A 54642-nucleotide genomic window follows, 5' to 3' on the forward strand; every position below is an offset into this window, starting at 1 on the left:
CCCGGGTCCCGCATGGGCGCCCGCCGCCGAGCCCGCGCCGGGCGCCCATGCGGGACCCGGGCAGGGCCCTGAGCCGGCGCCGGCACCCGAGCGGAAGTCAGCACGCGAGCCAGAGCCGGAACCCGAGCCCGAACCCGTGACGGCCGCCGAACCCGACGAGGGAGCGGTGCTCCCCGGGCCCGCCGGACGCGCCGACACGGCGCCGCGCGGCGGCGCTGCGCCGGCCGGTGGCGGTGGGCAGGACGGTGGTCGGCAGGGCGGGCGGGTCGTTGCGAGCGGTGGCGCGCCGAGCCTCGTGGAGGCCCCGGGCGTCCACGGCGTCGGGCCTGGCGAGGCGCTCGCCGCCGGAGGCGTCGCGCCGCGCCCGGCAAGCCTCGACGCGACGGCGCCGGCCCCGCGCCCGTTGGTCGCCGAGCGACGAGCGTGGGGGATCTCCCCGCAGGAGCGCGACGTCGCCCTCGCACCGCAGATCGCCCCGCCGGAGGCCTCCCTGCCCGGGCTGCCCTCCTCTCGCGCCCGGGCGCGTACCTCCGCGCCGGCAGACGGGACCGCAGCGGACGGCGTGCCGGCAGGTCCCCACACGGCCGACTGGATGCTCGCCAGCGGCCTTGCCCTGCTCGTGCTGAGCGGGGCGGGCTGCGCGGGGCAGATCGCCGCGCGACGGCGCCGTCCGGCGGCCGCGTCGGCGTCCCCCCGTCAGCCCGAACGCCGGGACGGCCGCGGGTAGCGCTCGATCGCCGTCGGTCGGTAGAGCGTGAGCTCGGCGCCGGAGCGCTGGGCGGCCCGGCGGACGGCGCGACGGGCTTCCTCCCGGACCCGTTCCGCCTCGGCGCGGGCGCGCAGCAGGCGGCGTTCGGCGAGCTCGAGGCGGTCCTGGAGCTCGAGGATGCGCAGCACCCCGGCGAGGTTCACCCCCTCGCCCCGGGTCAGCTCCTGGATGAGGCGGACCCGGTCGACGTCGCGCTGGGAGTACCGGCGCGTTCCACCGGCGGTCCGCTCCGGCTCGATGAGGCCCTTGCGCTCGTAGGTCCGAAGCGTCTGCGGGTGCACGCCCGCGAGCTCGGCGGCCACCGAGATGATGTAGACGGCGTGCCCGTCGTCCGACATCACGCCACGCTCCGTCCGTAGAGGAGCCCCCTATCGTCGGCGCTCATCACCCGACCCCCGTGCTCATCGCGGCCTCGAGGTGGTCGCGCACACCGGCGTCCTCGGTCTCCGCGAACTCCTCGAGGAGCTTGCGCTGGGTCCGGGTGAGCTTGCGCGGCACGACGACGTCGACGGTCACGAGCAGGTCACCCCGCCCGCCACCGGACTTCGGGACGCCTCGCCCCTTCACCCGGAACGTCCGGCCGGACTCCGTGCCGGCCGGGATCCGCAGGGTGACCGGCCCCTCGAGGGTGGGCACGCGCAGCTTCGTGCCGAGCGCGGCTTCGGCGAAGGTGATCGGCACGCGCAGGGTGAGGTTGTCGCCCTGACGCCCGAACAGCGGATCGGACTCGACGTGGACACGCACGTAGAGGTCGCCCGGGGGTCCCCCGTGCAGGCCCGCCTCGCCCCTGCCCTTCAGCCGGATGCGCGCGCCGTCGCGGACTCCGGCGGGGATCCGCGCCCGGATGTCGCGCACCCGCTGCTCCACGCCGCTGCCACGACACGTCGGACAAGGGTCGGGGATCTGCACGCCACGCCCGTGGCACGAGGGGCAAGGCTCGGAGAACCCGAACAGCCCCTGGTCCTGGGTGACGGAGCCCGTGCCGTTGCACGTCGGGCACTGCACGGGGCTCGTGCCGGGTCTCGCCCCCGACCCGAAGCAGGTCGAGCAGCTCGCCTGGCCGGTGACCCGCAGGGTGGTCGTCACGCCGGCCATGGCGTCGCCGAACGACAGCCGGAGGTCCGTCTCCACGTCGCGCCCGCGCTGGGGACCGGTGCCCCGCCGGGTCGTGCGCGTGCCGGCGAACGGGCTGCCCCCCGGCGCCCCACCCTGGCCGAACAGCCCGCCGAGGAGGTCGCCGAGGTCGAAGACCTGGGAGCTGTCACCCCCGGGGAAACCACCGCCGGGGAAACCACCGCCGGGGAAGTCGCCGCGTCCGCCCTGGAAGAAGGCGCCGGACCCGACCATCTCGCGGACCTCGTCGTACTCCTTGCGCTTGTCGGGGTTGGACAGGACCGAGTGCGCCTCGCTGACCTCCTTGAACCGGCTCTCCGCCCGGGGGTCGTCAGGCCGCGCGTCGGGGTGCAGCTCCCGGGCGAGCTTGCGGTAGGCCTTGCTGATCTCGGCCTGCGTGGCGTCCTTGGACACGCCGAGCGTCGCGTAGTAGTCCTTCTCGAAGTAGTCGCGCTGGGCCATCCCGGATCCTCCTACCTACCGCGCGACCTTCACCGACGCCGGACGCAGCACCCGGCCCTTGAAGCGGTACCCGCGGCGCAGCACCTCGGCGACGACCGGCTCGTCCACCTCGCGACCGAGCTCCCCGGCGGCGTCGACCTGCATGAGCGCCTCGTGCTGCTCGGGGTCGAACGGCAGGCCGACCCCGGGGATCTCCTCCAGTCCGGCGTTCGTGAGCGCGGCGAGCAGCTCGGTGTGGACCATCTGTACGCCCTTGGCCAGCGCCTCGTCGGGGCTGGACTCGGCGGCGTCGAGCGCGAGGGCGAAGTTGTCGAGCACGCCGAGCAGTGAGCCGGCGAGCTGCTCCGCCCCGCGATCGAGCGTCTCGAGGCGCTCGCGGGCGGAGCGCTTGCGGTAGTTCTCGAACTCCGCTCGCTCGCGGCGCAGGTAGTCGACGAACTCGTCGCGTTCCCGCTCCGTGTCGGCGAGCGCGGCGAGCAGCTCCTCCCGGGACGGGCTGTCCGCGGGCCGGGGTCCCTCCACCTCGCTCGCCGCCCGCGCCGCCGCGTCGTCGGCGGACAGGGGCGGCGAGGCCGCCGCGTCGGCGGCCTCGCCCTGTCGGACCTCCTGGGGGTCGGTCATCGCGCCTCGATTCGTGCGTCCGTCCGCGGGCCGATGGCGCTAGGCCGCGCCCTCGTCGCCCTCGTCGACGACCTCGGCGTCGACGATCCCCTCGTCCTCGGCACCCGGCGTGGCGGACCCGCCCGCGGTCGACTGACCGCCCGGCTGACCCGTCTGCCCTGCGGCACCGGCGGCGTACAGCGCCTGGCCGACCTCCTGGCTCACCCGCATGAGCGCCTCGGTGGCGCTGCGGATGGCCGCGACGTCATCACCCTCCACCGCCTGGCGCACCTTGCCCTGCGCCTCCTCGAGGCGGGCCTTGTGCTCCGCGGAGATCTGCTCACCGCTGTCGCGCACGAGCTTCTCGGTCTGGTAGAGCAGGTTGTCCGCCTCGTTGCGGGCGTCCGCCTCCTCCTTGCGGCGACGGTCCTCCTCCGCGTAGGCCTCCGCGTCCTTGACCATCCGCTCGATGTCCTCCTTCGGCATCGCGGTCTGGCCGGTGATGGTCATCGACTGCTCCTTGCCCGTGGCGCGGTCCTTGGCGGACACGTGCACGATGCCGTTCGCGTCGATGTCGAAGGTGACCTCGATCTGCGGCACGCCGCGCGGCGCGGGCGGGATGTCGACGAGCTGGAACTTGCCGAGCGTCTTGTTGTAGGCGGCCATCTCCCGCTCGCCCTGCAGCACGTGGATCTCCACCTGCGGCTGGTTGTCGTCGGCGGTGGTGAACACCTCCGACTTGCGCGTCGGGATGGTCGTGTTGCGCTCGATGAGCTTCGTCATGACGCCGCCCTTCGTCTCGATGCCGAGGGACAGCGGCGTGACGTCGAGCAGGAGCACGTCCTTGACGTCGCCCTTGAGGACGCCCGCCTGCAGCGCGGCACCCACCGCGACGACCTCGTCGGGGTTGACGCCCTTGTGCGGCTCCTTGCCGCCGGTGAGGTCCTTCACGAGGTCCACCACGGCGGGCATGCGGGTCGAGCCGCCGACGAGGATCACGTGGTCGATGTCGTCGGTGGTGATGCCCGCGTCCTTGATGGCCGCGTGGAACGGGCCCTTCGTCCGCTCGAGCAGGTCCGCGGACATCTGGTTGAACTGCGCGCGGCTGAGGGTCTCCTCGAGGTGCAGCGGGCCCTCGCTCGTGGCGGTGATGAACGGCAGGTTGACGGAGGTCTCCGTCGTGGAGGACAGCTCCTTCTTCGCCTTCTCCGCGGCCTCCTTGAGGCGCTGGAGCGCCATCTTGTCCTTCGACAGGTCGACGCCGTGCTTGTTCTTGAACTGGGTGACGAGCCACTCGATGACCTTCTGGTCCCAGTCGTCGCCACCGAGGTGCGTGTCGCCCGAGGTGGACTTCACGTCGAACACGCCCTCGGCGATCTCGAGCACCGACACGTCGTAGGTGCCCCCGCCGAGGTCGTAGACGAGCACGGTCTGCTCGGCCTCCTTGTCGAGGCCGTAGGCCAGCGCCGCCGCCGTGGGCTCGTTGACGATGCGCAGGACCTCGAGGCCCGCGATCTGCCCCGCCTCCTTCGTCGCCTGGCGCTGCGCGTCGTCGAAGTAGGCCGGCACGGTGATGACCGCCTGCGTGACCTCCTCGCCGAGGTAGGCCTCGGCGTCGCGCTTGAGCTTCATGAGGATGCGCGCGCTGATCTCCTGGGCGGTGTAGTGCTTGCCGTCCACGTCGAACTTCCAGTCGGTGCCCATGTGGCGCTTCACCGACTGGACGGTGCGGTCAGGGTTCGTGACCGCCTGGCGCTTGGCGACCTCGCCGACGAGGACCTCGCCGGACTTGGAGAAGCCGACCACCGACGGGGTCGTCCGCGCGCCTTCGGCGTTCGTGATGACGGTGGGTTCGCCACCTTCCAGCACGGCGACCGCCGAGTTCGTCGTGCCGAGGTCGATGCCGACTGCTCTGGCCATCGTGTTGCCACCTCCACGCCCGCGGGGGCGTCCTCGAGTGTGCGACGTCGTCGCTCGTGCCTGCTGCTTGGCCACAGGGTACATGCTGCACATGGCAGCAGCAACATGCCTGAGCGTTATGCGCGCAGGTTATTCGGCCCCAGAAGGTGTGTGCGCACTCAGCGACGAGCAAGTCACTCGCCACGTGCGGTTCGTTCGCCGGCCGCGGCTATCGGCCCGGTCCGCACCGTTGAACGCGACCATGAGCACCAGCGGCAGCACGGCCACGCCCAGCCCCACCAGCCACAGCGTCCAGGAGTTCATCAGGTCACCGGGCGGCCTGGACGAGCTCGACGTGGCCGCCCGACACGAGGTAGCCGCGACCCACGGTGATCGCGGCCGGCGCCTGTCGCGGCAGGCGGGCGCCGAGCAGGTCGCCGTCGAGGTCGACGTCGGGCACGAGCAGCACCCCGACCTTGGCGGCGCGCAGGGTCTTGGTCCAGTGGGAGAACAGGGTGCGCAGCGCGTCCGCGCGCGCGGCGGCGACCACGTGCAGGCCGGGGCGCTGTGAGGACATCAGCGCGCTCAGCGCCGGGCTGTCGTCCACGAGCTCGGCGTCGTCGATCAGGACGAGGTGCGGACGGTCGTCGTCGCCGACGCCGGTGAGCAGCTCCACGGCCTGCGCGGGGGTGCCGTGGGCGTCCAGGTGGGGGCTCTGGTCGAGGTGGGACCGCGGCCCGGACACGCCGATGACGGTGATCCCGGGTCGGGCCTGCTTGGCCACCCGGGCGATGGTCCGCAGCACGGTCGTGCGTCCCGAACGCGCTGGCCCGGCGACCAGGCCGTGCTCACCGGGATAGAGCTCGAGGCAGGCGGGCGCCAGCGTCTGCTCGCCGATGCCGAGCGGCAGCCGCCACGGTGCGGTGTCGAGTCGGGCGGCGGCGGCGATCGTGGCGACGTCGACGCGGGTCGGCAGCGCGCCGACCGGTGCGGGGGGCCGCTCGGGCTCGGGCGCGGCGGCGGCGACCCGGGCGACCGCGCCGGCGAGGTCGCCGCCCGGCGGGCGAGCGACCTGGACGAGCTGGCCGGTGTCGGCGAGGATGCCCCGCCCTGGCGGCAGGTCGGGCACGGTGGCCGACTTCACGCCGAAGATGCTGTAGTCGGCGGCGTCGGCCAGGCGCAGCAGCAGCTTTTGGCGCACGAGCGACGCGATCGCTGCGGGCACCGCCCCGCTGCGGTCGGCGCCCACGAGCAGGTTGAGGCGCAGATCCGGCCCGTCGCTGACCAGGCGCGCCACGTCGTCGAGGAGGGCCAGGCCCGCGGCGTCGTTGTCGAAGTCCGCGCGCAACGCGGCGTAGCCGTCCAGCGCCACGACGATGCGGGGCTGAGCGGCGCGGGCGGCGGCGTCGAGCCCGCGACGGCGGGCGACTTCGGCGACGAGCTGGCGGACGAGGCGCAGCTGGCGCTCGCGCTCGGTGGCGGTGACCACCGCGCCGGTGTGCGGCAGCCCGGCGAGCGGCGCGAGCTCGCCCGCCCCGAAGTCCAGCGCGTAGAGGTGCAGCTCGTCGGGTCGGTGGATGCGCGCCAGCGCGAGCGCGATGCTCGCGAGCGCCGTCGTCGTCCCGGCCCCGGGGATGCCGTAGACGATCAGGTTGCCGTCGGCGGGTCGCCACCCGACGGGGTACTGCGACTGGCGCTCGGGGTCGTCGGCCAGCGCGAATCCCACGACCCCGGCCTGGCCGGTGTCGACGACGTCGTAGAGGTCGACGTGGCCGGGCAGCGGCTCGGGCCACGGTTTGCGGGGCTCGCGCAGGCTGGACGACGCGAACGCGTCACGGATCGCGTCGACGAGGCGCTCCAGGTCGGTCGGCGCATCGTCGCCGGGCCCGCCGGCGCCCGCCCGCCGCGCCGGCGCGGGCCCGTAGCGGAAGGGGGCCACCTCGAGCGGGCGCACCGCGTCCGCGCGGGTCACCGCCGTCGACAGCGCGGTCTGGATCGGGACGATCTCACCTGGGCCGAGACGCACGTAGGCCCGGCCCGCCTGGCCGCGCGCGATGTGCGCCGCGTCACCGACGCCGATCACGTCGCTGGAGTCGGCGGCGTCCTGGACCCGGAGGGCGACGCGCAGGTTGGTGTTGGCCTTGATGTTCTCGTTGACCGCGCCGGACGGCCGCTGTGTGGCGAGGATCATGTGCACGCCGAGGCTGCGTCCCCGCTGCGCGATCCCGACCAGCGCGTCGATGAAGTCCGGCAGCTCGGCGGCCATCGTGGCGAACTCGTCGATGACCACGACCAGGCGCGGCATCGGTTCGGTGTTGGACGGGTCGGCGAGGTAGGCGAGAAGGTCCTGCGCGCCGGCGGCGCGCAGGACCTTCTCGCGGTGGTGCAGCTCGGCCTCCAGGCAGCGCAGCGCGCGCTCGCCGAGGTGGGCGTCGAGGTCGGTGACCATGCCGACGGTGTGGGGCAGCCGGGCGCACTGGTCGAAGGCGGCTCCGCCCTTGTAGTCGACGAGCACGAACGTGAGGTGGTCGGGGTCGACGTTGGTGGCCAGACCGGCCACGAGCGACCGCAGCAGCTCGCTCTTGCCCGACCCGGTCGTGCCGGCGACGAGGCCGTGGGGGCCGTCACGGACGAGGTCGACGACGAACACGCCGTCCTCGTCGACGCCCACGGGCGCGGCGATCGGGGGCGCACGCCCACCGTCCTTCCAGCGCGCCGCGACCGCCTCCGCGGAGAGCTCGCCGAGGCCGAGCAGCGGCAGCAGCCGCACCGCCGGGGGCAGGCCGGCGCCGGCGATCTCCAGCTCGGGGTCCTCGAAGCGCGCGAGCGCGCGGGCGGTCTCCCGCGCGACGGCGTCGGCCAGGCCCGCGGCCAGGAACCCGGCGAGGTGGTCACCGGTCAGCGGCAGGTGTCGCGACGCGAGCCCGTCGGCGTCGTCGAGGCGCACCACCGCGGTGCACACCGCGGGCAGGCGGTCCTCGGCGCTCGCGAGCACGATCCCGGCGACGGGCCCCGCCTTGCCGCGCAGCACCGACCGGGCGGGCGCCCGCCGCCCGTGGGTCAGCGACTCGTCGTCGAGGACGACCAGCAGCACGCTGGCGTCCTCGGAGAGCCCCTCGCCCCTTCCCCGCGAGGGGCGGTCGCGGTCCTCGCCGGCGTGGCTGGCGAGGAGCGCGTCGAGCAGGGCCTCGCTGGTCTCGCGGTCACCGGACAGCAACCGGCTCGTGCCGCCGGCGGGATCGCGCGTGTGCGGCAGCCACTTCGCCCAGTCCCAATCGTCGGCGCGCTCCTCGGACGCGAGGACGGCGACCGGGAGGTTCGCGGGTCCGTGATGCACGGCGGCCTGCACGACCAGTGCGCGCGCGAGCGCGAGCGCGGCGGTGCGCTCCCCGACGATGCCGACGACGCCGCCGTCTGCGAGCGACACGTCCACCGGACAGCGCGGCAGGACCGCATGAGCGGCCAGCGCGGCCTCGACCTGTTCGGGGACGGCGTCGCGCGCGGCTCGCCCTCCCACCACGGGTGTCGGGGGTCGCCAGGGCACGTCGCCCGTGCCGAGGCGCAACGCGAGGAAGTCCGCGTGGCTCGGACGCCGCTCCCACAGGTGGGTACTCGGTTGGCTGGCCCGGCGGGCGACCTCGGCGAGGTCGGGGTAGGCGCCGCGGCGGCGTGACACCTCATGGGCGTGGGCGTCGCTGAGCGCAGCGGTGAACGCCGCGAGCTCGCGGGCGAAGCGCTTCGCGTCCTCGCGAGCCTTGCGCTTGTCCGTGCGCTTTCCCTGCAGCCAGTTGCCCACGACCATCATCGGGGTCAGGATCGCGAACATCGCGAACAGCCAGCTGCCGAGCACCATGACCATCACCACGCCGAAGATGATCGGCGTGACCAGCATGGCGACGTTGAACGGCGCCTTGGGCCCGGCCCTGTCGGGCGGCGCCGGCGGGTGGATCTCCAGGGGCGGGCCGAGCAGGGCGGAACGGGGCGGGCGGTTGAACGGGATGGTGCCTGCCGGGGTGGCGTGCCGGCGCGGGTCGACCGCCAGCGGCCGGTCGTCGTCGCGGGGCGCGCGCACGGTCGCCTGCACGGCGCCGAGCTGCAGCAGCGCGCCCGGGTCGAGTGCGCGCTCGCCGGTGACGACCTCGCCGTCGACCCACGTGCCGTTGTGCGAGCCGAGGTCACGCACCGCGACCCGCATGCCATCGACCTCGACCGCGAGGTGGCGCCCCGACACGGTGTCGCTGGTCAGCACGGCGTCGCAGTCGGGGTGGCGCCCGACCGTGGCCTCGCCGGTTGTCAGGGGCCAGCGGTGACCGGCGTCGACTCCGCCGACGACCTCGAACATGGCGACCGGGTCGCTGGCGGATGCGGGCTCGACGCAGGGGAGGGTGACGACGGCGCCCTCGTGGAGGCCGGCTTCCTCCAGCGACAGGGTCAGGCCGGCAAGGCGACCACCCACCACGAGACCCTCGAGACGGTCGGCCGCGTCGGGAGCGAGCGCGCGTACGAGGTCCGCGACGGTCGCGTCGGGGTCGTTGACGGTCAGGTCGAGCTCGTGACGCCTGCCGTTGCCCTCATAGACGATCTGCACGCCCTACCCCCTCCGTTGCGCCACCGGGAGTATCGGACCCATGGTCAGGGCCTCGGTCGCCGGCTGCCCGCAGGTCGTCGTCGGTGGGCAGGAGCATCTCGATCGCCTGCCAGACCAGGCGGGGCGGGCACGGCGTCAGCGTGACCACGTCGCCGTCGTCGCTGGCGTCGGCGGGCTCGTGGAGCCAGAACCCCGCACGCCCGGCGTCGAGGAAGTGGTAGCGCCGATGCTCGAGGGTGTCACGCGCGGTCGGCCAGCTGCTCCACAGCGTCCAGCGGGCCCGGTAGTGCGCGGCGGCGTCACACACGACCGCACGCCAGTGCGGGTCGGTCACGCCGAGCGCATCAAGGATCTCCACCGCGGTCGAGCGGTTGGTCTCCCCCGTGTCGCGCACCAGGTGGTCAAGCGCCATCTTCGGCAGGTGCATCCGTCCGGACACCCGCGTTGGCGGGCGGTAGGAGACGTCGAGGAGCGCCGCGATCTGTGCGGGCACGGCCGTGGGATGCAGCAGTGTGACCTGTGGCGGGCCGATCGGGTCGTCAGGTAGGGGAGCCGCCAGCACCGCGTGCTCACCTGATACCCATCCCCTGGCGTCCACCTGCGCCTCGCCGAGGCGCACCTGCACACCGAGCTGCACGAAGTGATCCGCCATGACGACGGCGAGGTCCGCCAGCATCGGGTGGAGTCCCAGACCGGGCTGGTAGGCGCCCGCCTCCCCCAAGGCATCCCGCAGCGGCTGGTGGCGCGGACCCCCGTGATCGTTGCGGGCGAGATCCGGAAGGGCCGCAAGCTCCGCGGGGTGCAGGCGCAGGAGACCGTCGTCGGCGTCGAAGACGACGTGCGCGTTCACGCTGCGCTCCGGTCTGCTCGCAGCAGCACACGGCCGGCGACCTGCTCCCAGACCGACACCATGGCGCGGCGCTCGAGCGCGTCGCTGGCCGCGGACAGGCAGAACCCCCGGCCCGCCTCCACGGCAAGCCAGGTATCCATCGTGATGGCGTGCACCCCGACCCTGGCTGTCGACAGCAGCCGCATCCCAGCGGTCTTGTCCAGGACCGTCTCGCTGAGGTCGATCACCCGGAAGTCGGTCAGGATCAGCTCGAAGCCGGCCAGCTGCCCGGCGACGAATCCCTCCAGGTCTCCCTCAGGGAACTTTCGGGCGGGTTCCACCAGGGCGGAGAGGCTGTTCATGAAACGGCCGTCGGCATGCGCCGGTGTGGGCGGCACCTGCGAGACGATGACGCCGAGCTGCTCAGGAAGCGTCCGCAGCGACCACCCGCGGGGGTAATCGATCGCGAACGGCGCTCCCGGCACACCCCAGCGCGCCCAGGCCGGCATCGGCGCCGGCGTCGGGCCCTGGGCGTCTGTGTCATCCACGCATCAGCCGAGGCGTTGGTGGTGGGGGCTGAAGTGCTCCTCGAGGAAGCGGTGGATCCAGGGCACCAGGAACAACCGGGTGATGCGTGTGCCGCCGGGGTGGCGCCCGAAGATCCTCTCCAGGTTGCGGGGAGTGACGAGCACGTACCCCAGCAACGCGAAGAAGAGGCAGCCGAAGCCGGCCAGGGACACCGCAGCGTTCACGAGACTGGAGAGACGGGGGTAGAGCCCGACCACGATCAGCAGCAGGCCGAACCCGATGCAGACGTACGGGGTGGGTAGGAGGACGGACGCGGTCGCCGGCGGTCTCCCGGCGCTGGGCACGTTGGCGGTGAGCCACCGCCGCCAACGCCCGGCCCACATCATCGCCCCGCAGACGACCAGCACGGCGCCGCCGACCGCGATCAGCTCAGGGGGGAAGCCGACCTGCTCGGCCCACTCCGCCCGCGTGGGGGTGAGCACGACCGGTGTCAGATCCACGGTCAGCTGACGCGGTGGTGCTGGGGGCTGAAGTGTTCCTCGAGGAAGCGGTGGATCCAGGGCACCAGGAACAAGCGGGTGACCCGCGTGCCGTGGGGATGACGCCCGAAGAGCTTCTCCAGGTTGCGCGCCGTGACGAACACCCACTCGAGTATGGAGAAGAAGACGCAGGCGATGCAGGCGACGAAAAGTACCCCGAACACCACACCGGGGAGATGGACGTAAAGGCCGGTTGCGACCAGGAGAAAGCCGATCCCGGTGCAGACGTAGGGAGCGGACATGAGGTAGTAGGCGGTGATCGGCAGGTCCCCGCTGCTGGGCAGGTTGAAGGTGAACCATCGCCGCCACCGCCCGGCCCACATCATCACGCCGCAGACGAGCAGCACGGCGCCACCGACCGCGATCAGCTCAGGGGGGAAGCCGACCTCTTCGGCGAGTTCCGCCCGCGTGGTGGCGAGCACAGCCGCTGCGAAGTCCGCCGGTCCTATCCGCACGTTGCGCTCCTTGGCGTCGGATGCTCCAGCGCATGAGTGCCTGGATGCTAGCTCAGGGGCGCCATCCCGTGACGGATGCCCAGGTGTCGGTGGTCCAGTCGGTGACGTCGTCCCACGTGTCGCCGCTCCAGTCGGTGAGGTCGTCCCACGTGCCCCCGCTCCAGTCAGTGACGGATTCCCAGGTGCCGCTGGTCCAGGTGGTGAGGTCGTCCCAGGTGTCGGTGGTCCAGGTGGTGAGGTCGTTCCAGGTGTCGGTGATCCAGTCGGTGACGCCGTTCCAGGTGTTGCTGGTCCAGGTGGTGAGCTCGTCCCAGGTGTCGCTGGTCCAGGTGGTGAGGTCGTTCCAGGTGTCGCTGGCCCAGTCGGTGACGCTGCCCCACTGGTCACCGAACCAGCGGCCGAGGTCGTCGACCTGGTCGGCGACCCAGCGGATCTGGTCCTTCGCCCAGTCGTCGATCACCTTGGTGAGCACCCAGTCAAGGCCGGCGTCGACCAGGGCCGCGAGCGCGATACCGCCGGCGAGGATGGCGGGCGCGGCCAGCAGGCCGACACCGGTCAGGCTGATACCGCCGGCGATCGCCACCGTTGCGGCAGTGATACCCAGGGCAAAGACGCCTCGGATGCCACCTTGCAGCCCGGTTCGCAGGACCCGTTCGGTCGGGGACACGTCGGCGCGGTGGGCGTCGCGGTTCCATTGGTCCCAGCCGGCGAGCACGAAGGCGAGGGGCTTGAACGCGTTGCCGAGCGGCCTTGCGACACGCCCGAGTCGCGCCAGCCATCCGCCCAGCCGCCGCTGCCACCGTGCGGGTTCCAGAACCCAGTGCGTGGTGCGGCGGAATACCTCGACGGTGGCGGTCCGCAGGTAGGCGACGGTGACGCGCCCCAGCCGCGCGACGGTCGCCTGCAGCGCGCGGTACCGGTCGACGAGCTGGGTGGTCACGACCACGGTCATCTTGAACGCCCGGCGCAGCGCCTCGCCCAGCGACTTCTCGAGGTTGTCGACGAACTCGACGACACGCTCCGGCCAGGCCGTCCAACGATCCAGCCAGTCGCGCAGGCGCTCACCGAACGAGGGTTCGCTCTCCCCGTCGAGCTGCTGCTGGATACGCTGGTCCTCGACGCTGACCAGGCTGCCCGCGCGGGAGCCGCCGGCCTGCTCGAACGCGCGACCGACCGCACGGGTCCGTTCGGACACCGCCCTGGCAGCGTGCACCAGGGAACCGAGCTCCTGCTCCAACGCCGGCACGGCCGGCATGTACTCGCTGCCGCTGTTGCGGAAACGGTCCAGCGCGTCAGCGAGCGGGCCCTGGTCCGCCGCCATGCCGTCGTTCAGCTCGGTGGTGCCGTCGGCGTAGCGGGCCAGGTGCTCGGGGACTGCTGAGCTCGTGCGTCCCATCGAAGGCTCCTCCTACGACCCGCCGGTCGGTTGGGCCGCGGCCTGCGCGGCTGCGGCCTCCTCGGCGCGACGCTGGTCGGCGGCGGCCTTCTCGCGGTGCCAGCGCGCGCGTTCGGCCTCGCGGCGGTCCTGCTCGGCGCGGGCGGCGCGGGCGGCGTCGCCGGTCGCGCCCGCCAGGTTGCGCAGGGCCACGACCAGCCGCTCGGTGCGCGTGTCCACCGCGGCGTCCTCGCGGTCGAACTCCTCGCCGTAGCGGCCCTCCCAACGCTCGGCGGCCAGGCGGGCGAGCTGACCGCGGCGGGAGCGTGCGGAGACGAGCCGGTTGGCGACTGCCTGGCACTGGGCTGCCGCCGCCTGCGCCGCGGCGTGGTCGAAGTCCACGTCAGCCCAGTTGGGCTGCCACCCCGGCATCCGCCGGTCACCCCCGCCCTGGCCGTGTGCGGCTAGACGCCTCCGGCGGCCATGATGTTGTCGTTGATGCGCTGGACCTGCACGCGCAGCTGCTCGAGGTCCTCTTTCATCTGCACCAGCCGCGAGTGGGTCTCGGGCCACGAGGCCTGGAACTGCTTGGCCAGCGGTCCGTCCCAGTTGTTTGGGTCCGACAGCACGTCGCCCTGGGCGCGTAGCTGGTTGAGCTGGTCCTGGATGCCGGAGTTGATGGTGGTCTGCATCTGCTGGATGGCTTGCAGGGCTTGCGGTGTGGACTTGACGGTCACGGCCATGGCGTACCCCCATCTTGGGTCAGTATCGGGTGCCTATTGTCTTGCGTGGACAGACACGAAACGACATCATTGACCATCTCAATCACGAGCACAACCCCCCCTGTTGCGCGCTAGGCGGCCGGCCGGCTAGTCCCGCCGCGGGGGTCGGGCGGCCTGCCACACCACCGCCAGGCTGGCTGCCCCGGCCACCACCAGCCACCACGGCACCGCCTGCACCTCGCCGTGGCGCACCCGCGCCGGGTCGGGGCGCACCGGCCAGTCCCTCACCGCGCGGCCTCGTCGCCGACCTGGCCCAGCAGCGCCAACGCCACGCTGGCCAGCATCTCCCGCGACACCGGGGTGGCACGCCGGCCCGGTCGCCCGTCGTCGGACCGCGCCGCGCCCAGCAGCCACAGGCCCGACTCGGTCGTGGCGGCCAGCAACCGTGCCGGCGATCGCCACGACCCCCGCCGCGGTCAGCAGCACCGGCGCGACAGCCACCACGCCGGCAGAGGCGACCGCGGTAGCACCCGCCACGATACGGTCGATGGTCTCTCGTGCCCCGTCGTAGGGGCTGCCCGCGAACAGGGCGATGTACGCGTTGGCCCCGACGCCGATCGGACCGGCGAACCGCCTCACCCGCCCCAGCCGCCCGGTCGCGGTGTGGATGCGCCTGGTCGCGCCGGCGATGCGCCCTTGGGCGGCGGCGACCCGCTGGCGGAACACCTCCTTGGTGGCCCGCACGTGCTCGCGGGCCTCGCGCCACTGGGGGGAGTTGCGCCCGAACTGGGCCCGGGCCTCGAACCGGCTGAGCCGTGCGCCCGCCCGCGCGAAGAAGCCCTGCACGCTGGCGACGCGCTGCCGGAGGAGCGCAAGCGGTCCAGCGCGTCGCCCAGCGTCCCGGCGTCGCGGCGCATCCCGTCGGAGAGCTCGCCTGCGCCTTGCGCGTAGGCGGCCAGGTGATCGGGCACCGCCGAACTCACACGGCTCACGGCGCCTCCGGGAGCCGGCGCGGCGGGCGATTAGTGGGCGGTTCGGCCATACCCCTACCTCCAGCTGATGGACCGTAGCCTGCCGTGCCAGCCTCGGGGTGAACGTGCACGAGAAACAGCACTATGGGTCTCAGGGGGCTGTCCTCCACAATGATGCAGCGGGACCGGCCCACTCGTAGTTGCTCGTGGGCGGCGGCCGGCGCCGCCAGCCCGGCGGCCACGGGCGACGATGAGCGCAGCGCTCACCCCGGTTCATCGCACGTCGACCCCCTTCGGCCCACGTCGGTGCCATCCCGACCGGACGTGTACGACTCATGTTTTCGAGTGCGTCCCCTGGAAGGGTTGCGGACCCGCCAGGTCCGATCGGTCCGCCGGCCGCGGCTGTCGGCGGCGTCCGCGCCGTGGAACGCAACCATGAGCACGAACGGCAGCGCTGCCACACCCAGGCCGACGACCCACATCACCCACGGCTCCATGGGAGCGATGCTAGTGCCCGGGCGCGGGACGTCACACGCAGGGGTTTTCGGGCTCGGCGCCCTCGGCGTAGGTCGATCGCCGAACGAACCACCACGGGGTGGGGTTGCGCGCGGGGTCGGCCTCGCCGTGGTGGGGCACGAGCCCGACGTGGATGGGCTCCCACTCGGGCTCGCCCGTGAGGATGGCCCCGCTGCGGTACGTGGCCTCGACGAAGACGCAGTCGGGACCGGCGCTGATCACCTGCGTGATCTCCCCCACGGTGATGTCCTCCATCTCCTCGACGGGGCGGAAGAGATGCCAGTTTTGTTCGAGCTGGTCGAAGAAGCCGATCTGGAAGTCGCGACCCTCCGGGTTGAACAGCGCGGCCAACCAGGCGTGCCATTCGTCGTCGCGCCTGCGGGTCGTGAGCTGGTGGCGGGTGCGGTCGCTCTCGGCGGCGAACAGGGCGTTGAGGACGCCGAGCAGGTAGGCGGCGTCGATGGCGGCGGGGTCGTCGGGGATCGCCAGCGGGTCAGGCTCGGGTGTGGCCTCCGGGGACGGATCGGCGGTGGGCGTGGCGGTGGGCGTCGGCGTGGCGAGCGACTCGACCTCCGGCTCTGGCGCCCCCCGGCAGGACGCCAGGGCGACTACGAGTGCCACGACCGCCGAGAATGTTCCAAAGCGCCTCATGCCGTCTCCGCACCTAGCGATAGCGGACCGCCTGGACCTCGACCACCCGATAGTCGACGATCGTCGTCTCGTCCTCGAAGGTCTCTCAGAAGAGCCGCGAGTCCATCCCCCGCTTTCTCACGGTACGTCACCTCACTCGGGTCCGGCCATGACGGCGTCGGTGACCGCCCGGGCGGTCACCGTGCGCTCTGACAGCCCGCCGGGCAGGGCGGGGGCGAACAACCGCGGCACACGGGCCTCGACGGCGACTACCACGCGGTCCCGCCCGGGTCCGACGTCGACGGAGAAGTCGGTGATCGTGAAGAACTCGCTGCCGCGGGCGTCGAGCGAGCGCAAGGCGACCTCCTCGGCACGCTGGGTATCGAGTGCGAAGCGGCTCTTCTCGTAGAGAGCCTGCTCGTCGACGGCCTCGCCGGCCGCGTCGTTGGCGGCCGCCGCGGCGATGTCGCCGAGCTGGCGCTGGGCCAGGAACGCGATGGCGGTGTCCACCGCGATCGCTGCGAGCACCATCATGATCAGGATCGCCGCGGGCATGAGCATGAGCGCGCTGCCCGCCTGCCCGTCGCGCCGGTCAGCCACCCCAGGCCGTCTCACAGGCCACCCCCCTGTCGACGTCGAGGCCCGAGCGGTAGGGGTCCACGATCTCCGAATGCGTCGCGTTCACGGTGATGGTGGGCGCTGCGAATCCCCCGATGAACGGCAGGGTGATGGTGGGCACGTCGTACGAGGCGGTGAACGTCGCCCGCACGCAGCGCCCGAAGGGGTCGCCGGCCGGCGGGGGCAGGGTGAAGCGCTCCACGCTGCGCCCGTACCCGCGGATCACCTCATGCGCGGCGGCCACGGCCGCGTCCTCGGCTGTGGCGGCGTCCGGCGCCGTGGCGTACGCGCGGGCGGCCTCGCGCGCCGCCGCGGCGGTCGTGAACTTGGCGTCCACGACCGCCCAGGTGTTGGCGATCAGCAGCCCGCCGATCATGCACGTGAGCAAGCCGAATGCCAGTGCCTCCAGTCCCCCCACAACTCCTGACTCCCCCGCGAGCCGCACTGGCATCGCTAGCCGCTCTCTACCAGGGTCTCCCGGCGGACGCGCACCGTGCGCTCCACCGTTTCCACCCCCACCGCACGCATCAGCCCGGGCCACAGCAGGCGGGGCGCCTGGGCGACGACCGTCACCGCCACGAAGTCACCGTCGTCAGCCGCGGTCACGCGCACGTCGCCGCCGTAGGAGCCGAGCAGACCCAGGACGTGCGCCTGCGCGTCCGTCCCCTCGCCCCCGGACCCGGCGACGATCCGCGCCGCGTCGTTGGTGGCGGCCGTCACGACCGAGTTGAAGTACAGACCGATCAGCAGGTGGGTGGCAAAGAACAGCAAGGCCAGAAAGACCGTGAGGCCGGCGAGTGCGGGCACGAGCCCGGTGCCGTCCTCACCGCTGACCGGCACCCGGGCCATCAGCCACCGATCTGCTCGATGTTGGTCTCGATCCTGCCCTCGGCGTTGCCCCAGATCCGCTCGAAGGCCAACCACATGAGCAGGCCCAGGCCCGCCATGATGAGCACGGCGATCGCCGTGGAGATGACGCCCTCGCCCGCCTCGTCGCGCGCGATCCGTTGAGCGAGGGTGGTGGGCAGCAGCTTGACGGTGAGGTAGGCGGACAGCAGCGCGTCGGACATCGGCGTTCCTCCCGTTGCTGTGAGTCGCCCGCTGGGCAACCGTGGGTTTCCGTGACGATTCATGGACGCAGCGTCACAACGCTAGCGGGTGGGCTTGGGTCAAGCCAGTGTCTCTTTAGCCAGCAAACCGGGACATCGCGACGGCGAACGGCACCGCGAGGAAGATCACCCCGGGGATCAAGGTTGCGATCGTCACCGGCACCCATACCTTCTGCGCGCGCTGCTCGACCGTCTCGATGAGCTCGCGTTGGACGTCGCGACGGATGGCGCGGGCTTCCTCGGTGATGAGCCGACCCAGGTCGGTGGCCTGGCGGTTGAGCGCGAGCACCGGCACGAGACGCGTCAGCGCCGGCACGTCGGCCAGCGCCGCCCACTCCTCGAGGGCCTCGACGTCGCTGAGTCCCTGGCGGATCCGCGTGTTGACCCTGGCGAGGTCGTGCTGGATCGCGCCGTGCCCCCGCCCGGCGATACGCCCCAGCGCTGCGCTGAGGGAGAACCCCGCCGACACCAGCATCGCGAGCTGCTCGCTGACGACCGGCAGCTCGAGGAAGATGCGCCGCTTCCAGCGCTCGGACGCGGCCACCACGTGCTGCTCGAGGAGGAGGAAGGCCAGGAGTGGCAAACCGGCGATCATCGCGAGCCCCACGAGCAGCGGAGGGCGCAGCGCGACCGCGCCCGCGGCGGCAACCCCGAAGGCCACCAGCGCCCATGCGGACTGACGCACCCGAAAGGCCGTGACGCCCATCGGGGAATGGATGCGCTCGAGGCGCCGCTCGAGGTCCTCGCTCACACCGAAAAGTGCCGATACCCGCCCCCCGATCGCGCTCGCCAGCGGGCCGACCACCTCGTTGAAGGACTCGACCGAGAGCAGGCCGCTGCGCTCCCGCCTGGCCATCCCGCCGGGGGCGTACAGCGCCACCCGGTCGGCCAGGGACCGGCGGGAGAACCAGCGAAGCTGTGACAGCAGCAGGGTCACGCCGACCCACAGGAGCAATCCGGACACGACCATCGGCCAGCTCATGCGGTGAACACCCGCTCCTCGTCGGGCAGGCGCAGCATCCGGCTCGCCCACCCCCAACAGCCGAGCAGGATCAGCAGCCCGACCACGACCGCCAGCTGCGCCCCGGAGGAGGCGTAGGCGGCGCGCCCCTCGCCGATCGACAACCCCACCCCGGCCATCCCGGCGGGCACGATCAGCACGAACAGGCGGGCGAAGCGCACGCCCGCCTGTCGAGCCTGTGCGTCCTTGCGGCCCTGAAGGTCGGCGATGCGGTCCTCGATCAGCGCGGCGAGCCGCTTGTCGACGTCGCTGCCGCCAACCTGGTGGGCGATGAGCAGGGTCTCGCAGACGGAGTCGGCCGTCGGGTCGGCCAGGCGCTGCTTCAGCACCCCCACCGTCCCCTCGAAGTCGGTCGAGATGAGCCACTCACGGTGCGCCGCCTCGAACGCGGGCCGGATCTCCTCCGGCGCGCGCGTGCCGACCGAGAACAGCGCCTGCGGGATCGACTGGCCCGCCGAGGTCGCGAGCAGGCGGACCTCCTCGATCATCCGCGGCCAGGCCTCGCGGGCCCGCTCCAGGCGTCCACGGCGGCGGGCGGCCGCCGACGTCAGCGGGACGGAGGCGGCGAAGAGGCCGACGAGCAGCGGCGGCAGCACGCCGCCGAAGACGGCGTAGGCCAGGCCGGCGCCGACCAGGGCGAGCACGGCGCAGATCCCCACCAGCTCGGCCGGTCGGGCCTGATCGAGCCCGGCCTGCACCAGGAAGTCCCCGATCCGGTCCCGGCGCATCCGCGCCCCGAGGGCGGAGGGAGCGAACGCGATGCCCTCCCAGCCGAACGCGACGCTCGTGTACACGAGGTAGACGCCGTAGCCAGCGCTGACGGCGAGCAGCAGACCGATCACTTCTGCGACACCCGTCGCTTGGCCGCGGTCGTCTTGGCTGGGGTGCGGGTCGGCCGGTCGCCGAGCAGGCGGCGCACGTCGACGCCCGCGTCCGCCAGCGCCTCGGCGACCCTGACGGGCACGTGGCCGCTCCAGTGCAGCGGCGCGTCCCACCCCTCGCGCGTGAAGACCGACGTGGTCGTGAACTGCGTGCTGTCGGCCCCACCCTGCTGGTCCTCCACCGCGAGGACCTCGGTCACCTGGACCCTGCCGCGCAGCCGGGCGCAGTGCACGACCACGTCGACGGCCTCGGTCACCAGGCTGTTCAGCGCGGCGATTGGCAGCTCGCTGCGCGTGTCGGACAGCTGGCAGATGAACCGCAGCCGGGTCAGGGCCTGGCGCGCCGAGCCGGCGTGGATGGTCGTGAAGCCCTTGACCCCGCTCGACAGGGTGAGCAGCAGCGGCAGCGCCTCGCGGTCACGGACCTCACCGACGATCGCGATGTCGGGAGCCATGCGCAGGAAGCCGGCGACAAGCCGGCGCAGGTCGATCTCGGCCCGGTCGGGGCGGGCTGCACGCGTCTGCATGGACGCCACGTTCGGCAGCGGAACGTCGGCCTCGAACACCTCCTCTGCGACCACCACCCGCAGGCTGGGGTCGAGCTCGGCGGCACAGCACGACATCATGGTCGTCTTTCCTGAGCCGGGCGGGCCGGCGAAGACGATCGACTGCCGGGCCTGCACGCAGGCGCGCAGGAAATCGGCGACCTCGCGTTCGAGCATCCCCCGGTCCACCAGCTCGTCGAGGGAGCGGAACGCGACCCCGGTGAACTTGCGGATGTTCACCAGCGTGTGCCCGTCCTGGCCGATGTCGCCGTGGACGATGTGCAGCCGCGCCCCGGTCTCCAGCTGCGCGTCCTGCAACCCTTCTGCGGGGTCGAGCTTGCGGTGCGAGGCAGCGGCGTCGTCGAGGATCCGGGTCAGCGTGCGCAGCACGTGCTCGTCGTCGTGGAACACCTCGTCGTGGTAGCCGCTCGGCCCCTGGTGGCGCTTGACGAAGATCGCGTCGGGGGCGTTGATCATGATCTCCCACACGTCGTCGTCGCGCAGCAGCGGCTCCAACGGCCCGTACCCAGCGAGGTTGCGGTACGCGCGGTCGGCGACCCCTCGCGGGTCGGCGAGGTCGAACGGCCGGGCGCCGCGCTTGTGCTCGACGCTCCAGCGCGCGATCTCCTCGGTGATGAGCGCGCGCAGCTTCGCGTCGCCCTCGGCGCCTTCGAAGACCTGGCCCTTGCCGCGCGCCTGCACCGCGTGCTCGATCTCGAGCAGCGGCGACACCGGCACCTCCAGGGGCGCGCTCATCCTTCCGCCTTCCCGACGACCCCGAGCGAGCCGGGACGCACCCGTATCGGCTGGGTCGACGGCGTGCTCAGCCGCCCGGGTTCGGCCAGGCGGCGGAGCGCCGCCTCGCACGCCCCGGCGAGCAGGGCCGGCAGGGGAGCGGGCAGGGCCACCCCGTCGCGCAGCGCCTGCTCGACCCTGGCTTCGGGCAGGAACAGTGGCCCGGGGGGCTCGGGGACACCGGCTCGCGGCAGCAGCCGGGCGAGCGAGCGGGCGAGCTCGGCGCGTTGCTTGACCTTGCGCGGCGCCTGGTTGACCACCAGCCCGATGCGGTTCGGCTGCACGCCAGCCGCGACCAGGTCGGCGACCACGTGGACCAGTGAGTGCAGGCCCTTCATGGACGCTGATCCCACGACGAGCACGAGCTCGGCCCGCTGCGCGGGCCGGCGGCTGAGCAGGTTGCGCTCCTCGACGTCGGACGAGCCGGCCTGGTCCTCGCCCTCGAGGTCGCTGTCGATGTCGCACACCACGGCGTTGAAGCCTCGCACCAGGGAGTCGAGCGCGGCATCCAGCGCCCGCGGCCGCAGGGTCGCCCAGTAGCGGGACTGGCGCAGCCCGAGCAGCAGGTGGTAGCCGCGTTCGGCGACGTGGAAGGTCGACGCCCGCACGTCGGCCAGACCCGGCACGCCGTTGCGGTGGGCGTCGACGAGCTCTTGGATGCCGGGGAAGACGTCACGCGCGTCGTGCAGCATCACCTGTTCGGCACGCCGGCAGCAGTCGGCGAGCACGACGCTGGTGTCGGCTTGGGCCGCGATGCCCTGGGCCAGCGCGATCGCCACCGTGGACGCCCCGGTGCCGCCCGGACCGCACACGGCGAGGATCCGACCCGGCATCGCCGCGGGCACCTCCATGGACCCGTCGAGCCCGGTGCCTTCCACCTCGCCGAAGGCGACGAGCTCGGCGTGGCTTGCGAGCACGTCGAGCAGCTCGGCACGCCCGAATCCTGGTGGCAGCACCGCGAGCGCGCCCAGGGCCGCCCAGTCCCGAGTCCCCGCGTCGACGACGATCGGCGCCGCTCCCGCGTCGCGGACGTCGGCGATCAGGTCCCGCTCGACCGCGGCGAGGCTCCCGTCGAGGAGCACCGCCGAGCATGCCTGACCGGTGCGGAGGCGTGTGCGCAGCTCCTCGGCGGACACGCACTTGCCGAACTCGGCGGGGACGGCGGCGGTCGTCGCCCACTGGCCCACCGCGCGGAACCAGTCGGCACGGGGCCGCCCGAGTCCCAGCAGGACGTAGCGTTCGCTCGGCACGATCTTCTCTAGGGCCGATCCGGCGTCAGCGGGCGGAAGGTCCGAGGGGGATCGGCGTCGGAGGCCTGACCGGTGACGCGCGCGACCGCGACCTCGGCGACCGCGAGCGCGTGCGTCAACGCCATCACCTGCGTCTCGTCGGCCAGCCCGACGGTGATGGATCGGCGCCCCCGCTCGGCCAGCCCGTCGCCGCCAGAGCCGCCGACGGTCAGCACCAGCGCCCCGCGGACGATCTCGGTGGTGAACGCCTCGGGCCCGTCGGTGTAGGTGGCGAGCAGGTCGATGCGCTCACCGACCCGCAGCGGGTTGCCGTCGGCGAAGACCCGGTCGGCGGGCAGGGACAGGGAGACCTCCTGGAGGCCGTCGGTCACCCGTTCGGCGAGCATCCCCTGCTGGATGAGCTGGCCCGCGCGGATCGGGGCGAGTGCCACGGTGCCGACCACGTCGTCGGGCCGGCGGTAGGTGGTGGACGCGAGCGGCTCAGGCAGATGCACCGCGATACGCCCGAGGTGGCGCTCCTGGACGGTCGAGCCCTGCTGCACGTCGGCGGTGGCGACCAGGTAGGCGGTCCGCGGCGGCGCGGTCGCCTGCGTGTACGCACCGAAGGTCCCGACGGCGGCGACGGCGATCAGGAACCCGCCGACGACCGCTCGCCCGCTCGGCAGACCCCCCCGGCGGCGCAGGCTGCGCGCGCTGGTGGGCGCCTTCGAGGTCCCGGCGGCGGACTCCCGGCGTGGCGCTGTGTCGAGTTCGGTCATCGCCCCACCTCACTTCCGCTGCATCCGTGCACGGTCGAGGCCCTGGAGCGGGAGCCTAGCCCAGGGGATCGGGGGGTGTCGCCCGCGGATGCCGGACGAGGCGGTCACGATCCCCAACCCGACACGTCGGCCACGGCCAGCTCCGTCACGGCCCGCACCGGCACGTAGACGACCGCGCGCGTGGCTGCTTCCACACGAAGGGTCAGGACGTCGGTGCCCACGGCGCGCAGCTCGCCCAGCAGCGGCTGACCGTGGCCGGCGGGCACGACGACGACCTGTGGGCGGTGTTCGGCCAGCAGGGCCAGGAGCTCGGCGAAGCGCAGGTCGCCGGGCGCGCGGCGGTCGCCGGCGGCGTCGGAATGGGCGACGCCGGGGTGGGGTCGCACGGCCGTGACGGCGTGGAGGGGAAGGTAGATGTCGGTGCGCGCGGCGGTGCGCAGCACACAGCAGTCGCTGCTCAAGCCGTGGAGGCTTCCCTGGTGGGAGCGGCCCGCGGTGGTGTGCAGGGTCAGGCCCGTCCCGGTCTCGAGGAGGTCGCGCAGCAGGCCGGCCACGGTGGCCGACTCGGTGTCGATGTGGCGCAGGTGTCGCTGGCGGATGCGCGTCTCGGCGTCGGCGTCACCACGCGCACGGTCGACCAGGTCGGTGACCGGATCGGGTGTGCGCCCGGGAGGTTCGCGGTGCGGTGGACCGGGTCCGCTCACGCGCTTGCGCCGGCGGGGTCGGGTGGCGGGTCGTGCAGCTGGAAGACCTGCCCCGGGTAGACCAGGTCGGGGTTGGCCGGGTCCGCCAGCGCGGGGCGGTTGCGTTCGATGAGCGCCTGCCAGTAGGGCACGAGCTCGGCGTCGGTCGGGGGCCGGCCCCAGGCGCGGGCCAGGACCGCCTCGGCGATGGCCCAGAGGTGGTCCCCCGGAGCGGTGGTCCAGGTCGGCACGGCGGCCTCCACCCCGGCGGTGATGCGCATCTCGACGCGCTCGTCGCCGGTGCCGCCGACGAAGCGCATCGCGGCGTGCTCGCCGTCACCGTGCGCGGGCCCCTGCAGGGAGGCGACGTCGGCCACGGCCACGCTGGCCACGGCATGCGGGACGCCGGGCCCCTGGGGGGTGTGGACGGAGGTCAGCGCGGCCGTCGCGAGCCCGACGCCGAGCGCTGTCTGCAGCAGCCGGCGGGCCCAGGGCAGGGTCAGCACATCGGCTACCGTGCCCAGGCGCCCCCAGCGCATGAGCTGGGCGATCGTGGCGATGACGGTGACGCCGAGGAGGTACCAGGCGACCGCGATCACAACGAGCCGCCCGGCGGCGAAAGCGACCTCGACGGGCCCGGCGACCTCGAGCCACCCACCCCAACCCGACAAGTCCGTCAGAGCGGGGGTTGCCAGCGGCCCGCCGCCGAGGGCGCTGAACACCACGATGACGGTGGCGAGCGTCGCGATCCATCCCGCCAGCAGCAGAGGGCGGGCGATGCGCCTGCCACGGCGCGCCGGTTGCGCGATCGTCGCCTCCACAGGTGTCCCCCTTGATGGGTGGGTCGCTGCACTCTAGCGTTGCACCAACGACTATGAAAGGGATGGGGATACATGACGGCAGAGACGTCAGATGCGAGCGGGTGGATCAGCACCGCCGAGGCGTCTCGGCGGCTCGGCGTCGGACTGCGCACCCTGTACCGCATGATCGACGGCGGCGAGCTGCCCGCCTACAAGCTCGGGCGCGTGATCCGCATCCGTGAGCAGGACCTGGAGGCTTTCGTCGAGGGCTGCCGCATCGAGCCGGGGGCGCTGAGCCACCTCTACCCGCCTTCGGCCGGGCACGACGAGGGGAGCTGATCCGCTGGCCGGCGACCTTCCTGGGTACGAGCTCGTCGAGCGCATCGGCGCGGGGGCGATGGGCACGGTTTGGCGGGCACACCAGTTGAGCTCCGCGGGGCGGGTCGTCGCGGTGAAGCGGGTCCACCCCGGCGATCCGGGGTTGGTGCAGCGCATTCGCCGCGAGGCCGAAGCCCTGCTGGGCCTCGACCATCCGCACGTGGTCAGCGTCCACGAGCTGGTGCCGGATGGCGAGGGTGTCGCCATCGTCATGGCGTACGCGCCGGGGGGGTCCCTGGCTGACCTGCTCGGCGACCTGGGCCGCCTGGAGCCGCAACGCGCGTTGCGGATCGCGTTGCCCCTGGCTGAGGCGCTCGCCTCGGTGCACCGCTGCGGGGTTCTGCACCGCGACGTCACGCCCGGCAACGTCCTGTTCACCTCCGACGGGCAGCCGCTCCTCGGCGACTTCGGTCTGGCCTTCGTGCCGGGTGGGCGGCGTCTCAGCGGCGGTGGCATCGCCGGCACGGCCGAGTACCTCGACCCGGACGTGGCCGGAGGCGCCGAGCCCGACCCGAGCAGCGATGTCTACGGCCTGGCCGTGCTGACCTACGAGATGCTGGCGGGGGGACCGCCCTTCACCGGCCCGACGCCCCTTGCCGTGCTGCGCGCCGCGGACCTCGCGGTGTACACGCCGTTGGTCGAAGCGGTGCCCGGCGTACCACGCGCCCTGGCGGGGGCCGTGGAGCGCGGGTTCGCGCGCGACCGCGCCCAGCGGTTCGCCTCCGCCGAGGAGTTCGCCGCGGCGCTGCGGGGGGCTGCCGGTCAGACCGGGCCCGAGCCCCGGCCGGCGCCGCCCGTCACCGCGGACGCCTCGAAGCCAGCCACGGTGGGGGCGCCCCGGCAGACGCGGACGTTCGGGCCCAAGCCCGTCGTCCGCGAGCAGCCGCCCGCGCGTGAGCGCACCGCCTGGCGCAAGCCGGTCGTGGTCGTGACGGCGCTGTTCCTGCTCGCGAGCCCGGTCGCGCTGATGGTCCTGCTGACGTCCGGTGACGGCAACGCCGACACCGTGCAGCTCGCCCCGGTCGCGCCGACCGCGCCGCTGCCGCTCGGAGCGCAGCCCCGGACACCGGCGGTCGACTGCCGCCCGCCTGCCGCCGTGGACGGCGACGCCGTCGACCAGCACGCGGTCGGCCTCGTGGAGCTCGGCGGCTGCCCGGTGACGATCACCACGCGGCGCAACACGGTGACGGTGCACTTCGAACCGGACGAACCGCCGGTCGAGCTGGTCGTGGGCGACGACGGCGACCGGGCCGTGGTCGGGGACTGGAACTGCGACGGCACCTACACGCCAGGGGTGTACCGGCCCGACACCGGCCAGGTGTTCCTGTTCGCCGGCTGGGCGACGGTCGACAGTCCCCGGGTCTACAGCGCGCCGGCCTTCGACTCCGACCGGCGGGGCGGCGAGCCGCGGGTGCGTGACACGTCCGGGGACGGCTGCGACGACGTCGACGTCGCGGGGGCCGCGCCGGGTGACGCCTGAGGGACCTGGCGGGTCGAGCCCCGTCACCGCGCCCGGTCCGCGAGGGCGGACGGCAGCTCGACCCGCCAGCCGGTGTCCAGGCCGATCTCGTCGAAGTGGCCCTGGTTGACCTCCAGGGCGCCCCGATAGGTGACGCCGGGGTCGTAGATCGGGCACGGGTCGGCCTCGCAGGGCTCCATGTCGAGCACCGCCAGGACGGCGCCGTCCGCGGCGAAGAACGCGATCGACAGGGGTATGAGGGTGTTCTTCATCCAGAAGCCGCCGCCGCGGTCCTCGGGGGAGAGGAAGACCATGCCGGCGTCTCGTGGCAGGTCGGTCACACCCATGAGGCCCTGCTGGCGAGTGGCCGGCTGGTCGGCGACGTACACCGCCATCTCGACCTGGCCGCCGTCCGGGTCGAGCAAGGTGAGCGAGGCGACGTCGAACGGCGGCATCGCGGGCACGTCGGGCGTCGGGCTGGTGGCGGGCGACTCTCCCGCCACGCCCGGGTCCTGGCCGGTCAGCCCGCAGCCGGCCAGCAGCAGAACCACGCACAGGGCAGCGAGCACGCGCACTCCGCCAGCATATGGGCCAGGGGGGTGGGTGGGCCGTGCCGGGCCCCTACCCTTGAAGGCGATGGCAGATGAGGATCTCGCGGTGGCCTACACGTACGCCTGGTGGTTGACCGGCGACGAGGGGGCCGCCGTCGCGGCCGCGCGCAGCGCCACCGCCAGCCAGGCCGTGGCCGCTGCCGAACCCGGGCGGCGCCTCGAGATCCTGCTGCGCGAGGTGCGGGCGACGGCGGCACCCACGCCGACGATGTGCCCCGCTTCGGAGGTCGCGCTCCTGCACGACGCGCACGGGCTGGCTCTGGAGGACGCGGCCGCGGTGGTCGCTGTGGACGCCGCCGACGCCCGCACCGAGTTGGCCCACGGGCGCCTGGAGGCCCTGTCCGAGACGGTCATCGACCCCTTCACCCACCCCGAGCGTCTCGGCGGCCTGGCGGTCGGCAACCCTGCCGACGTCGCCCACGCCCGTCAGTGCGACAACTGCGCACAGGCACGAGACCTGCTCGGGCGGGGCCGTGCCGAGCTGCGCCTCCTTCCGACGCCGCCGGTCCCCGCGGCCCTCGCCGCGGCCGACGACCCGGCCGGAGACCTCGGTCCGCCGGCGACCGGGGCCCGCCGCGCCACCGCCCGCCCAGGCCACGGTCGACCACTGGTGGCGCTGGCGCTGGCCGTCGTGGCGGTCGTGGCGGTCGTGCTGCTGACCCTCGGGGGGCGTTAGGCAGCCGGCGGCGCCGGGTAGCCCAGAACCGATGCTGCCCATGTCGCCCCTGGCCGTCGCCGTCCCCCTGATCGGGGGGCTGGTCGTCGTCGTGGCGCTGCTGGCGCTGATCATCTGGTACCGCTCCTACCGCCTGCGTGACGAGCCCCCGCCTCCCGAGCTGCGCGACGACGGTCCCGGACCCCCGCCCGACCGGGACGACACGTGGGACCCGCGCCGGCGCCGGCAGGGCACCTGACCAGCCCCGCATCGACCTCGGCCCACGCCTCGCCGGTGTCACGCTCGCACCGCCGGGTCTCACAGCTCAGGGGTTGGCGTCCCTACGCGCAGCGGTTGACGGGCTCTTCCCCCTCGTACGTCAGCCAGTCCACGAACCACCACGGGGTGGGGTTGCGGGCGGGGTCGGCCTGGCCGTGGTGGGGCACGATCGTCACGTGGGCGGGAGCCCACTCGGCGTGGTCTGCCAGGAACCCCCCTTGGCGGTAGACGACCTCGAGGAACACGCAGTCGAGGCGGGCGGTGATCACCTCGTTCACCTCGCGCACCGTCAGCTCCTGGACCTCCTCAGGAGGAAGGTAGACGTCCCAGTTCTGGGAGATGACGTCATCGAAGAAGCTGATCCTGAACTCGTGCTCCTCGGGGGCGTAGAGGGCGGCGAGCCAGGCGTGCCACTCCTCGTCACGCTGCCGAGTGGTGATCTGGTGGCGCAAGAGCTGGGTGTCGGCGGCGAACAGGGCCTGGACCACGCGGTGCAGGTAGGCCACGTCCAGGCCGGCTGGGTCGGCGGGGATGGCCAGCGGATCCGCCTGCGGCTCCGGCTCGGGGTCGGGCTCCGGCTCGGGCTCCGGCTCGGGGTCGGGAGTGGCCTCGCCGGCGGTGACCGGTTCGACCTCAGGGTCGGGGGCGTCCCGGCAGCCTGCGAGCACCAGCACGAGAGCCAGGATCCCACCGAGGGCGGCGTAGCGTCGGGTCGGGTTCATCGGATCAGCGGTGGCGAACCGCTTGCACCTCTCGCACCGGGTAGTCGTCGATCGTGGCCTCCGACGTGAACACCGGCAGGGTCTCGCGCACCCCGTCGGTGGTCAGCGTCGCGTTCCAGCGGGTGACCACCCGGATGGTGACCACCGCCCGGTCACGGTAGCGGTGGGTGATCTCGCCGGGCCCCCCGGGCCAGGGCCGACCGGTGTCGCTGGTGGGGGTGACGGCACCGTCACCCCAGTGCACGGTGAACTCCGGGACGGCGCGGATCTCGAAGGTCGTGCCCCACGGGCTCACCCGGGTCACCGTGACCGGGTGCGCGTCGTCGATCATCAGGTACACCGCCGCGCCGGTGATGGCGTAGTCGCGCGGCTGCACCCGGGCCTGGGGGTCGGGCAGGGTCACCATGTCCCACCACTCCTCACCCGGTCTCGGCGGGCCCGGCCCGTCAACGCAGCGGGGCATACCCATCGTGGCGCCGACCGCCTCGGCCTCGGCCGCGGTCATGCCCGTGTTCCGCAGCCCGCCGATGACCCGCCAGCACGGCTGACCGTCGGGGCCCGTGTCGGCCACCGCCTCCCAGACCCGTGAACTGCCCGGCGGGCCGCCCGGGGCCGGAGCGCGTGGGGCCGGTGCCGGCGGGCTGCCGGGGTTGCCAGGGTTGCTGTCCCGCAGCGGGATGCAGCCCCCGTGCCGATGCCCCCCGCCACCGGGACAGTGGCCCGCCATGGCGGCAGGGACCGCAACCACCACGACCCCGGCCGCCAAGGCCAGGACGAGCCCCACGCCTGCCCAGCGTCGCGCCACGCTTGCGGTCCCCCTCATGACATTTCAGCTGCGGTCATTCTCGGGCCGGCCGGGAGCCTATCGGATACCGACCCCGGTGCAACAGGCCCTTCGTATTCGCCATCACCGTCCCGTCGGGTGCCGGCCGCCACCTAGACTCTCCGCATCGACCAGGAAGGAGGCGCCACCGTGGGGGAGCTCGCCGTCACGGCTATCGGAGCCGACCGGCCGGGGATCATCGCCCGGGTGACCGGCGTGCTACGCGAGCGTGGGGGCAACCTCGAGGACTCCTCGATGACCGTGCTCGGCGGGCACTTCGCGATCATGCTCCTCGTGTCGACCGACGCCGACCCCCGTGAGCTGGAGTCGGTGCTGGCGGCCGCGACGGACGACCTCGGCCTCACCGTCACGGTGCGGGAGGTGGGTGCGGGCACCCCGACGGCTCCCCCGACCCACGTCCTCAGCGTGTACGGCAGTGACCGTCCCGGCATCGTGCACGCGGTGGCGCGGCGGCTGGCCGAACGCGGGGTCAACGTGACCGACCTGACCACCCGGGTCCTCGAGGGGGAGCGGCCGGTCTACGCCATGATGATGGAGATCAGCCTCGCCGAGCCCGACGACGCCGACGCGCTGGCGAGGCTGCTCGCCACCGAGGTCGACGGGGTCGACGTGAGCATCCACCCCCTCGACGTGGCCACGTTCTGACCCGATGCCCGTCCGTCCGGTCGTGGCCATCCCCAACCCCGTCCTCAAGCGGCGAGCCGCACCCGCCGGCCGCCCCGACGAGGAGCTCGCCGCCGACCTCCTCGACACGATGCGGGTGTCCCCGGGCTGCGTGGGGCTCGCCGCCCCGCAGATCGGCGTGAGCCGGCGGGTGTTCTGCCTCGACGTGTCGGGCCATCCGAAGGGCAAGCCCAACCACGGCCTCGTCGTGCTGTTCGACCCGGAGCTGCTCCACGTCGACGGCAGCGAGCTGCGCCGGGAGGGCTGCATGAGCGTGCCGGACTTCACCGCCGACGTGCGCCGCGCGCTGCGGGTCGTGGTCCGGGGGACCGACCCGGACGGTCGTGAGCGGGTCTACGAGGCGGAGGGCTTCGAGGCCCGCGCCTTCCAGCACGAGCTCGACCATCTCGACGGCATGATCATCCTCGACCGGGTGGCCTCCCTCACCACCGACGTGTTCCGCCGCAAGACCTACCAGCCGCGCCGCGACTGAAGGCGCAGCCGGCGCGGGGGTTCGCCCGATGACGGCGCGGCCCGTTACCCTTCGGTGACGCTGAGCAGCCGCCCGCCGGGCGACGCCCCCCAGGCAGGGAGCAGCAGCCGGATGGACACCCTCGACCTCGTCCGTCTCACCGCGGGCCTGGCGACGCTGGCGGTCTTCGGCGCGCGGGCCGGCCGGCGGGCGTGGTTCCTGCTGCGGCTGCTGATGCGGGCCCAGCCGATGCCCGAGCGCATGGGCGGGTGGGGCACGAAGCTGCGCTACCAGCTCACCCACGTGCTCGGGCAGCGCAAGCTGTTGAAGTGGACCGCCCCCGGCGTGTTCCACGCCTTCATCTTCTGGGGTTTCCTCGTCGTGCAGACCACCCTCGTCGAGACCATCGGCGAGGTCTTCGACCCCGAGTTCCACATCCCGCTGATCGGTAGGAGCCCATGGCTCGGGTTCGTCCAGGATCTGTTCAGCGTCCTCGTGCTCGCCGCGATCGTGGGGTTCGTGCTCATCCGTCTCGTGCAGGACCCGAGGCGCCTCGGACGCGGCTCGCGCTTCGCCGGGTCCAACCTCGACCAGGGCTGGTACGTGCTGCTGTTCGAGTTCGGGGTCCTCTACACCCTCCAGGTGCTCCGCGCCGCGCGGGCCGCCCTGGGCACGCTGCCCTACCCCGACGGCGCATTCGTGTCGACGTGGCTCGGCGGCTACATGGCCGGTCTCGGCGAGACGTCGCTGGGGATCATCGTCACGGCCTTCCTCGTCGCCCACCTCGTCGTGGTGATGGGCTTCCTCGTCTTCACCCTGCACTCCAAGCACCTGCACATCGTCACGATCTTCCCCAACGCCGCGTTCGCCCGCCGGCCGAAGGCGCTCGGCAAGCTCGAGACGAAGCACATCGACGTGGAGGACATGAGCGAGGACGAGGTGCTCGGCGTCGGCTCGATCGAGCACTTCGGGTTCAAGCGCTACCTCGACATGTACACCTGTACCGAGTGCGGGCGGTGCCAGAGCCAGTGCCCGGCGTGGAACACGGGTAAGCCGCTCAACCCCAAGCTGCTCATCATGGACCTGCGCGACCACCTCTTCGAGAAGGGGCCCTACCTGCTCGACCCGGGCCTCGCCAAGGGGGACGGCATCGACGCCGACGGCCAGCGGCCGAGCGTGCTCGACCTCCAACTCGTCGGGGACGTGCCGGGCCAGCCCGACGCGGTCATCGACTTCGACGTGCTGTGGACGTGCACGACGTGCGGGGCCTGCGTGGAGGAGTGCCCGGTCGACATCGAGCACGTCGACCACATCATGGACCTGCGCCAGTACAAGGCACAGATGGAGTCGAGCTTCCCGCAGGAGGCGGGCGGGATGCTCCGCAACCTCGAGAACGCCGGCGACCCGTGGGGGGTCGGCGCGGCCCGCCGCATGGACTGGGCCGAGGGCCTCGACGTGCCGGTCGTCGACGGCGAGATCGCCGAGGAGGTGGAGTACCTGTTCTGGGTCGGCTGCGCCGGCGCCCTCGAGGACCGTTCGAAGAAGGTGACCCGCACGGTGGCCGAGCTGCTCAACGCGGCGGGGGTGCGCTACGCGGTGCTGGGGTCCGCGGAGACCTGCACCGGCGACCCGGCCCGGCGCCTCGGCATGGAGTACCTCTACCAGGTGATGGCCCGCACGAACGTCGAGACCCTGAAGGCCGCCGGCGCGCAGCGGGTGAAGATCGTGGCGTGGTGCCCGCACTGCTTCAACACGCTGCGCAACGAGTACCCCGACTTCGACGGGCGCTTCGAGGTCATCCACCACACGCAGCTGCTCGCCCGGCTCGTCGCGGAGGGCCGCCTGGCGCCGCGGAGCGCGGTGAACAAGACGGTGACCTACCACGACCCGTGCTATCTCGGCCGCCACAACGCGGTGTACGACGAGCCGCGCGCCGTCGTGGACGCGGTGGAGGGCCTCGAGAAGGTCGAGATGCGCCGCTGCCGCAACCACGGCTTCTGCTGCGGAGCCGGCGGCGCACGCTTCTACATGGAGGAGGACATCGGCAAGCGGGTCAACCACGAGCGCGTCGACGAGGCGCTCGAACTCGGCCCCGACCTCGTGTCGACCGCGTGCCCGTTCTGCTTCGTGATGCTCGACGACGCCGTCGCGGACAAGGTCGGCCGGGGCGACCTCGCGGAGGGCCAGGTCCGCGTCGTGGACGTGTCGCAGATCCTCGCCGAGTCGCTCCTGCCCGGGGCCGAGGTCAACGGCCAGCCCCTGGAGAAGCCGGCGGGTTGAGGCCGGCGCGTCGGGCGCGCGTGGTGCCCTACCCGCCGGCGGGGGCTGTGCTAGCGCTGCAGCTTGGTGAAGGTCGACCCCTTACGGGATCGTCGGCGCTCGTCGCGCACCCTTGATACCTTGGTCCCCTCGGGGAGCGAGGCCTGTCTCGAGGGAACGGAAGAGCCATGGGGCAGAGCGGCCGGAGGGTGTCGCGCCGGGCGTTGCTGAGGGGGGCGGGGATCACCCTCGGTGCGGTGGCGCTCGGCGGGCCGGTCGGGGCACGCGGCCTCGTCGGCGGGGTGAGCGGTGCGGTGGGCGGGGCGACCGGGGTGTCCCACGCCGTGGCCGCCGGCGACGTGCTGCGCCTCGCGCGGGTGTGGCCCGGCGGCCTCGAGGGCGCGGCGCTCCTGGCCGGGTTCGACGACACGCACCGCATGTTCGACGACGGCTCCGTCGAGGTGCTGCTCTGGCCTGGTGACCTGGAGCGGCTCGTCGCGAGCGGCCTGCGCTTCGACGTCACCGTCGAGGACGTCATCGCCCGCGACGTGGGCGCCCTGCAGGCCACGGATGCTCAGGTGGGCGCGCCGACGGGGCGCCTGCCGGGGCAGCGCGACACGTACCGGACCCTGCGCGACTACGAGGACGACCTGCTCGGCCTCGTGACCCGCTTCCCGCTCCAGGCCCGGCTCATCGTCCTGCCCGAGCGCACCCTCGAGGGGCGGCGGGTCGTCGGCATCGAGATCGCCGACGACGTCCACCTCCGCGACGGGCGTCCCGTGTGGTACATGGACGGGCTCCACCACGCCCGCGAGTGGCCGGCGGGCGAGCTCACGCTCATGTTCGGTTTCGAGCTGCTCGAGAACCCGCAGGGCGACGAGCGCGTCACCGCGCTGCGCCGCGACACCCGCACCATTCTCGTGCCCGTCGTCAACCCCGACGGGTTCAGCTGGTCCCGCGACGCGCTCGTGCAGACGTCCGACCCGACCGTGAGCCTGCCCTTCGCCGCACTCGGGCTCGAGGCCTACTGGCGCAAGAACCGCCGGGGCGTGCTCGACGAGGCGGTCATCGACCGCTTCGAGCGCAACCTCACCTCCTACGGGGTGGACCCCAACCGCAACTACTCGGTGCGCTGGGGTGGGCCGGGCGCGTCGCCGGTCCCCGTCGACCAGACCCACCGGGGAGCCGGGCCCTTCAGCGAGCCGGAGGTCCGCAACGTCGCCGGCCTGCTGCGCGAGCGCCAGCCGGTGACCCTGAACTCCAACCACACCTACACCGGCCTCGTGCTGCGGCCGTGGGGCCACGCCGGCGGCGGCCTGCAGTACAGCCCCGACGAGCCGCTGCTGCGCGACCTCGGCGCCGCCATGTGCGCGCACAACGGCTACAACAACTGGCATGGCATCGAGCTGTACGCCACGACGGGCACGACCTCGGACTGGGCGTACGCGGCGCTCGGCTCGCTGTCCTACACCTACGAGATCGGGTTCACGAACTTCCACCCGCCCTACGGCGGTGAGGACGGTCCCCTCCACCACTACCGGCTCAACCGCGAGTCGTTCCTCCTGCTCGGCGAGGCCGCGCGCCTGACGGCCGTCGAGCTCACGGACCCGCGGGGGGCGCCGGTCCTCCACGCCACCCACGGCATCGTGAGCGGGCGGGTGGTCGACGGCGGCGGCAACCCGGTGGCGGCGGATTTGGCCGTCGCCCGGACCGCGCGCGTCCCGCTCGGCGACGGCACCCTGTACCCCGAGCCGTCGCGGGCGACGATGGCCACCCCCGCCGACGGGGCGTTCGCGTGGCACCTGCCCCCCTCGACCACCCCGATGGCGAGGGAGCGCGGGGAGGAGGAGGCCTGGACGCTCACCGTCGCCGCCGGCGGGAGGAGTGTGACCCGGCAGGTGCGGCTCGACCGAGGGCAGACCGCCGACCTCGGCGAGATCCGCCTCACGTAGCACGCCGGCCGCTCGGTCGGTCGGGACCGGCGCGCCGCCGACTCCGGGTCACGGCACGTACAGCCAGTCGTCGTAGCGGTCGAAGGTCCCGTCGGCGCGGCCGACCTCGGCGAACAGCGCGTAGTGGGCGCCGGCCTCGTCGGGCAGGGTCATCGTCTCGGCGGGCGCGCCGCCGGCGGTGACGGTGACCGCCGCCATGTCAAGGGTCTGTAGCGTCGTGCCGTCGGCCTCGACGCGGTCGAGGTGGAACACGATCTCGGTCGGGCCCTCGCCGGGTCCCGGCACGTCCTCGTCGGGGACGGCGAGCGTGAACGTCCCGCCGCCGTGGGCGAGGACCCCGCTGCCGGTGACCTCCCAGCCCTGGGCACTCGCGAGCGCGGGGATGCTGTCGGGGACGGCCCGGGGCGGCAGGCCGGCGAACGGGTCCGCGCCTTCTCCGCATGCGGCGAGCACGAAGGCGGTGACCGCGACGAGCAGTGCGACGCGCATGCCTACTCGCGGGCCGGGAAGTTCATGAAGAACTTGCTCGCCGTCGGCCCGCGCTGCCCCTGGTACTTGCTGCCGAGCGCGTCGGAGCCGTAGGGCCGATCGGCGGGTGTGGACAGCTCGAAGAAGGCGATCTGGCCGATCTTCATGCCGGGGTAGAGCGCGATCGGCAGGGTTGAGACGTTCGACAGCTCGAGGGTGAGCCACCCGTCCCAACCGGGGTCCACGAAACCGGCCGTCGCGTGCGTCAGCAGACCGAGGCGCCCGAGGCTCGACTTGCCCTCGATGCGCGCGACGATGTCGTCGGCCAGGACGATGCGCTCGAACGTCGCGGCGAGCACGAACTCCCCGGGGTGGAGGATGAAGGGGGCGTCCTCGCCGGCCTTGACCTCCTCGGTGAGGTCGGGCATCGCCTGGCGCACGTCGATGTAGGGGTGGCGGTGATTGTGGAAAACCCGGAACCGGTCGTCGAGGCGCACGTCTACGCTCGATGGCTGGATCGCGTTGTCGCTCAGCGGTTCGACGGTGATGCGCCCCGCCGCGATGGCTTCGCGGATGCTGCGATCGGAGAGGATCATAGGCGGGGATCGTACCCGCGCGTCCGCTGGGGAGATGGCGCACACGCTGGCGAGTCGACGAAAGGCGGACGGGTGGCGGTACTCGGACAGGCCGGTCTCACCGACGGGCAGCTCTTCTGGCTGGCGCTGGCCGGCAGCCTTTTCCCGGCACTCGGGTGGCTGTGGTTCTTCTACACCCGCGACCGCTACGACCGTGAGCCCAAGCGCCTCGTCGCGAAGCTGTTCCTGATCGGCGCGTTTCCCGTGGCGATCGTGGCGGGGCTCGTCAACGTCACGTTCGCGGGGGTGCTCGGCATCGCTCTCACCGCGGTCGTCGTCGCCCCGGTCGGGGAGGAGGCCTTCAAGTACCTCGGCGCTCGCGTCGGGGCGGGCCGCCATCTCGCCTTCGACGAGCCCGTCGACGGGATGGTGTACGGCTGCTCGGTGGGCCTGGGGTTCGCCGCCGTGGAGAGCATCGACTACCTCACCGCCGCCTACATCGGCACGGACCTCTGGACGGGCGAGCCGCTCGGCTGCGCCGGCTTCGGCTGCTTCGCGGCGGTCGCGGTGCTGCGCGGCGTCGGGAGCGCGCTTGTCCACGCCCTCTGCTCGGGCATCGCCGGCTACTTCCTCGCCCGCCGGGTGCTCGACGGGGCACCGCGCATCGTGGGGGTCGCCGGCGTCGGGCTCGCCGCCCTGTTCCACGCGGCGTGGAACGGCACGGGGATCGTGGCCGGCTTCCTCGCCCTCGCGGTTGCCGGGGTCGTGTTCGCCCGGCTGCTGCGGCGCGCGCTCGCGCGCTCGCCGTTCCACGGGCGCCAGCTGCTGCCGCACGCCCCCGAGCGGTGGTTCCCTCTCGTGCCGCCGGCGCCCCCGGAGACCCGGGGGTAGCCGGCGCGGGTCAGACCTTCGGCAGGCTGCGGGGGTCCCAGGCGCCCTGCGCGACGGGGGGCACGTACCCGTCGAGGTCGGCGGCGGGCAGGGGGATCGTCTCGCCCGAGCTCGGCGGACAGGTAGCTCGCCATGAGCAACTCGGTGATGAGCAGGCCGTCGTCGAGGTCCTCGGCGGGCTGGCGCCCGTCGAGGAACGCGGCGACCATGTGCCGGCTCCCGTCGGTGTAGCCGTAGGTGAAGGCCTCGTCGGCGACGACCGGCATGAGCCCCTGCTCGGCGTTCTGCTTCTCGACGAGGTCCTCGCCCTCGACGCCCTGCAGGCGGCGGGACAGGAAGATCTTCGCCTCGGTGTCGAGCGTGTTCACCGCCAATCGAGTACTCGGGTCCGAACAGCTCGAACGACAGCCGCAGGCCGGGCGCCGACGAAGCTCCACGACGTCGCGGCCTCGACGACGACGAGCTGGCCGTCGCGGTTGGCGAAGGTCACGGTCGCACGGGCGTAGTCCAGCGGTGATAAGTCGACCTCGCCGGGGTAGCGCTTGCGCGAGCTCGTCGGCGTAGGCGGGCCCCGACCACTTCAGCGACGCGATGCTCGCCGTGACCGACTTCGGCGTGAGCCAGTCGGCGACCCAGATCGCGTCGACGTTCCGTGGGCCGCGCGGCGCCGGCGGCGAACGAGGCGAGCTCGGCGAAGAGGTCCTCGCGCGGCACCGCCGGCGTGCTCATCTGATGAGCGTCGCAGGCTCGGGCGCGCGTTGCGGAACCCGCGGATGCCGCCGGGCGGCACGAAGAGGTGGTCGCCTTCGCGCCCGTCACCCACTGCCGGCCGTCGTGGAGCAGGACGGCCCCTCCCACCACCTGGAACGACTCCGCGAACGTGCGGTGAAAGTGCGGGCTCGCCCCGCCGGCGCTGGGCGCGAGGTCGATCCGGTGGAGGCTGTAGCGGGCCCTCGGTGAGCCGCGCGGGGGCGAGCACGGTGACGGTCGTCGACCCCGGCTCCAGGCGCGCGTGGCCGGCGGCGCCCGCCAGCACCGCACTCGCCTCCCCGCCCCCCGTGTTACGTCATCGCCCACAGGATGCTCCCGCGGTCGGCACGGGGCCAAGGAGGCCCGGGGCGTCGGGCCTGGACCGCAGCCCGCCCGCGATTGCCCGGGGGCCCGGGTGGGCCTATCATCGGACCCACCCCGCGGGTGTAGTTCAATGGTAGAACACGAGCTTCCCAAGCTCGCAATGGGGGTTCGATTCCCCTCACCCGCTCTCCACAAAAGCCCAGGTCAGAAGCGGTTTCCGCAGACCTGGGCTTTCTTGTTGCCGGGGATCCTGATTCCACACTGATTCCAAACGGCCGCCGCGCCGCCGCTGCGCCGGGATGCCATCCACTGGCACGCAGGCCCCGGCGTTGCAACAGGAGGGGGGTGGCCGATGGCGCCTGAGCCCCTCCTGCCCCACGAGACTCCCGCGTTCCAGAACGCCGCCGAGTACGTCGTGGCGATCACGTTCACCGTCGCCGGCGGCGCCCGTGCGCGCACTGCCGATGGCCGGGCGGAGGGCGTCGCGGAGCGGCTGGCCAACGCCGCCGCCAGAGCCGCGGGCGTCGTAAAGGTCGCGGCCGTCACCGGCCCCGCGAGCGGCGACGGGACGATGCTGGTCCCCCGCCGGGTGCACTTCTCCGCGGCGAACACCGGCCACGCGAACACAGGGGATCCGCACAAGCTCGACCGCTACCTCGACCCCGAGCACGAGCGGGCGCTGGCGTCGCTGAAGGCAGCCAACGCGGCCTACCGGGCGCGGCAGGAGGCCGACCGCGCGCGCCGCCTCGAGTCAGCTGCGCGAACGCCCACAGGGTCGGCCTGCCCGGCGAACGCCGGCCGTGCGAGTGCGTCTACTGCCGGCCCGACCACCTCGCCGCGCGCGAGCTCGCCGCCAGCGGGTCCCGCTGGTTCACCCTGCCGTCGTGCCTGTGCGGCACGCCCACGCCCGCAGGCGAGCCCTGCATGCACCACCGCCACGTCGCCGTCGTCGTCCTCGACGGCGACCCCGAGGCGCTGCAGCAGCTGGCCGAGGCGATCCGGGGCGGTGGGCGGTCATGACCCGCGCCGCCCGAGGCCCACCAGCCTGAGCCGGGCGAGCGGCTCCTCCGCCATGCAAGACCGCCGCCGACACGCAGAGGCCCCGGCAACGCGCCGAAACCCCTGACGACAAGCCGGCCCGCCGGACCAACTCCTCGCCAGGACGTCCGGCGGACCGTCCCCACCTCGGGCCGTTCGGCCTTCGGGAGGGCAGAGCCTTGCCTGTTCACGACGATAGCCTCGCCGTGGGACACCACGGCGCACCGCCAGACGGACGTTCCGGCGAAGCCACGATCCCGCGCCGACCTGCCGCCGCCGCATCCCTGCGACCACGGCACCATCGTGTCGACGGCCCGCCCCGCAGACCGTGGCTGCCGGCGGAGCCGCTCGGCTCCGCCGTGTCCGCCGCGGGCGGTGTCGGCGTCCTGCTGCGGGGCCGGCGGCGCACCACCGAGGGCGAGCGCCTGGCCCGCGCCTACTACCGGGCGCTCGAGCGTGGGTGGATCACCGTGGCCGCCGGCGACGAGCTCGCCTGCAGGCTGCTGGGCGTGCACCCGTCCGCCGTCTGGGGCGAGCAGTTCTGGGCCGGCGCGGCATGACAGCCCGACCAGCGGGCGAGCCGGTGGCCGCGCAGGTCTGGCCCGAGCAGCCGCTGGGGTTCACGGGACCGCTGGAGCCGCTCGTCGGCAACCCGCGCGACAGGCCGGCCGCCGGCGCGCTCCCGACGGACGTGGATCGCTTCCGCGAGCTCGTGTGGGAGCCGCTGGCGGCCGCCGACCCCAGCGGCCGGCGTTGGCTCGCGGCGCTCGGTGGTTTCGAGTTGCTGCGCCATGGCGCCGCCGAGCCTGGCGGCGTCCTGCACGCCACCGGCCGGAGCGTCGCGTCGATGCTCGGTGTCGCCGAGACCACCTGGTGCCGGAGCACCCGGCAAGGCCAGATCGGCTACGGGCCGCTGCTGGACGCCGCCGGCCTGCTGGTGCGTGTGGACTGGGAGCGCTACCAGCTGCCCGCCTGGGACGCCCTGCAGAACCGGGCGGCCGACGCCGCGCTGCGCGGCCGGTTCGTCTACACCCACCGACCGTCGTTTCGCGCCACCGTCGTCCGCTGGCGCCTGGAGGGCGTCAGCCTGGCGGCGCTCGGCGCCTGGTCGCTGCTGCGCTACTGCCACACCCGCTGGGACACCGCCGAGTTGCCGATGTGTGACGCCGCGATCGCCCGCGAGCTCGGCGTCAAGCCGCACACCTGGGCCGGCTGGGCCGGCGAGCTCGCCGGCTGCGGGGCGCTGCAGCGGCTGCGCCCCACCGCCGGCTCAGGGTGGCGGCTGCCGCTGTACTTCGCCCTTCGCACCGGCCGAGGCCTCGATCAGGCCGTCGCCGCCACCCGGGGCGAGGATCATGCAGAAGCGGCTGTCCAGGTTCATGCAACTTCGGCAGCCGGGGATGCAGAACCGGCAGCGGGCGTCTCTGACGTTCGCGCGCGCGAAGACCCGGTTGGAGACGGTGGTGTGAAAGAACATCCCGGCGCCGCCGTCGAGCGAGCGCTTGAGCGTCTCGCTGCCGTGGCCGGGGATGCTTGGCAGCAGGAGCAGATCCGGACCTCGGCAACCCTGCGGGCACGCTGCGCCGAGTTGCTCGAGCGCACTGGCTGGTCACCGCAGCGGCTCGCAGCAGAGCTCACCGGCCGTGAGCTGCGCACGGCCCGCGAGCCCGTGCGCGTGCTCGCCTACCGCGCCCGAGTGCTCCTCGACGCCGCACCCATCGGTGGCAAGGCCGCCCCTACACCGGTCACCGAGGCCGGGGTTCCGCCGCCGCCAGACGACCACGACCACCCCGCCCCGCCCGCGGACGATCTCCGTCGCCCTGAGCCGAACTTCGGCGAGTTGGACGTCCTCAACGAGCCGGCCCGCCACGGGCTGCTCGAGGCCGCCCGCGCCCGGCTGCGTCGCATCGGCCTTCCCCGGACCGGCGAGTTCGCCGACGACCACCCGTTGCTGCGCGGCGAGGCACTGAACCTCCTCCGTCAGCGCCACGCGCCGACCGTCGAGCCGGAGGAGGCTGCTCCGGTCGCGAGCGAGACCACACCCGCCGAGGTGTCACCGGTCTCACGCGGCGCGGCGTCCAACGAACCCAAGGCCGCGCAGCCACAGCGCCACACGGGACCCCTCTGGCGCCCGTCTGGACGCATACGGCACCGCCCTCCCCAGCCGCGGTCGGCGCGACGCGACGTCTTCCAGGTGGCGACTCGCCGGCCACGCGGCCGCGCACCACCGCGGGACGGCCGGGGACTGGCGGAAGGAACGCCGACCGGTCTCGGGCGCCAGCCTGTGGTACACCGTATGGTCCGCCGTACTCCCCGCCATGGGGTGTGCCCTGGGATGCGCCGTGTTCCACGGCCAGCGGTGCCGGGCAGCGTTCGCTGTGCTCCATGGCACGCGGTGCGCCCGAGACTTTAAAACATTACGGCACGCCGCCTGGGGCGCGCCGCATTCGTCGTGGTGGGCCGGGCCTCCCTCGCCCCGTCGCAGGCCCCACTCAGCCTTGAGCGAAACGGAAGGGCCTGAGGAACTGTGAAGCCGGAGCGGCGTACTCGTATACGTCGTAGCCCTCGTCTACGAGCCGAAGTATCTGGTCCTCGTCGCGCAACTCGTCGGCGACCCGCTGATGGTCGCCCAGGCAACCGTCTGGACCCGTAAAGAGGACGACGTTCAGACCGTCCTGCCATTGGGCCGACCGGAAGGCAATCCCATCGACAGGCGCCTCTGGGAGCGGGACCCTGAAGCGCATGTACTCGGTGAAGATCTGGGTGGGGGTGTACTCAAAGTGCACCCGGTCGTCCCGCGCAATCGGTCGCGAGATTTCGCGAGCGAATCCAGCCAGGAACCCCAGGAGATGCACGCGCTGTGCGTCGTCCGGGTTGAACACGCTCGCGGTCGGCAGGTCTGCCAGGTCAACGATGTCGAGCGGGCGGAGCGTCTCGAAGGCCGCCACGGCGGCGTATCGCCGGCCGTCAAAGACCTCTGCGGCCGCGGTCTGCGGATCCGTAGCGCCGTAAAACATGGAGATCCCTGCAGGGTTCATCCGTCCCTGCCGCGCCTTCTCAGGTGGGGGCGCCGCCAACTCATGCGCGTGATCGAAAGGAGTGTCCTCGAACGCTCGTGCTCGGTACACCAGCTTGCCGGCCGGCCACTGTGTCACGCAGAACTCATCCACCACCTTCGCGAGTTTCTCCAGCATCTGACCAGGCGCCCAACCGCTGTCAAGCGCCTCTTCGGAGGAGCCATCATCCGGCGCCAAGAGGAAGCGGCTTCGGTGCTTGACATGCTCGACGAATCGCCTCCAGCCAGCCGTCAGCATTCCTCCCGGGGGAAGGAAGGGATCTCCCCTGTGGACCCAGGCCTCGTCATGGAAGAGGGGAGGCAGCGCTTCTGCGACTTCGTCGTCGAAGCCCCCGTCAGAGACAAGTTCGGCGACCACGTCCCATGTGTCCATGGTCGCGGAGGTCCAGCCGCCTTCCCATCCGACACCCGCGTTGCTTGCGGTTTCATAATGCAGCAGCAAACCGACCTCCACGGCCTCCAGGAGTTCATCAAGCGGAGCGCCGTCCTGTTCACCGCAGAAGGAGCATGTGTCTCCGTCCTCGGTGGCTTGCAGGAGCAAGTCGGCGACAAACAAGTCCTCCACGTGCCGGCTGCATACTCGCCGGTCTTCAGGATCGGGCGTATACCAGGAGTCATCTACGTCGCCCAACGTGCCCTTCTCCCAGTTCGTTGGGACCGAACGCCCCGATCGTAGGCGTGACGTGGTAGGCGGGCTCGCCGCCACTTCTTCCTGCGATGCGCTCGTCGGCCGCGGTGAGGCCACCGCCGCCGATCTGCGCGAGCCGGACGACCCAAGCACCTGTTGTCGACACTTGTCCCGGGTCCTGACCAGCCGGCAGGCCAAAGCACAGTCCCACTGCCCCAGCGGGCTGGTCAGCGAGCACGCCGACCGCAGTCAGTCGTTGAGCGTGCTGGGAGCCAAGAACTGGGCCAGCGCTTCTGCTTGCAGCTGGACGACGGCATTCAGGTCGCGCGCAACGGCTTTCAGCTGCTCGACCTCGCCGCGCAACCGTGCGACTTCCGTCTCCAGGTCCGTCTGCGACTGAACCGGCCTGTCGGGCCCGGCCGCCGAAGGCCTCGTCTTCTCGGGGTTCCGAGGCGTGCGAGCTTCGCCGGGCAGCAGCCCGTCCTCGTCGACCGGGACATACCACCGCGGCCGCCTGCCAGGCGGCATCTCCTCCCCCTCGATCGTCCCGTCGCGGAGTTGCAGGCGAAGCTTCTCAACGCTGATGTCCAGCAGCCTGGCGGCATCCCTTGCCGTGAAGCCCGGCGCGCCGCTGGGGCATCGCACCTCGCCACGTCGCGCGTCTGGGTGCGGCCTGCCAGTCAGCGGGTGTGGGCTATCGATGCGGGTCATGGTGAGAGCCGAGTTGCCGCAGGGGAGCAGTCCGAACGGCACCATACGGTATACAACCGTACCAGCGGTGGCCCTGCTGTCTTTCTACCGTAGTGTGCGGTAAATTGCCGCAGTGGCCTCACGTGTGGCATTGACCGCCGGCGCGCTCTGTTCCGTCGCTGTGCTCCGGCTTCCGCACCGCTCGATGCCTCGCTCGACGTGGGCTGGCGAGATCCTCGTGGAGCAGATGGCTCGGGCGTCGCGCCGCCGTGCGGGCACGTCGCCCGGCTTCGAGCGCGCCCTCCGACAGCTACGAACCAGCGCCGGACAGGTCGACCGGCGGGCCTTAGCCGCGACGATCGACGCCCTCGTCCTTCGTGGGACCCTCGAGCCGCACGGCATCGGCCGTGACGCGCGCCTCCGGGTGAGTGAAGCGGCTGCCCCCGCGGTTGCGGCAATCTCGGAGGTGCTCAGCCCCGCAGACGTGCGTGTGTTGCGGTCCGCTGGTCAGCGGGCGCACGCGATCTGGTCGGCTTGGTCGAACACCGCCGCCGCATCCGCCGAGTACAGGTCCTCGACGTCCGTGTCGGGTTGAGCCCGTCGCCACGCGGACCGGTAGGCAAGGACGCTCAGCCGGATCTTCCCCGAGCGCATCGTCCTGGACTCGACCGCGATCCGGCGGTCCGGCTGATGCAGATACGGCGCCTCCCAACGGTTGTCGGCGATCTGCTTCCAGTCGATCACTCGAACGTTGGCCAACGCGGCGCTCATGTGCCGGGCGGTCGGGTATCGCTGGCCGGGGTGACGCGCGGTTGCCTTGGTGATGACTCGCTTCAGGCCTCTGGGAACCCAAGGTGGTAGTTGCCGGTCGACCGTTCGCAGCGGACTGACGCCCGGCATGAGGCGGCTCACGATGTGCGTGCGCGTGCACGAGTGGTAGGGGAAGGGTTCGCGCACCAGTTCGACAAAGACGAGCCCGAGGGAGAACAGGTCGGACTGCCTGGTCAGGTAGCCGTCGGCCACGAGTTCCGGTGGCGAGTACAGCTGCGGGTTGTCGATCATCGCGACTCGGCCCTGTGGATCCATGCGGCCCGCGAGTCCGAGATCGCCGACCTTGAGGAGCGTGTGGTCGTCGGCCAGTAGCAGGTTCGAGCTCTTGATGTCGCGGTGAACGACCTGGTGCCGCTCATGGATCTCGCCGAGTCCCCGAAGCGCGGCCTGGATGAGCTGACACGCCTCCCTCATGCTGAACCGCTCGCCCCTGAGCATCGCGTCGGTCAGGCTCCCCCGGGGGTGATGGGGCATGACGATCTCGACGACGTCCATGGGGCTGGGGTAGCCGTCGACGCGTGCAGCGCTGAGAATCGGCACGACGTTGTCGTGGGTGATCTGCTGGAGGATCTGCGGCTCGATGAGGACCTCCGACTCCAGCAACGAGAGGTCCATCCGCTTGCCGGCGAACTCGCCGCCTGTGACGTTGTCCAGCCACGTTCGGACCTCGCGAAGCTGACCGGGGAGCGACTCGAGGCACTCGAAGTCGAGTCGGAGCAGCCGCTCAGATGCCCGCTCAGGGCGTTGGCCATCCCCGCCAGCGGCTGACGCTGGCGCTGGCACTAGCTTGCCTCCCTCTCGGCGGTCTCCTCCAGGAGCGTGAGCGCACACGCGAACGCGGCGGCCCGCCCAGCGCGCCACCCCACGGGTGTTCCGGTCAGCCCCGCCGCGGATGGCGCGAGCGTCTCGAGCTGGTAGGCCGGGAGTTTCACCGCTCGCGCGATGTCCTCGGTCTTGATCTCCCTGAACGGCATCTGCTCGAGCTCGCAGGCGAGCATCACGGCAGCGACCAGCGAGATGCGGTCGAAGGCGTGACGGTACTGCCAGTTGGCGTATCGGCGAGTGGCCACGAGCCCGACGGCAGTCGGGGCGACAGACCGCAGATCCTGGCGGTACCGGGACTGGAACTCGGCGAGACGAGCAGAGTCGGTGCCTCCCTCGGAGGGGGCAAGATCGGTGGGCGCCTCCTCGACCGCGCGGCCGTCCTCGGCGCTGTTGCTCTCGACGACGCCGTAGAACAGCTTCCCGTTAGCGACCGCAAGGCCCAAGACGCGCATGTTCATCAACCGCCCCAGCGTGACTCCGTTCGCGGCCATGGTAGCCAGAGGTGGCGGAACCCGGCTGTCTCCTGCGCCGTTCGTGGGCCCGCAGCGGGCGCGACGCCCCGGCCGGCGAGCAGTCCGGCGCCGGCGTCGACGGCAGCGGCGAGGTCCTCGTAGCGCCACACCCGCCTGCGGATCTCCAGCGCCGGCCACGCCAGCCAGGGCTCGGCCGCCTGGCATTGCAGCTCGGCGAGCGTGCGCGGGGGCGAAGGGGCAGACAGCTGGCGGTTCTTGGCGCGCACGTCTCCTGCGGCGTCAAGCCGCCGATCCCGCTTGGTCGAAGAAGCCGTACTCGAGCAGCATGGCCCGGTGGTCGTGCTGCGCGACGGCGTGGCTGCCGTCGTCGTGGGCGTCCAGCAGCGCCTCCATCCGCTGCGCCAGCGCTCGAAGTCCTCGTCGGCGTATGTGGTGACCCACTCGCGGTAGGGGCTGTCGGCGGCGGTATGGGCCTCAAGCCCCTGACCCAGGTGGGCGTACAGCCGCATGCACGGCGTCATCGCCGCGAGGATGTGGCCGACGGGCTCGCTCCAGGCGACGCGCAGCAGGAAGTCGGTGTAGGCCAGCGTGGCTGCGGCGGGTTCAGGGTCCAGGCGCGCACCCCACCTTTGCGCGTACGACTGGTGCAGCCGCAACTCGTCGTCCACTCCTTCGAGTAGGACACGGATCTCCGCCATGGCCTCCCGGTCCGGTGCCTTCGCGAGCGCCAGGGCATACGCGCGGGCGAAGCCGTCGAGGAAGAAGGCGTCCTGCTCGACGTAGAACACGAACCGGTCGCGTGGCAGGTCACCAAGCGCGATGCCCTGCACGAACGGGGGACGCAGGCATGCCGCGGCGAGCTCGGCGTTGTCCTTCCACAGCACGGCAGCGGGGCTCAAGGCGCTCACACATCCTCGGTGGTTCTTCCACCGGCGCGCCGTATGGTGCGCCACATGTCCCACCGGGGCGCTTGTCTGGCGGCATGACCGATGGCGCGCCCGCTGGCCTGCCACACCGAAGCCAGGGAGGCGTCGTGCTCGACAACTGCGTCGCTGTCGTCAACGGGAAGGGTGGCGTCGGCAAGACCTCGATCGTCGCCAACGTGGCCGCCACCGCCGCCCTCGGGGGCTGGCGGACGCTCGCGGTCGATCTCGACCCGCAGGGCAACCTCGCCCGCGACCTGGGCTACCGCGATCGCAGCGACGAGGGCCGCGGGCTGCTCGAGGCCGTCATGACGGCCACGCCGGCGCGGCCCATGACCGGGGTGCGCCCCGGTCTCGACGTGATCACGGGTGGCCGGCACACCCGACGCCTCGGGGATCTGCTCGTCGTCCAGGCCCTCGGCCAGCAGCCCGCCGTCGACTACCACCTCGAGCCGGCGCTCGCCGCCGTCGCCGGCCGCTACGACCTCGTCCTCCTCGACTGCCCGCCCGCGAGCAACCTGCTCGTCCGCGCCGCTCTCGCCCTCGCCGGCCACGCGGTCATCCCCACCAAGATCGACGACGCCAGCATCGACGGGCTCGAAGGCCTCGCCGACGTGCTCGGCGAGGTCGTGCGTACCGCCAACCCGCAGCTGCGCGTCCTCGGCGTGGTGCTGTTCGACGTGGGCGCCGGCGACACCCGCCTGCAGGCCGAGGCCCGCCGCGAGCTCGAGGAGATGCTCGACGGCATCGCCCCCGTCCTTCGCGCGGCGATCCGCCACACCCGCCGCGCCGCCCGCGACCTGCGCCGCCGCGGGAGCACCGCCGCCGAGTACGAGCAGGCGGCCCTGGACGCCAAGCCCTGGTACGCCGACCGGGCCGCCCCGGCGCTGTCCCGCGCGGCGGGCGGCCTGGCCGGCGACTACCAACAGCTGACCACCGAGATCCTGGCCGCCCTGTGCGCCCGCGCGGCCGGCCAGATCGCCGAGGTGACGCCGTGACCAGCGCCCGCCGGCTGCAGGACCTCAATCCCGCCGACCGGCCCGACCGGGCGCCAGCGGTCGCGCCGCCCGTCCGCCCTGTGGCCCCGCCGCAACCCACGGAGCCCGCCGACGTCGAGGCGTCCACCCTCGGCCCCCCGCCGCCGGCCGGTCGCCCGTCCGCCGCGCCAGGCAAGGCGACCAAGGTCATCCATTCGGTGCCCGTCGACGTGCTCGACCGGCTCAAGCAGGCCGCCGCCCGCAGCGGCCGCAGCTACACCGACATCGTCGTCGGCTGCGTCGTCGACCACCGCGACCGCCTCGCTCCCGGCGACGACGACACTGGCGAGGCTGCGCTCAAGGCGCTCGAACGCCGCCGCCGGCAGGCCGGGCGCACCCGGGCGCGCAGCGCGCAGCTCACCCTGTACCTCACCGCCGACGAGCGCGCCGAGCTCGACCGGCTCGCCGCCGGCCGGGGCATGGCCCGGTCCCAGCTGGTCACCGCGGCGCTGCGACGAGGGTTGAATGACCTGCCATGAGCAGCGGCCCGCCACCCGAACCCGACCCGGCCAGCGACCCAGAGCTCGCCCACGTGCGCGCCGCCATGCGCGCCGAGTGGCGTGCCGAGCGCCGCGCCGCCGAGCTCGAAGCCCTGCGCGATCACCACAGCCGCCGCACCATCGCCGACGTGCTCGTCGAGGCCATGCGCCGCGGCGACACCGTCACCCTCCAGCTCGGGCCGCACCGGCGCATCACCGGCACCGTCACCGACGCCGGCCGCGACTTCGCCGTCGTCGAGAACGCCCACGAACGGCTCGCTGCCCGCGTCGCCGACCGCGACGGCCACCCTTACCTCGGGCCCGAGCTGCTCGTCGAGATCCGCGGGCGCGCCCACACCGGCGGCGCCCAGCCCACCAAACCCTCGGCGACCTTCCGGTCGGTCCTGCAGCGCTTCGACTTCGACGCCCAAGCCGACCCGCGCGCCCGCATCGAGATCGGAACGACCCTGCGATGCCAGCCGCTGACCGGACGCGTCCAAGCGCTCGCCGCCGACCACCTGTACCTGATCGACGAGGACGACACCCAGCACTTCGCCCCGCTGTCCACGATCACGTACGTGGCCCGGGCCCAACCGCGACCCACCGATGCGCGATCGTGATCCGCCGCTATACGCTCGTGTCTTTGTCGCGCGGGCGAGGCTTGACGGCGACCGGCTGGTCGCCGGGGGCCGGGTTGGAGGGCTGCGCGCGGATGAAGTCGAGAAGCTCGTCCTTCAGGACGTAGTAGCGGCGGCCGCCGGGCAGCCGGTGCGTGGGGATGACACCCTCGCGCGCGTAGCGCTGGGCGGTGTTGAGGTGCACGCCGAGGATCTTGGCCACGTCGCTCAGCGACAGCATGTCGCCGAAGTCGTCAAGGTCGGCGAACGTGGCCATGGGCGTCGTCTCCTCGCTGGGATCGGCCGCGGGGCAAGCCGTTCCTGCGGGCATGGTGCCATCCTGATGGCACCGGTAACAGGATGTAAGGCGATGTGGGCCGTTGCGGGGCGGCATTGGGGTAACGCCTCCACACGGGTCCCGGCGTCCCGAGCCGGCACGCCGGCGAGTTATCCACAAGCCGGCGAAATCTTTGCGGCATCTGTCACGCGGGTCGGCTTTGATGATCTCGCCCTTCCCCCTCCGTCGCGCCGCTGCCTTGGGCCGGGGGCCGCGAATGCCCCGGGTTGAGCAACCCGGCGAAAGGGAGGAAAGGCGTGACAACGCAACCGGTTGTGGACTAGTGTAACCATCCTCAACACGATACCGAATGGCGCAAGGCGATGATCCCCTTCACCGAGGGTTGCTAGGCCCTCCGAGTGAAGGTGGCATCGCGCGGAGGCCCCGCCGATGAGCGTGACGGAGCAGCTGCCAAGCCTGGCGGGCGCGCGCGACACGGCACCGCCGCAGCAGGCCAGCCCGGCACGGGTGCGGCGGCGCCGGCCGGGCAGCGTGCTCGCGCTGATGCTGGTCGCCGGGCTGCTGCTGGGGCTGGCCACCTACATGGTGCTGCGCGACCGGGACGTCACCTACCGGGTCGCGGTCGCCGCGACCGACCTGCGCGCCGGCACGGTCGTCTCCGCCGACTCGTTCCGGCTGGTCGACACGAAGGTCGCTGATCAACTGGCCGCCGGCCTGGTGCACGCCGACCACGTCGCCGGGGTCACCGGCTGGGTCGCCGCCAACACCGTGGCAGCGGCGAGCTCGTGTCGCGCGGTGACCTGCGCCCGCCCTCGGCGCCAAGCGAGTTCCGCGCCATGAGCCTGCCCATCGACCGCGAGCGCGCCGCCGGCGGCGATCTGGCGCGCGGTGACCGCGTCGACGTCGTCGCGGTGGTGGAGGGCCGGGCGCTGTACGTCGCCGCCGACCTCGAGGTGCTGGCCGTCGCGAGCAGCCGCGGCGACGGGGCGCTCGCGGCACCGGGACGGTTCTTCGTCACCGTCGCCGTCGACGAGCCCACCGCGCTGGCGCTGGCCCGGGCGCTGGAGATCGGCACCGTCAGCGTGCTGCGGTCCACCGGGTCGCTGCCGGCAACCGTCGACCCCGACGCCCTGCGCGGCCTCAGCGACCAGCCGGGTCCCCGCGTGTCCCGGGACCCGCCGGCGCAAGACCCGCCAGCCAATGGCCAGGCCGGCCACCCGCAGGAGGGAGGCGACGATGCCGGGTGAGGTCGCGGTCGTGGTCGCCGCGACACACCAGGAGTGGGCGACCCGGCTGACGGGCTGGATCAGCGACCACGGCAGCGAGGTGCGGCTGCGCGACCACTACGTCCTGGCCCGCGACGACGCGCTCGCCCAGGACTACGACTGCCTCGTCGCCGACGCCGACTCGTCGCTGCTCGACGCGGCCCTGGTCGCCGAGCTGCACCGCCGCGGCCGCACCGTCGTCGGCGTGTGCGACCCCGACCTGCCCCACACGCGCCGGCGGCTTACCGAGCTCGGCTGCGACCGCGTCGTCGACAAGTCCGCACCGCCGGCCGAGCTGCTCGCCGCGGTCGCGGAGGTCGGTCGCAGCGCCCGCGACCTCGAGGGGCTGCTCGCCGGCCTCGTCGACCTGCCCGCCGACCACCCCGAGGCCCTGCCTGCCCCGCCCGGCCAGCACGCCGCGCAAGCCCGGCCAAGGCGCGGGCGGCTCACCGCCGTCACCGGCCCCGTCGACGGGCAAGGCGCCACCGAGGTCGCCGTCGAACTGGCCGTCGCGATCCGCCGGTGGGGACGCGGCGTCGTCCTCGTCGATGCCGACCTGTCCGCCTCGAGCCTCGCGCAGCGCCTCGGCGTCGGCTTCGACCGCAACCTGCACACCGCCGTCGACGCGGTCGTGCACCACAGCGGCACGCTGCCGAACGCGCTGACCGCCACTCCGGTGGGCGGCTTCGAGCTGCTCGCCGGCCTGCCGCCCCGCAAGTGGGCCGAGGTTGACGCGGGCGACCTCGCCGCCGTCCTCGACGAGTTGCTGCTCATGCGCCACCACGTGCTGTGCAACATCGCCGCGCCGGTCGAGGACCTGCCCGGCGACCGCAACGCCGTCACCCGCCGAGTGCTCGCCGACGCCGACCGCATCGTCCTCGTCGCCGACGCCACTCCGACCGGCTGCGAGCGCGCGTGCCGCTGGCTCGCCGACGTCGCCGACCTCGTCGACGACCTCGCTCGCGTGCACGTGGTGTTCAACCGCTGCCGGCGTGGGGACGCCGCCGCCCAGCTGGAGGCCGAACTGCGCCGATGCGCCGAGATTGGCGGCGTCACGGCCGTGCCCTACGACCCGAAGGTCGTGCACGCCTGCTGGGCGGGCGAGGCGGTCGCCCCCGGCCGGTTCACGCGGGCGGTCGGCCAGCTCGCCGACGCCGTCGTCCTCCGCCAGGTCGCCCGCCGTCGCGGCCTGCTCGCCAGGGTGGCCGCTCAGTGACCGCGTCCGGGAACGGGCAGCTCGCGCAGGCCTCGGCCTACGAGACCGTCAAGGCCATGACGCTCAAGCGCGTCGAGGCCGGGGACATCGATCCGCAGGGCGACGCCGAGGCCGTGCGCGCCCAGATCGGGGAGGTCGTGCGGGCCTACCAGCGCGAGGCGCACCTCGACGACGCCCTCGTCGCGCTGGCCGACCCTGAGGCCATGGTCGCCCGGGTCATGGCCGCCGTGTGCGACTACGGGCCGCTGACCGGGCTCCTGCGCCGCGGCGACGTCGAGGAGGTCATGATCCAGGGCGCGCACCTGTCCTACATCACCGCCGACGGGCGCATCCACTTCCCCGCGCAGGCGGCCAGCGAGAGCGAGTACCGCCAGTACGTCGAGCGGCTGCTGCAGGCCACAGGCCGCCAGCTGGACGCCTCCACCCCGATCGTGGTCGCCGGCGTCGACGGGCACACCCGCCTGTCGGTCAAGATCCCCCCGGTCGCCGACGAGTTGACCGTGTGCATCCGCCGCCAGGTGCTGCGCCGCCCCACCCTGCGCGACCTGGTCGCCCAGGGATCATTGAGCCCGCCCGCCGCGGGGCTGCTGTGGGCGTGCATGCAGATCCGCTCCCGCGTCCTGGTCGCCGGCGCGCCGTTCGCCGGCAAGACCACCCTGCTCAACGCGCTGCTCGCCGCCATCCCCCCACACCGCGTGGTCCGGGTGAACGAGGAGGCCCGCGAGCTGTCCGCCCCGCTGATGCTCGGCGGGTACTGCCAGGCCAACGACCGGCCTGGCCAGACGCTGCGCGATCTCGTCCGCGCCGACCTCACCTTCCGCCCCGACATGCTCGTCGTCGGCGAGGTCAAGGGCGCCGAGGCCTACGAGGTCATCCGCCCGCTCAACGCCGGCTGCGGGTTCATGACCAGCGTCCACTGCAACGCCGCCGCCGACGCGATCGACGTGCTCACCGCCTGCGCCGCCATGGCCGGCGAGCGCATGGACCCCGACCTCATCCGCAGCCTGTTCGCCGGCGCGATCGACTTCGTCGTGTTCGTCGACGCCGACGAGGCCGCGCTGCGCGACCGCGACCGCGCCGCCCGCCGCCAGGTCACCGAGATCGCCTGGGTCGAGCCGCGGCTGCGCGGCGGCCAGGTTGTGCTCGAGCCGCTGTTCCGCCGCGAGGCGCTCGGCCGGCCGCTGGCGTGGACCGGCGCCCGGCCCGGCGAGGGCGTGGTCGCACGGCTCGACAAGGGCCTGGCCGCTGCCGGCGGGCTGACCGTCGACCGGATCCTCGCCGGCGACCAGGTCGTGGGGGCGCTGCGATGAGGCTCCTGGCCGCGGTGTGCGCCGCCTTCCTCGGCTTCGCCGGGATGGGCTGGCTGCTCGGCCACCCGGTGGCGCTGCGGGCGCCGCGGGTGCGGGCGCGGGGTGAGGGGTGGGCGCAGCGGCGGCAGCGCTGGCTGCGGCAGGCCGGCGCCCGCGTCACTCCGCTGCAGTTCTACGGCGCCTCGGCCGCCGCCGGGGCCGGCGCCTTCCTGCTGCTGTGGCTGGCCACGGGCGCGTGGGTCGTCGCGCTCGTGCCGGCGGCGCTGTGCGGGTTCGCGCCGCAGTTCTACTACACGGCCGCCCGCCGCCGGCGGGTCGCCGCGGTCAACCGGGCGTGGCCCGACGGGCTGCGCGACCTGGTCGCCAGCGTCCACCAGCAGCTGCCGCTGCACCAGGCCGTCCTCGAGCTGGCGCGCGGCGGGCCGGCGCCGCTGCGCCAGGCGTTCGCGCACTACCCGGTGCACGCCCGGGCGCTGGGGACCGTCGCCGCGCTCGAGCACGTCAAGGAGGAGCTCGCCGACCCCGCCAGCGACCGGGTGCTGGAGGTCCTCATCCTCGCCGCCGAGCGCGGCTCGGGCGGCGACCTGCTCGCCCGCCTCCTCGGCGACCTCGCCGAGTCGGTCACCGCCGACCTGCGCGTCGAGGAGGACATCGAGACCGCCCGCACCGAGCCGCGCATCAACATGGCCGTGGCCGCCGCGCTGCCGTGGCTGCTGCTGCTCGCCATGGTGCTCGGCGACACCCCCCAGCGCAGCTACTACACCTCCGGCCGAGGCCTCGGCCCGGTCCTGCTGGCGGCGGTGATGACATTCGCCGGCGTGGCGACGGTGCGGGCGCTGTCACGCGACCCGGTCGAGGCGCGGCTGTTCGTCGGCGAGGACGAGGCGGGCGCCCGGTGAGCGCGCCGGAGGTCGACGTGGCCGCGCTGGTGCCGGCGCTGCTCGTCGGGCTGGCCGCCGCGACGCTGGCGACGCTGGTATGGCGGCCGCTGCCCCGCCTGGCGCCGCGGCTGCGCCCGTACAACAGCGCCAACCGGGTGCGGCTGGGCCGGCCCGCCGACCTCGACCCGCCGCCGGCGGGGACGCCCGCGGGCGCGGCGGCCGCGGTGTTCGGCCCGCTGCTGCGCGCCGCCACCCGGGGTCTCGGCCGGCTGGTCGACCGCGAGCCCGACGACGAGTTGGCGCTGCGGCTGCGCAACGCCGGGCTGTACGCCGACCTGCCGGCCGAGCAGCGGGTGGTCGCCTACCGCACCCGGCGGCTTGGTTGGATCGCCGCGGCGGCCGGGGTGGCGTGCCTGCCAGCGTTGATGCTCGGCTCGGCCACCTGACTGGTCCTGCTCGTCCCCCTCGGCGTGGTGTTCGGCCTGGCCTACCCGCGCGGGCAGCTGGACGCGGCGATCAAGCAGCGACGCGACCGCATGACCATCGACCTGTACACGATCAACCAGCACCTCGCCCAGATGCTCGTCACCGGCCGCGGGGTCGACGAGGCGTTGCAGCGGCTGGTGCGCCGCGGCCGCGGCCCCGTGGTCACCGAGCTCGCCGAAGCGCTGCGCTGGCGCCGTGCCGGCATGCCGCTTCACCGGGCGCTGGAGACTTTCGCCGAGCGCACCCCCGAGCCGCACGCCGCCCGCACCTACCGCACCCTCGCCAAGGCCGCCACCAGCGGCTCCAGCGTCGCCGACGCCCTGCGTGCCCTTGCCGGCGACGTGCGCAACAGCCGCCGCGACGCGTTGCAACGCCTCGCCGTCAAACGCCGCGCCACCATGATCGTCCCGATCGTCCTGCTGCTCGTCCCCCCGCTGATCATCCTGGTCGGCGCCCCCCTGCCCGCCGAGCTGTTCGGGCACCTCCGATGACCCCGCCACGACCGAAGGGAGTCTTGTCCATGGCTGTTGTCCTGAGTGTGGTGCGCCGGATCGCCGGCGCGGTCGACGCCCGCATCCAGCAGAAGCCCGGCGGCTGGGCCAACGAGGACGGCCTGGAGATCGCCCAGGCCCTGGCGCTCGCCGCCGCGGCGATCTTCGCCACCATCGCGATCTTCTCGGTGCTGCAGAGCAACGCGATCAGCCTCGTGGGCGACCTGTTCCGCACGATCGGCGGCGGCTGACCCAGGCATGCCCTGCCGACCCCGCTCCTGGCCCGGGCGGGACGACGGTGGCCACCCCCCAGCCGACCC

At 73.0% G+C, this 54642-nt stretch carries 60 protein-coding genes and 1 tRNA gene; 25 read left to right on the forward strand and 36 right to left on the reverse strand.

Annotated elements, in window-relative coordinates; all coding sequences use genetic code 11:
* A partial coding sequence (locus VM324_15955; protein HVM00784.1) for a hypothetical protein occupies positions 1-727 on the forward strand: 727 nt, incomplete at its 5' end.
* On the opposite strand, the gene VM324_15960 is transcribed toward VM324_15955, so the two are convergent.
* The 25 genes from VM324_15960 to VM324_16080 form a co-directional block, all read right to left on the reverse strand.
* Positions 697-1107, reverse strand: coding sequence for a MerR family transcriptional regulator (locus tag VM324_15960; GenBank protein ID HVM00785.1), 411 nt, complete (start codon positions 1105-1107; stop codon positions 697-699). The two genes, VM324_15955 and VM324_15960, sit on opposite strands and share 31 nt — an antisense overlap.
* 46 nt (positions 1108-1153) lie before the next feature.
* Positions 1154-2344 (reverse strand): molecular chaperone DnaJ, encoded by a 1191-nt coding sequence (gene dnaJ / locus VM324_15965; GenBank protein HVM00786.1) that lies wholly within the window; start codon positions 2342-2344, stop codon positions 1154-1156.
* Between the two features lie 15 nt (positions 2345-2359).
* Complete coding sequence (locus tag VM324_15970; protein HVM00787.1) at positions 2360-2965, reverse strand: nucleotide exchange factor GrpE; 606 nt, start codon at positions 2963-2965, stop codon at positions 2360-2362.
* Positions 2966-3004: 39 nt separating this feature from the next.
* Complete coding sequence (gene dnaK / locus VM324_15975) at positions 3005-4864, reverse strand: molecular chaperone DnaK (protein HVM00788.1); 1860 nt, start codon at positions 4862-4864, stop codon at positions 3005-3007.
* A 307-nt stretch (positions 4865-5171) separates the two neighbouring features.
* Complete coding sequence (locus tag VM324_15980) at positions 5172-9431, reverse strand: FtsK/SpoIIIE domain-containing protein (protein ID HVM00789.1); 4260 nt, start codon at positions 9429-9431, stop codon at positions 5172-5174.
* The gene (locus VM324_15985; GenBank protein HVM00790.1) at positions 9415-10281 is read right to left on the reverse strand and encodes a hypothetical protein; all 867 of its coding nucleotides are present in this window, start codon (positions 10279-10281) and stop codon (positions 9415-9417) included. Before VM324_15985 ends, VM324_15980 begins: the two co-directional genes overlap by 17 nt.
* Complete coding sequence (locus tag VM324_15990; protein HVM00791.1) at positions 10278-10808, reverse strand: hypothetical protein; 531 nt, start codon at positions 10806-10808, stop codon at positions 10278-10280. The genes VM324_15985 and VM324_15990 overlap by 4 nt, the downstream gene beginning before the upstream one ends.
* 3 nt (positions 10809-10811) lie before the next feature.
* Positions 10812-11288: a hypothetical protein gene (locus VM324_15995; GenBank protein ID HVM00792.1), complete on the reverse strand. Its 477-nt coding sequence runs from the start codon at positions 11286-11288 to the stop codon at positions 10812-10814.
* 2 nt (positions 11289-11290) lie between these two features.
* Positions 11291-11782 carry a hypothetical protein gene (locus tag VM324_16000; protein HVM00793.1) on the reverse strand — a complete coding sequence of 164 codons (492 nt, stop codon included), beginning with the start codon at positions 11780-11782 and terminating at the stop codon, positions 11291-11293.
* 52 nt (positions 11783-11834) lie between these two features.
* Positions 11835-13178: a hypothetical protein gene (locus VM324_16005; GenBank protein ID HVM00794.1), complete on the reverse strand. Its 1344-nt coding sequence runs from the start codon at positions 13176-13178 to the stop codon at positions 11835-11837.
* A 12-nt stretch (positions 13179-13190) separates the two neighbouring features.
* The gene (locus VM324_16010) at positions 13191-13559 is read right to left on the reverse strand and encodes a hypothetical protein (protein ID HVM00795.1); all 369 of its coding nucleotides are present in this window, start codon (positions 13557-13559) and stop codon (positions 13191-13193) included.
* 62 nt (positions 13560-13621) lie between these two features.
* Positions 13622-13900, reverse strand: a complete 279-nt coding sequence (locus VM324_16015; GenBank protein ID HVM00796.1) for a WXG100 family type VII secretion target — start codon at positions 13898-13900, stop codon at positions 13622-13624.
* Positions 13901-14026: 126 nt separating this feature from the next.
* Positions 14027-14725, reverse strand: coding sequence for a hypothetical protein (locus tag VM324_16020; protein HVM00797.1), 699 nt, complete (start codon positions 14723-14725; stop codon positions 14027-14029).
* 653 nt (positions 14726-15378) lie between these two features.
* A complete protein-coding gene (locus tag VM324_16025; GenBank protein ID HVM00798.1) occupies positions 15379-15987 on the reverse strand; it encodes a hypothetical protein in 609 nt (202 codons plus the stop codon).
* A gap of 162 nt (positions 15988-16149) precedes the next feature.
* Positions 16150-16596 carry a hypothetical protein gene (locus VM324_16030; protein HVM00799.1) on the reverse strand — a complete coding sequence of 149 codons (447 nt, stop codon included), beginning with the start codon at positions 16594-16596 and terminating at the stop codon, positions 16150-16152.
* Positions 16589-17065, reverse strand: a complete 477-nt coding sequence (locus VM324_16035; protein HVM00800.1) for a hypothetical protein — start codon at positions 17063-17065, stop codon at positions 16589-16591. The genes VM324_16030 and VM324_16035 overlap by 8 nt, the downstream gene beginning before the upstream one ends.
* 2 nt (positions 17066-17067) lie before the next feature.
* On the reverse strand, positions 17068-17463 hold the full coding sequence (locus tag VM324_16040; GenBank protein ID HVM00801.1) for a hypothetical protein: 396 nt from the start codon (positions 17461-17463) through the stop codon (positions 17068-17070).
* Positions 17463-17684: a hypothetical protein gene (locus VM324_16045; protein HVM00802.1), complete on the reverse strand. Its 222-nt coding sequence runs from the start codon at positions 17682-17684 to the stop codon at positions 17463-17465. Before VM324_16045 ends, VM324_16040 begins: the two co-directional genes overlap by 1 nt.
* Before the next feature lie 115 nt (positions 17685-17799).
* Entirely contained in the window at positions 17800-18705 is a 906-nt protein-coding gene (locus VM324_16050) for a type II secretion system F family protein (protein ID HVM00803.1), read from the reverse strand.
* A complete protein-coding gene (locus VM324_16055) occupies positions 18702-19586 on the reverse strand; it encodes a hypothetical protein (GenBank protein HVM00804.1) in 885 nt (294 codons plus the stop codon). Before VM324_16055 ends, VM324_16050 begins: the two co-directional genes overlap by 4 nt.
* Positions 19583-20926, reverse strand: coding sequence for an ATPase, T2SS/T4P/T4SS family (locus tag VM324_16060; protein ID HVM00805.1), 1344 nt, complete (start codon positions 20924-20926; stop codon positions 19583-19585). The genes VM324_16055 and VM324_16060 overlap by 4 nt, the downstream gene beginning before the upstream one ends.
* The gene (locus VM324_16065; protein ID HVM00806.1) at positions 20923-22215 is read right to left on the reverse strand and encodes a hypothetical protein; all 1293 of its coding nucleotides are present in this window, start codon (positions 22213-22215) and stop codon (positions 20923-20925) included. The genes VM324_16060 and VM324_16065 overlap by 4 nt, the downstream gene beginning before the upstream one ends.
* An 8-nt stretch (positions 22216-22223) precedes the next feature.
* The gene (locus VM324_16070) at positions 22224-22973 is read right to left on the reverse strand and encodes an SAF domain-containing protein (protein HVM00807.1); all 750 of its coding nucleotides are present in this window, start codon (positions 22971-22973) and stop codon (positions 22224-22226) included.
* Between the two features lie 104 nt (positions 22974-23077).
* Entirely contained in the window at positions 23078-23677 is a 600-nt protein-coding gene (locus VM324_16075) for a hypothetical protein (GenBank protein HVM00808.1), read from the reverse strand.
* Complete coding sequence (locus tag VM324_16080) at positions 23674-24477, reverse strand: hypothetical protein (protein HVM00809.1); 804 nt, start codon at positions 24475-24477, stop codon at positions 23674-23676. The genes VM324_16075 and VM324_16080 overlap by 4 nt, the downstream gene beginning before the upstream one ends.
* A gap of 72 nt (positions 24478-24549) precedes the next feature.
* Between VM324_16080 and VM324_16085 the strand changes: the two genes are divergently transcribed.
* A complete protein-coding gene (locus VM324_16085; protein HVM00810.1) occupies positions 24550-24795 on the forward strand; it encodes a helix-turn-helix domain-containing protein in 246 nt (81 codons plus the stop codon).
* Positions 24796-24799: 4 nt separating this feature from the next.
* Positions 24800-26314 carry a protein kinase gene (locus VM324_16090; GenBank protein ID HVM00811.1) on the forward strand — a complete coding sequence of 505 codons (1515 nt, stop codon included), beginning with the start codon at positions 24800-24802 and terminating at the stop codon, positions 26312-26314.
* A 23-nt stretch (positions 26315-26337) separates the two neighbouring features.
* Here the strand turns inward: VM324_16090 and VM324_16095 are convergent, their stop codons facing one another.
* The gene (locus VM324_16095) at positions 26338-26868 is read right to left on the reverse strand and encodes a DUF192 domain-containing protein (GenBank protein ID HVM00812.1); all 531 of its coding nucleotides are present in this window, start codon (positions 26866-26868) and stop codon (positions 26338-26340) included.
* Between the two features lie 61 nt (positions 26869-26929).
* On the opposite strand from VM324_16095, the gene VM324_16100 reads away from it, so the two are divergent.
* Positions 26930-27580, forward strand: a complete 651-nt coding sequence (locus VM324_16100) for a hypothetical protein (GenBank protein ID HVM00813.1) — start codon at positions 26930-26932, stop codon at positions 27578-27580.
* A 40-nt stretch (positions 27581-27620) separates the two neighbouring features.
* Positions 27621-27818: a hypothetical protein gene (locus tag VM324_16105; GenBank protein HVM00814.1), complete on the forward strand. Its 198-nt coding sequence runs from the start codon at positions 27621-27623 to the stop codon at positions 27816-27818.
* An 82-nt stretch (positions 27819-27900) separates the two neighbouring features.
* Here VM324_16105 and VM324_16110 read toward each other — a convergent pair whose 3' ends face one another.
* Both VM324_16110 and VM324_16115 read right to left on the reverse strand, forming a co-directional pair.
* Positions 27901-28560 carry a hypothetical protein gene (locus VM324_16110; protein HVM00815.1) on the reverse strand — a complete coding sequence of 220 codons (660 nt, stop codon included), beginning with the start codon at positions 28558-28560 and terminating at the stop codon, positions 27901-27903.
* 4 nt (positions 28561-28564) lie between these two features.
* Positions 28565-29131, reverse strand: a complete 567-nt coding sequence (locus tag VM324_16115) for a hypothetical protein (GenBank protein ID HVM00816.1) — start codon at positions 29129-29131, stop codon at positions 28565-28567.
* Between the two features lie 402 nt (positions 29132-29533).
* Here VM324_16115 and VM324_16120 point away from each other — a divergent pair, with 402 nt between their 5' ends.
* The 4 genes from VM324_16120 to VM324_16135 all read left to right on the forward strand — a co-directional run bounded on the left by VM324_16120 (position 29534) and on the right by VM324_16135 (position 34750).
* A complete protein-coding gene (locus tag VM324_16120) occupies positions 29534-30049 on the forward strand; it encodes an ACT domain-containing protein (GenBank protein ID HVM00817.1) in 516 nt (171 codons plus the stop codon).
* Positions 30050-30053: 4 nt separating this feature from the next.
* Positions 30054-30560 (forward strand): peptide deformylase, encoded by a 507-nt coding sequence (def, locus tag VM324_16125; protein ID HVM00818.1) that lies wholly within the window; start codon positions 30054-30056, stop codon positions 30558-30560.
* Positions 30561-30671: 111 nt separating this feature from the next.
* Positions 30672-32819: a (Fe-S)-binding protein gene (locus tag VM324_16130; GenBank protein ID HVM00819.1), complete on the forward strand. Its 2148-nt coding sequence runs from the start codon at positions 30672-30674 to the stop codon at positions 32817-32819.
* A gap of 167 nt (positions 32820-32986) precedes the next feature.
* The gene (locus tag VM324_16135; GenBank protein HVM00820.1) at positions 32987-34750 is read left to right on the forward strand and encodes a M14 family zinc carboxypeptidase; all 1764 of its coding nucleotides are present in this window, start codon (positions 32987-32989) and stop codon (positions 34748-34750) included.
* A 48-nt stretch (positions 34751-34798) separates the two neighbouring features.
* Here the strand turns inward: VM324_16135 and VM324_16140 are convergent, their stop codons facing one another.
* Positions 34799-35239 (reverse strand): hypothetical protein, encoded by a 441-nt coding sequence (locus VM324_16140; GenBank protein HVM00821.1) that lies wholly within the window; start codon positions 35237-35239, stop codon positions 34799-34801.
* A 2-nt stretch (positions 35240-35241) separates the two neighbouring features.
* Entirely contained in the window at positions 35242-35814 is a 573-nt protein-coding gene (dcd, locus tag VM324_16145; GenBank protein HVM00822.1) for a dCTP deaminase, read from the reverse strand.
* 72 nt (positions 35815-35886) lie between these two features.
* Between dcd and VM324_16150 the strand changes: the two genes are divergently transcribed.
* From VM324_16150 to VM324_16165, 4 genes are all read left to right on the forward strand, one after another.
* A complete protein-coding gene (locus VM324_16150; GenBank protein ID HVM00823.1) occupies positions 35887-36684 on the forward strand; it encodes a PrsW family glutamic-type intramembrane protease in 798 nt (265 codons plus the stop codon).
* Between the two features lie 1190 nt (positions 36685-37874).
* A tRNA-Gly gene (locus tag VM324_16155) sits at positions 37875-37945 on the forward strand.
* A 1210-nt stretch (positions 37946-39155) separates the two neighbouring features.
* A complete protein-coding gene (locus VM324_16160) occupies positions 39156-39356 on the forward strand; it encodes a hypothetical protein (protein HVM00824.1) in 201 nt (66 codons plus the stop codon).
* On the forward strand, positions 39353-41209 hold the full coding sequence (locus tag VM324_16165; GenBank protein ID HVM00825.1) for a hypothetical protein: 1857 nt from the start codon (positions 39353-39355) through the stop codon (positions 41207-41209). Before VM324_16160 ends, VM324_16165 begins: the two co-directional genes overlap by 4 nt.
* A gap of 79 nt (positions 41210-41288) precedes the next feature.
* Here VM324_16165 and VM324_16170 read toward each other — a convergent pair whose 3' ends face one another.
* The 3 genes from VM324_16170 to VM324_16180 form a co-directional block, all read right to left on the reverse strand.
* Positions 41289-42437 (reverse strand): HEPN-associated N-terminal domain-containing protein, encoded by a 1149-nt coding sequence (locus tag VM324_16170; GenBank protein ID HVM00826.1) that lies wholly within the window; start codon positions 42435-42437, stop codon positions 41289-41291.
* 312 nt (positions 42438-42749) lie between these two features.
* Positions 42750-43211 carry a hypothetical protein gene (locus VM324_16175; GenBank protein HVM00827.1) on the reverse strand — a complete coding sequence of 154 codons (462 nt, stop codon included), beginning with the start codon at positions 43209-43211 and terminating at the stop codon, positions 42750-42752.
* Between the two features lie 486 nt (positions 43212-43697).
* Entirely contained in the window at positions 43698-44675 is a 978-nt protein-coding gene (locus VM324_16180) for a protein kinase (GenBank protein ID HVM00828.1), read from the reverse strand.
* Here VM324_16180 and VM324_16185 point away from each other — a divergent pair.
* Positions 44571-44789 carry a hypothetical protein gene (locus VM324_16185; protein ID HVM00829.1) on the forward strand — a complete coding sequence of 73 codons (219 nt, stop codon included), beginning with the start codon at positions 44571-44573 and terminating at the stop codon, positions 44787-44789. The genes VM324_16180 and VM324_16185 overlap by 105 nt on opposite strands.
* Positions 44790-44803: 14 nt before the next feature.
* Here the strand turns inward: VM324_16185 and VM324_16190 are convergent, their stop codons facing one another.
* Complete coding sequence (locus VM324_16190) at positions 44804-45304, reverse strand: hypothetical protein (protein HVM00830.1); 501 nt, start codon at positions 45302-45304, stop codon at positions 44804-44806.
* Positions 45304-46227 (reverse strand): TenA family protein, encoded by a 924-nt coding sequence (locus VM324_16195; GenBank protein HVM00831.1) that lies wholly within the window; start codon positions 46225-46227, stop codon positions 45304-45306. Before VM324_16195 ends, VM324_16190 begins: the two co-directional genes overlap by 1 nt.
* A gap of 125 nt (positions 46228-46352) precedes the next feature.
* Here VM324_16195 and VM324_16200 point away from each other — a divergent pair, with 125 nt between their 5' ends.
* From VM324_16200 to VM324_16210, 3 genes are read left to right on the forward strand one after another with little or no spacing between them, the layout of a single operon-like run.
* Positions 46353-47240, forward strand: a complete 888-nt coding sequence (locus VM324_16200; GenBank protein ID HVM00832.1) for a ParA family protein — start codon at positions 46353-46355, stop codon at positions 47238-47240.
* Positions 47237-47758: a CopG family transcriptional regulator gene (locus VM324_16205; GenBank protein ID HVM00833.1), complete on the forward strand. Its 522-nt coding sequence runs from the start codon at positions 47237-47239 to the stop codon at positions 47756-47758. Before VM324_16200 ends, VM324_16205 begins: the two co-directional genes overlap by 4 nt.
* Positions 47755-48378, forward strand: coding sequence for a hypothetical protein (locus VM324_16210; GenBank protein HVM00834.1), 624 nt, complete (start codon positions 47755-47757; stop codon positions 48376-48378). The genes VM324_16205 and VM324_16210 overlap by 4 nt, the downstream gene beginning before the upstream one ends.
* A 7-nt stretch (positions 48379-48385) precedes the next feature.
* Here the strand turns inward: VM324_16210 and VM324_16215 are convergent, their stop codons facing one another.
* Entirely contained in the window at positions 48386-48652 is a 267-nt protein-coding gene (locus VM324_16215) for a helix-turn-helix domain-containing protein (GenBank protein ID HVM00835.1), read from the reverse strand.
* A gap of 450 nt (positions 48653-49102) precedes the next feature.
* On the opposite strand from VM324_16215, the gene VM324_16220 reads away from it, so the two are divergent.
* The 8 genes from VM324_16220 (at position 49103) to VM324_16255 (ending at position 54573) form a co-directional block, all read left to right on the forward strand.
* Complete coding sequence (locus VM324_16220; GenBank protein HVM00836.1) at positions 49103-49513, forward strand: SAF domain-containing protein; 411 nt, start codon at positions 49103-49105, stop codon at positions 49511-49513.
* Entirely contained in the window at positions 49510-49920 is a 411-nt protein-coding gene (locus tag VM324_16225; GenBank protein ID HVM00837.1) for a hypothetical protein, read from the forward strand. The genes VM324_16220 and VM324_16225 overlap by 4 nt, the downstream gene beginning before the upstream one ends.
* On the forward strand, positions 49910-51154 hold the full coding sequence (locus VM324_16230) for a hypothetical protein (GenBank protein HVM00838.1): 1245 nt from the start codon (positions 49910-49912) through the stop codon (positions 51152-51154). Before VM324_16225 ends, VM324_16230 begins: the two co-directional genes overlap by 11 nt.
* Positions 51151-52464 (forward strand): ATPase, T2SS/T4P/T4SS family, encoded by a 1314-nt coding sequence (locus VM324_16235; GenBank protein HVM00839.1) that lies wholly within the window; start codon positions 51151-51153, stop codon positions 52462-52464. Before VM324_16230 ends, VM324_16235 begins: the two co-directional genes overlap by 4 nt.
* Positions 52461-53363, forward strand: coding sequence for a type II secretion system F family protein (locus VM324_16240; protein HVM00840.1), 903 nt, complete (start codon positions 52461-52463; stop codon positions 53361-53363). The genes VM324_16235 and VM324_16240 overlap by 4 nt, the downstream gene beginning before the upstream one ends.
* The gene (locus tag VM324_16245) at positions 53360-53791 is read left to right on the forward strand and encodes a hypothetical protein (GenBank protein ID HVM00841.1); all 432 of its coding nucleotides are present in this window, start codon (positions 53360-53362) and stop codon (positions 53789-53791) included. The genes VM324_16240 and VM324_16245 overlap by 4 nt, the downstream gene beginning before the upstream one ends.
* A 90-nt stretch (positions 53792-53881) precedes the next feature.
* Positions 53882-54322 (forward strand): type II secretion system F family protein, encoded by a 441-nt coding sequence (locus tag VM324_16250; protein HVM00842.1) that lies wholly within the window; start codon positions 53882-53884, stop codon positions 54320-54322.
* Positions 54323-54351: 29 nt separating this feature from the next.
* The gene (locus tag VM324_16255) at positions 54352-54573 is read left to right on the forward strand and encodes a hypothetical protein (GenBank protein HVM00843.1); all 222 of its coding nucleotides are present in this window, start codon (positions 54352-54354) and stop codon (positions 54571-54573) included.
* The last annotated feature ends 69 nt before the right edge of the window (positions 54574-54642 follow it).

The sequence above is a fragment of the Egibacteraceae bacterium genome, assembly GCA_035540635.1.
Taxonomy (GTDB): Bacteria; Actinomycetota; Nitriliruptoria; order Euzebyales; family Egibacteraceae; genus DATLGH01.

Excerpts from the sequence above, each read along its gene's own strand:
- VM324_15960 (HVM00785.1), bottom strand. The coding sequence starts at position 1,107 with ATGTCGGACGACGGGCACGCCGTCTACATCATCTCGGTGGCCGCCGAG.
- dnaJ (HVM00786.1), bottom strand. The coding sequence starts at position 2,344 with ATGGCCCAGCGCGACTACTTCGAGAAGGACTACTACGCGACGCTCGGC.
- VM324_15970 (HVM00787.1), bottom strand. The coding sequence starts at position 2,965 with ATGACCGACCCCCAGGAGGTCCGACAGGGCGAGGCCGCCGACGCGGCG.
- dnaK (HVM00788.1), bottom strand. The coding sequence starts at position 4,864 with ATGGCCAGAGCAGTCGGCATCGACCTCGGCACGACGAACTCGGCGGTC.
- VM324_16005 (HVM00794.1), bottom strand. The coding sequence starts at position 13,178 with ATGGGACGCACGAGCTCAGCAGTCCCCGAGCACCTGGCCCGCTACGCC.
- VM324_16015 (HVM00796.1), bottom strand. The coding sequence starts at position 13,900 with ATGGCCGTGACCGTCAAGTCCACACCGCAAGCCCTGCAAGCCATCCAG.
- VM324_16035 (HVM00800.1), bottom strand. The coding sequence starts at position 17,065 with ATGCCAGTGCGGCTCGCGGGGGAGTCAGGAGTTGTGGGGGGACTGGAG.
- VM324_16040 (HVM00801.1), bottom strand. The coding sequence starts at position 17,463 with ATGGCCCGGGTGCCGGTCAGCGGTGAGGACGGCACCGGGCTCGTGCCC.
- VM324_16045 (HVM00802.1), bottom strand. The coding sequence starts at position 17,684 with ATGTCCGACGCGCTGCTGTCCGCCTACCTCACCGTCAAGCTGCTGCCC.
- VM324_16050 (HVM00803.1), bottom strand. The coding sequence starts at position 18,705 with ATGAGCTGGCCGATGGTCGTGTCCGGATTGCTCCTGTGGGTCGGCGTG.
- VM324_16060 (HVM00805.1), bottom strand. The coding sequence starts at position 20,926 with ATGAGCGCGCCCCTGGAGGTGCCGGTGTCGCCGCTGCTCGAGATCGAG.
- VM324_16070 (HVM00807.1), bottom strand. The coding sequence starts at position 22,973 with ATGACCGAACTCGACACAGCGCCACGCCGGGAGTCCGCCGCCGGGACC.
- VM324_16085 (HVM00810.1), top strand. The coding sequence starts at position 24,550 with ATGACGGCAGAGACGTCAGATGCGAGCGGGTGGATCAGCACCGCCGAG.
- VM324_16100 (HVM00813.1), top strand. The coding sequence starts at position 26,930 with ATGGCAGATGAGGATCTCGCGGTGGCCTACACGTACGCCTGGTGGTTG.
- VM324_16105 (HVM00814.1), top strand. The coding sequence starts at position 27,621 with ATGTCGCCCCTGGCCGTCGCCGTCCCCCTGATCGGGGGGCTGGTCGTC.
- VM324_16110 (HVM00815.1), bottom strand. The coding sequence starts at position 28,560 with ATGAACCCGACCCGACGCTACGCCGCCCTCGGTGGGATCCTGGCTCTC.
- def (HVM00818.1), top strand. The coding sequence starts at position 30,054 with ATGCCCGTCCGTCCGGTCGTGGCCATCCCCAACCCCGTCCTCAAGCGG.
- VM324_16130 (HVM00819.1), top strand. The coding sequence starts at position 30,672 with ATGGACACCCTCGACCTCGTCCGTCTCACCGCGGGCCTGGCGACGCTG.
- VM324_16135 (HVM00820.1), top strand. The coding sequence starts at position 32,987 with ATGGGGCAGAGCGGCCGGAGGGTGTCGCGCCGGGCGTTGCTGAGGGGG.
- VM324_16140 (HVM00821.1), bottom strand. The coding sequence starts at position 35,239 with ATGCGCGTCGCACTGCTCGTCGCGGTCACCGCCTTCGTGCTCGCCGCA.
- dcd (HVM00822.1), bottom strand. The coding sequence starts at position 35,814 with ATGATCCTCTCCGATCGCAGCATCCGCGAAGCCATCGCGGCGGGGCGC.
- VM324_16165 (HVM00825.1), top strand. The coding sequence starts at position 39,353 with ATGACAGCCCGACCAGCGGGCGAGCCGGTGGCCGCGCAGGTCTGGCCC.
- VM324_16175 (HVM00827.1), bottom strand. The coding sequence starts at position 43,211 with ATGACCCGCATCGATAGCCCACACCCGCTGACTGGCAGGCCGCACCCA.
- VM324_16190 (HVM00830.1), bottom strand. The coding sequence starts at position 45,304 with ATGAACATGCGCGTCTTGGGCCTTGCGGTCGCTAACGGGAAGCTGTTC.
- VM324_16210 (HVM00834.1), top strand. The coding sequence starts at position 47,755 with ATGAGCAGCGGCCCGCCACCCGAACCCGACCCGGCCAGCGACCCAGAG.
- VM324_16215 (HVM00835.1), bottom strand. The coding sequence starts at position 48,652 with ATGGCCACGTTCGCCGACCTTGACGACTTCGGCGACATGCTGTCGCTG.
- VM324_16220 (HVM00836.1), top strand. The coding sequence starts at position 49,103 with ATGAGCGTGACGGAGCAGCTGCCAAGCCTGGCGGGCGCGCGCGACACG.
- VM324_16225 (HVM00837.1), top strand. The coding sequence starts at position 49,510 with ATGAGCCTGCCCATCGACCGCGAGCGCGCCGCCGGCGGCGATCTGGCG.
- VM324_16230 (HVM00838.1), top strand. The coding sequence starts at position 49,910 with ATGCCGGGTGAGGTCGCGGTCGTGGTCGCCGCGACACACCAGGAGTGG.
- VM324_16240 (HVM00840.1), top strand. The coding sequence starts at position 52,461 with ATGAGGCTCCTGGCCGCGGTGTGCGCCGCCTTCCTCGGCTTCGCCGGG.
- VM324_16250 (HVM00842.1), top strand. The coding sequence starts at position 53,882 with ATGACCATCGACCTGTACACGATCAACCAGCACCTCGCCCAGATGCTC.
- VM324_16255 (HVM00843.1), top strand. The coding sequence starts at position 54,352 with ATGGCTGTTGTCCTGAGTGTGGTGCGCCGGATCGCCGGCGCGGTCGAC.